Genomic DNA, 56,531 nt, shown 5'->3' on the forward strand with positions numbered 1-56,531 from the left:
AGGACGTCGGCACGGTTGACGGCGCTGGCCACCACCTCGACCAGCACCTCGCCCTCGCCGGGCACCGGATCGGGGACCTCCGCCCACACCAGCGCCTCGGGCCCGCCAGGTTCGGGAATCGTGATCGCATGCATGCCTGCGACGCTACTCCCCACGGGTGCCGTCTCCGGGCAGGCCCCGCCCCCCGGTTGCCGGGACTGCCCCGTCAGTCGCGGGGCAGCGGCCGGGTGTCGGGGGTGACGCGGGCGCCGGGGGAGGCGCGCACGATGGTGATCAGGCGATCCGTCAGCTGGAGGGTGCCGATGGACGGGTCGTCGTAGCCGAGCACCCGGTGTCCGCGGACGACGCTCACGACGAGATCGTCCGTCTCGCGCGGTGTCTTGCCCACCTCGCTGCGCACGACCGGGCGTTCGACGATGTCCAGGCCGCTGCCCTGCTGGATCAGGTCCTCCATGACCATGCCGGCCGCGGGGCTGAGCACCGAGAGGCCGAGCAGCCGGCCGGCCGCGCCGGAACTGGTGATGACGGCGTCGGCGCCGGACTGCTTGAGCAGCGGGGCGTTCTCCTCCTCGCGGACGGCTGCCACGATCTTCGCGCTGCGGTTGAGCTGGCGGGCGGTCAGGGTGACGAGGACGGAGGTGTCATCGCGCTGCGGGGCGACGATGATCTGCCGCGCCTTGTGCACTTCGGCACGCTTGAGCACGTCACTGCGGGTGGCGTCGCCTATCACTCCCGCGTAGCCCTCCGCGGCCGCCGCGTCTATCGCCTTGGAGCTGGGGTCGACGACGACCACCTGTTCCTTCTTCAGACCGGTCGCGCAGACGGTCTGGATGGCCGACCGGCCCTTGGTGCCGAAGCCGATGACGACGGTGTGGTCACGCAAGGTGGACCTCCAGCGGTTCATGCGCCATTCCTCCCGGGTGCGTTCCGTGAGGACCTCCAGCGTGGTGCCGACCAGGATGATCAGGAACAGCACGCGCAGGGGCGTGATGAGGAAGATGTTGGTCAGCCGGGCACCGTCGCTGACCGGGGTGATGTCGCCGTATCCGGTGGTGGAGAGGGTGACGGTCGCGTAGTAGAACGCGTCGAGGAGGTCGACCGAGCCGTCGGAGTTGTCGTTGTATCCGTCGCGGTCGGCGTAGACGATGAACGCGGTGGCGACCAGTACCACCAGGGCCATGACCACCCTTTTGACGACCTGGCGGATCGGACGCTCCACCACTTTCCTCGGGAGTTTCACCCGATGGGTCACCAGATGCTCGCCCGCCTGGCGGGCGATGGCGTCCTGGCCCGGAAGTTTCACGTGAAACACACCCCGATCCCGGCGGCCGCCCACGGCAGGTCCAGCAGCTCCGCCTCCTCACCCTGCCGGGCTCCACCCGGCGGTACGACGGCCAGGGCGTCGGCGGCGGCGATGCCCCGCAGCATGGCCGGGCCGTTGTAGTGCAGCGGTACGGCACGGTCGCCGCGCAGCACCACGGGGATGAGCCGGGTGTCGTACGGATGCCCGTGCACCGCGTCCCTGAGCGGCAGCGTGTACGGCTCCGGGGCGGGGCGGGCGGCGAGGGTCCGCAGCAGCGGCTCGGCAAGCGTGAGCAGGCCGGAGACGGCCGCGAGGGGGTTCCCGGGCAGGCCGACGAGGTGCTGGTTGTCCTTGGTCCGGGCGAGCAGCATGGGGTGGCCGGGACGCACCTTGACGCCGTCGACGAGGAGTTCGGCGCCGATGCGTTCCAGGATGGGGTGAACATGGTCGACGGGTCCGGCGGCGGTGCCGCCCGTGGTGACGATCAGGTCGGCACCGGACCCGGTGACCGCCTTGCGCAGGGCCCGTGCGTCGTCGCCGATCCGGCGTACCGCGACGACGTCGGCGCCGAGCGCGCGCAGCCAGGGCGGCAGCATGGGGCCGAGCGCGTCCCGGATCAGGCCGTCGTGCGGAAGGCCCTCGGTCAGCAACTCGTCACCGAGGACGAGCACTTCGACACGCGGCCGGGGTACGGCGGTGACGGTGTCGTATCCGGCCGCCGCGGCGAGGCCCAGCACGGCGGGGGTGACCAGGGTGCCGACGGGCAGCAGCTGGTCGCCGTTGCGGCACTCCTGCCCGCGCGGGCGGATGTCCTGGCCGTGCACGATGTCGCGCGTGGCGTGCAGCCGGCCTTGGGCGTCCGTGCGGCCGTGCTCGGTGCGCAGGACGGCGGTGGTGTCGGCGGGGATGCGGGCGCCGGTCGCGATGCGGATGGCTTCGCCGTCGGTGAGCGGCTCTGGCTGCGCGTGTCCGGCGAGCACGCGCTCCTCGCGCACCTCCCAGGGGCCTGGTCCGGCGACCGCCCAGCCGTCCATCGCGGAGGTGTCGAAGGAGGGCAGGTCGGTGAGCGCGTCCACAGGGGCGGCCAGGACCAGCCCGAGGGCGTCGCCGAGCGGCAGGGAGACGGGGGCCCGGCGGACGCCGGACCGTGCGACGCGGGCGGCGATCTCGCGGGCCTGCGACCAGGGGGTGGCCTCGTGCCGCTCGGGCCTGCCGGCTCCGTCCGCCGGTGGCCGGCGCCGGGGGGTGGTGTTGTCGTCCTTGGGTTCCCTCACCAGGGCCAGGGCCTCCTCGACGTCGAGGTCGTCGCTGTCCACGGCGGGGGCCCCGGGCCGGGTTCCGGGGGCGGTCATCCGGCGTCCGGGGCGCTCGGCCCCCCGCTCTTGTCCGCCGCGCCCCCGCTGTTCTCTTCCTCCCAGCGCAGGGCCAGTGCGGCGGCCTTGCGGGCGGCCTCGGCGACGGCCTCGGGACCTCCCTTGCCCAGGGCCGCGGCGTAGCCGACGAGGAAGGTGGTCAGAGGGGCGGCGGGCCGGGCGACGCCGTGCGCGGCGTCCCGGGCCAGGTCGAGCAGGACGCCGGTGTCGACGTCCAGCTCGATGCCCAATTCGTCCTTGACTGCGGAGATCCATTCATCCAACACGTACCCATGCTCCCTGATGCGTGCCCTGGCGTCGGCGATGTCGTCCCAGGTGTCGCAGTCGAAGGATGCGAGCGGGTCCGGGACGCGGGTGAGTCGGAGGGCGCCGGTCAGCCGGCGCAGGGGCAGTCCGGTCAGGCCGTCGTGCGCGGCGGCGAGGGCGGTCAGCTCGCCGCGCAGCGCCGCGCTGCGGTAGGCGGCCACGAGCGGCTGGTCCCGGCCCTCGGCGTCGGTGAGCAGCGCGCCGTCGGCTCCACAGTCCAGCAGGGCGCCCAACAGACGCTCGAGGGTGGCCGGTTCGAGAAAGGGCAGGTCGGCGGAGAGGACGACGGCGTACTCGGCCGTGGTGTGCCGCAGCCCTGCCTCCAGCGCGGCCACCGGGCCGGCGCCGGGCGGCTCCTCACGCGCCCAGCGCACCGGCCGCGCGGTGGGCCGGGCGGCGGCCACGACGACGGTCGTACGGGCGCCCGCGCAGGCCGCGAGCACCCGGTCGAGCAGCGCGCGGCCCCCGACCCGCACGCCGGGCTTGTCGGCCCCGCCGAGCCGCCGGGCGGCACCACCGGCCAGCACGACGGCGTCGTACGGCACGGCGGTCCCGGGTGCGGCGGGGGCGTTGTCGGTCACCCCCCGAGTATGTCCTGTCGGCCATGCCCTGTCGGCCCCTCCCCGCGGACCTGTGGGTCACCCGGTGCGCAGGAGCATCGGCCTGTGCGATCACGGCGTGCGCGGGACCAGGGGCGGCGCTTGCGGTCGCGACGTGCGCGGGACCAGCGGCGGCCGTGCCGGCAACCCAGCGCACGCGATGCCGGCGGCGGTCGTTATGGCCCAGCGCGCGCAGGACCGCGGCCTTTGCGGTCACCGCGGGCGCAGGGGCACGTCTTTGCGGTCACAGCGTCCGCAAGAGCACCGCCTTCACGGTCACAGCGTCCGTAGCAGCACCGCCGGCTGTTCCACGCAGTCCGCCACGTACCTGAGGAATCCGCCCGCCGTGCCGCCGTCGCACACCCGGTGGTCGAAGGTGAGCGAGAGCTGGACGACCTGGCGCACCGCCAGCTCGCCCTCGTGCACCCACGGCTTGGGGACGATGCGGCCGACGCCCAGCATGGCCGCCTCGGGATGGTTGATGATCGGCGTGGAGCCGTCGACGCCGAAGACGCCGTAGTTGTTCAACGTGAAGGTGCCGCCGGTGAGTTCCCAGGGCGTGAGCGTCCCGGTGCGGGCGGCCTCGGTGAGCCGGGCGAACTCGGCCGTCAGCGACTCCGCGTCGCGCGCGTGGGCGTCCCGGACGACCGGCACGACCAGCCCGCGCTCGGTCTGCGCGGCGAATCCGAGATGCACGTGCTCGAGCCGGACGATCTCCCGGGCCTCGGTGTCGACGTAGGAGTTCAGCTCGGGGAACCGGGCGAGCGCGGCGGTGCAGATGCGGGCGAGCAGCGCGAGGAGGGAGATCTTGGATCCTCCGGACGCGTTCATCGCGGCCCGCGCGCGCATGAGTTCGGTGGCGTCGGCGTCGACCCAGCACGTCGCGTCCGGGATCTCCCGACGGCTGCGGGAGAGCTTGTCGGCGACGGCACCGCGGACGCCCTTGAGGGGGATCCGGACGCCGTCCCGGACGGGGGAGACACCGTTGGCCGGTCCCTGGGCCGCGACGGCGGGGGCGGGTGCCGCCTTGCCCCGCAGCGCCTCCTCGACATCGGCCCGCAGGATCAGCCCGTCGGGTCCCGAACCGGACAGCCGGCGCAGGTCGAGCCCGTTGTCCCTGGCGAGCCGGCGCACCAGCGGCGAGATCACGGGGACCGGCCCGTCGGCGGGCACGGGCTCGGGGACGGGCGGTGCCGGGACGGGTCGTGCCGGGACGGGTCGTGCCGGAACGGGCTGCTTCACCTGCCCGTTCGAGGCAGCCGCCGTCCGCACCCTGCGGCGCCGTGTCGGCGCTTCGGAGGTGCCGTATCCGACCAGGACGTTGCCCGATCCCTCGGGCTCCGCCGCCGGTTCGCCCACGGCCACCGTCAACAGTGGTGCCCCGACGGGAAGTTCCGTGCCCTCCTCGCCGAAGCGGGCGGTGACCACACCGCCGTAGGGGCAGGGAACCTCGACCATCGCCTTGGCCGTCTCGACCTCGACGACCGGCTGGTCGACGGCGACGACATCACCGACCTGTACCAGCCAGCGGACGATCTCGGCCTCGGTGAGACCTTCGCCGAGGTCGGGAAGCTTGAACTCCAGCACCTGTGCCATCAGCCCTCGGCCTCCCACTGCAGCCGCGCCACGGCGTCCAGGATGCGGTCGACGCCGGGCAGGTGGTGCCGCTCCAGCATGGGCGGCGGGTAGGGGATGTCGAAGCCGGCCACGCGCAGCACCGGCGCCTCCAGGTGGTGGAAGCAGCGCTCGGTGATGCGGGCCGCGATCTCGCCGCCCGGCCCGCCGAACCCGGTGGCCTCGTGGACGACGACCGCGCGTCCGGTGCGCCGCACGGCCGCGCAGACCGTCTCGTCGTCGAACGGCACCAGGGAACGCAGGTCGACGACCTCCAGGTCCCAGCCCTCCGCCTGCGCGGCCTCGGCGGCCTCCAGGCAGACCGGTACGGACGGGCCGTAGGTGATGAGCGTGGCGCTGCGGCCGGGGCGCCGGACCACCGCCCGCCCGATGGGTTCGACGTCCGCCGGGTGGTCGGGGTTCCAGGAGTCCTTCGACCAGTACAGCCGCTTGGGCTCCAGGAAGACGACCGGGTCGTCGGAGGCGATGGCCTGGCGCAGCAGCCCGTAGGCGTCGGCGACCGTCGCCGGTGTGACGACGTGCAGGCCCGGGGTGGCCATGTAGTAGGCCTCGGAGGAGTCGCTGTGGTGCTCGACGCCGCCGATGCCGCCGCCGTAGGGGACGCGGACGGTGATGGGCAGGGGCATCTTCCCGCGCGTGCGGTTGCGCATCCGGGAGACATGGCTGAGCAGCTGCTCGAACGCCGGGTAGGCGAAGGCGTCGAACTGCATCTCCACCACCGGGCGCAGCCCGTACATGGCCATGCCGACGGCGGTGCCGAGGATGCCGGCCTCGGCGAGCGGGGTGTCGGTGCAGCGGTCCTCGCCGAACTCCTTGGCCAGTCCGTCGGTGACGCGGAAGACACCGCCGAGGGTGCCGACGTCCTCGCCCATGACGTGCACGGTGGGATCGGCGGCCATCGCGTCGCGCATCGCGCGCGTGAGGGCCTGCGCCATGGTGGCGGGCTTGACGGCGACGGTGGTCATCGGGCGCCGCCTTCCCGCTCGCCGTGCTGCTCCTGCTCGGCTTCCAGCTCGGCCCGCAGCAGGGCACGCTGTTCGCGCAGTTGGGCGGTGGTCTCGGCGTAGACGTGGTCGAAGAGGTCCATCGGGTCGTGCTCGGGGTCGCGGTTCATGCGCTCGCGCAGGTCGGCGGCCATCGCCTCGGCGTCCTGCCGGGCGGCCTCGACACCGGCCTCGTCGAGCAGTCCGCGTGTGGTCAGCTCCTGCTCCAGCAGCCGGATCGGGTCGTGCGCGCGCCAGGCCTCGACCTCGGCGTCGCCTCGGTAGCGGGTGGCGTCGTCGGCGTTGGTGTGGGCCTCGATGCGATACGTCACCGCCTCCACCAGCGTGGGGCCGCCGCCCGCGCGCGCATGCCGTACGGCGTCGCTGAGGACCTCGTGCACGGCCGCCGCGTCGTTGCCGTCGACCAGCCGGCCCGGCATGCCGTACCCGACGGCCTTGTGGGCCAGGGAGGGCGCGGCGGTCTGCTTGGCGAGCGGGACGGAGATGGCGAAGCCGTTGTTCTGCACCAGAAAGACGACCGGTGCCTGCCAGACGGCGGCGAAGTTCAGCGCCTCGTGGAAGTCGCCCTCGCTGGTCCCGCCGTCGCCGACCATGGCGAGCGCCACCACGTCGTCGCCTTTGAGGCGGGCGGCGTGGGCGAGGCCGACGGCGTGCGGGAGCTGCGTGGCCAGCGGGGTGCTGAGGGGTGCCACCCGGTGGACGTAGGGGTCGTAGCCGCTGTGCCAGTCGCCGCGCAGCAGGGTGAGGGTCTCCACCGGGTCGACGCCCCGGGCGACGACGGCGAGGGTGTCGCGGTAGCTGGGGAAGAGCCAGTCGCGCTCTTCGAGGGCCAGGGCGGCGGCGACCTCGCAGGCCTCCTGACCGGTGCTGGAGGGGTAGACGGCGAGGCGGCCCTGCTTGGTCAGCGCGGTGGCCTGCGTGTTGTAGCGGCGGCCGCGCACCAGCTGTGTGTACAGCCGGCGCAGCAGATCCGGGTCGGCCTTGGCGGCCGCCTCCGTGCCGAGGACGCGGTAGGGCTCGGCGTCGGGCAGCAGCGGCGCGGCGTCCATACGGGGCTGCCAGGCGGGCGGCGGCGATGGCCGGTACGCGCCCCGCTGCTCCAGAACCGTCATGACGGCACCTCCTCGTGGGAGCGACTACGGGAGGCGTGTCGGCTGTGACCCGCCTCACCTACCGATTGTTCGGTCGTCGGCACATTTTGGCTACAGGGCCCGCCAGGCTGTGGACAAACGGTTCTCCACAGCCTGGAATGAATGCAGGGCGTCCACGGCGACTGAGCGGGGGGACATGGGACCTGAACAAATGGCCGACCGGCCGCAGAACGGCATCGCTGCGCCACCGCGCCCGCTGGACGCCATCGACCAGGACATCCTGAAGATCCTCCAGGCGGACGGCCGCGCCTCGATACGGTCCGTGGCCGAACGCGTCCACGTCTCGCGCGCCAACGCCTACGCGCGCATCAACCGTCTCGTCGAGGACGGCGTGATCCGGGGGTTCAGCGCGCGCGTGGACCACGAGCGCGCGGGGCACGGCACGTCGGCGTACATCACGCTGAAGATCGTCCAGAACAGCTGGCGCACGGTGCGCGAGCAGCTCAGACAGCTCCCCGGCGCCTCCCACATCGCCCTGATGGGCGGTGACTTCGACGTGCTGCTGCTGGTGCACACGCCCGACAACAGGGCACTGCGCGAACTGGTGCTGACGCGGCTCCAGGCGATCCCCGAGGTGCTCAGCACCCGCACGCTGCTGGTGTTCGAGGAGGAGGACCTGGAGCCGGACGGCTGAGGCCGGGGCCGGTGGGCCGCGCCAGGGGCGAGGCGGTCGTGGTCAGGCTCGACGCGTACGGCCGGCGTCAGGCCCGGCGCAGGCCGGCGAAGACCAGCCGGGCCACCGCGTCGGCCACCTCCCGGTCGCTGGCGCCACGCGCCTCCGGCCGGTACCACTCCACGATGGAGTTGATCATCCCGAAGACCAGCCGGGTGGCCAGCCGCACCTCCACGTCGCCGCGTACGTCCCCGTCGGCGGCGGCCGCCTTCAGCAGCTCGGCGACCCGGTGGTCGAAGTCGCGGCGCCGCTCCAGCGCCCACCGCTCGGTCGCGGTGTTGCCGCGCACCCGCAGCAGCAGCGTCACGTACGGCAGCTCGGTTATGAGCACCTCGACCATGCGCCGCACGACGTGCTCCAGGCGGTCGACGGCCCGCCCCACGCGCGCGTGCTCCTCGTCCAGGATGGCGAACAGGCCGTCCAGGGCGCGGCTGACCGCGCGGCGCAGCAGCTCTTCCTTGCCGCTGACGTGGTGGTAGATCGACGACTTGGAGATGCCGGCCGCCTTGGACAGGTGCTCCATGGAGGTGCCGTCGTAGCCGCGTTCGTTGAAGACCTGCACGGCGACGGAGAGCAGTGTCTCCGGCGTGTACGTGTCGCGCTTGGCGGTGGTCATGAGGTGCCCTCCCGCTTGTCGATGGCGTAGGCGTGGCGATAGAGCGCGAGGGAGGGCGCGTAGCGGCCGGAGGGGTCGCGCTCGTGCATCTCGTCCAGGACGTCGAAGGCGAAGCCGCGGCCGAGCCTGCGGTCCCACTCGAAGGGGCCGAGCGGATAGTTGACACCGAGGCGCATCGCGGTGTCGATGTCCTCCTCGGTGGCCACGCCCTTGGCGACGGCGTCATGGGCGAGGTCGATGATCCGGGCGACCGTGCGGGCGACGATCATGCCCGGGACGTCGCCGATGACGCTGACGTCCTTGCCGAGCGCCTGGAACAGGCCGGTCGCCTCCGCCAGGGTCCGCGGGGAGGTGTCGTGGCAGGCCGACAGGGCGATGCGGGTGGCCTTGCGGTAGTCGAGGGCGAGGTCGAAGTAGACGACGTCGCGGAACTCCACGGAGGTCTGGCCGTCGGCGAGGACCAGCTGGCCGCCGCTGGGGAGGACCAGGCGGGTGCCGTTGTCCTCGCCCTCCTCGCGCACCTCGATGCCCGCCTCGCGGATCAGCGTGAGCAGCTCGGCGGCCGGTCCCAGGCCGCCCTCGGCGACGACGTGGGCGGGCGGCTGCTCCTTGTCGGCGGTGTGCGGCTCGGGCCGCTCGGCACCGTCGGCGTAGTCGTACCAGCCGTGCCCGGTCTTGCGGCCGAGCCGGCCGGACTCCACCAGGCGGCGCTGGGCGAGGGACGGCGTGAAACGCACGTCCTGGAAGAAGGACTGCCACACCGAATGGGTGACCGACTCGTTGACGTCCTGCCCGATCAGGTCGGTCAGCTCGAAGGCGCCCATCTTGAAGCCGCCGGACTCGCGCAGGACCGCGTCGATGGTGGCCGGGTCGGCGGCCTGCGCCTCGTGGACGGCGAACGCCTCGGCGTAGAAGGGCCGCGCGATGCGGTTGACGATGAAGCCGGGGGTGTCCGCGCAGGCCACCGGCGTCTTGCCCCAGGCGCGGGCGGTCTCGTACGCGCGCGTGGCCGACGTGACGTCGGTGGCGAACCCGGAGACGACCTCGACCAGCGGCAGCAGCGGGGCCGGGTTGAAGAAGTGCAGGCCCACGAAGCGGCCGGGGTGGCGCAGGGGGCCGGCGATGGCCGTCACCGACAGCGAGGAGGTGTTCGTGGCGAGCAGGCAGTCCTCGGCGACGATCTTCTCCAGCTCGTCGAAGAGCTGCTGTTTGACGTCCAGCCGTTCCAGGACGGCCTCCACGACCAGCGCACAGTCGGCCAGCTCCGCGAGGCTGTCCGCGGGCTTCAGACGGGCGCGGGCCGCGTCCCGGTCGGGACCGCTGAGCCGGCCCTTGTCCACGAGCCGGTCGAGGCGCGCGCCGATCGCTCCGGCCGCGTCGCGGGCACGCCCGGCGACGGCGTCGTAGAGCCGCACGGGGTGGCCGGCGACCAGCGCGACCTGGGCGATGCCCTGTCCCATGGTGCCGGTGCCGACGACGGCCACGGGGCTGCTGAGGTCGATTGCTGTCATGCGCGCGATCCTCCCGCACGGGGTTTTCCACAGATGCGGCGGTCCCCCTTGTCCCGACCGATCGTTCGGTTACTCTAGCTCTGACTGCACCGTTCCGCTGCTCTTTCTGCCAGGTCGTGAACTCGACGAAGAGTTCTCCAGACGAGGAGTTGGTCCCGCATGGCCGCCGAACTGACCGCGCCCGAGCTGATCGCGAAGCACCGGCCCACTCTCGACCAGGCCCTGGAGGCGATCCGGACACGCGCGTACTGGTCGCCGCACCCCGAGCACCCGAAGGCGTACGGCGAGAACGGCAGCCTGGACGCGGCGGCGGGCAAGGCCGCCTTCGACGCCCTGCTCGGCACCCGCCTCGACCTCGGCCAGCCCGGCACGGACGACTGGGTGGGCGGCGAGGTCTCGCCGTACGGCATCGAGCTGGGCGTCAGCTACCCGCACGCGGACATCGACGTCCTGCTGCCCGCGATGAAGGCGGGGCAGCGCGCCTGGCGCGACGCGGGCGCCGAGACCCGCGCGGTGGTCTGCCTGGAGATCCTGAAGCGGATCAGCGACCGCACCCACGAGTTCGCGCACGCGGTCATGCACACCAGCGGCCAGGCCTTCATGATGGCGTTCCAGGCGGGAGGCCCGCACGCCCAGGACCGCGGTCTGGAGGCGGTGGCGTACGCGTACGCGGAGCAGGTCCGCACCCCCGGCACGGCCGAATGGACCAAGCCCCAGGGCAAGCGGGACCCGCTGGCCCTCACCAAGCGGTTCACGCCGGTCCCGCGGGGCATCGGCCTGGTCATCGGCTGCAACACCTTCCCGACGTGGAACGGCTATCCGGGCCTGTTCGCGTCCCTGGCCACCGGCAACGCGGTGCTGGTCAAGCCGCACCCGCGCGCGGTGCTGCCGCTCGCGCTGACCGTGCAGGTCGCCCGGGAGGTGCTCGCCGAGGCGGGCTTCGACCCGAACCTGGTGGCGCTGACCGCCGAGCACCCCGGCGAGGGCATCGCCAAGACCCTCGCCACCCGTCCCGAGATCAGGATCATCGACTACACCGGGTCGACGTCCTTCGGCGACTGGCTGGAGGCCAACGCCCGCCAGGCGCAGGTCTACACCGAGAAGGCCGGCGTCAACACGGTGGTCGTGCACTCGACGGACGACTACAAGGGCATGCTGTCCAACCTGGCGTTCTCACTGTCCCTGTACAGCGGCCAGATGTGCACCACCCCGCAGAACCTGCTGATCCCCCGGGACGGCATCCGCACCGAAGAGGGCCCCAGGAGCTTCGACGAGGTCACCGCCGACCTCGCCCGCGCGGTCGACGGCCTCCTCGGCGACGACGCGCGCGCGAACGCCCTGCTCGGCGCCATCGTCAACCCGGACGTCAAGGCCCGCCTCGAGGCCGCGGCCGGACTCGGCGAGGTCGCCCTCGCCTCCCGCGAGATCAGCAACCCGGACTTCCCGGGCGCGGTCGTGCGCACCCCCGTCATCGTCAAGCTGGACGGCGCCAAGCCGGACGACGAGGCCGCCTACATGAGCGAGTGCTTCGGCCCCGTCTCCTTCGCCGTCGCGGTCGACTCGGTGTCCGACGCGCTGGAGCTGCTGCGCCGCACGGTCCGTGAGAAGGGTGCGATGACGGTCGGCGCCTACACCACGGACAGCGAGATCGAGCAGGCGATCGAGGAGGTGTGCCTGGACGAGGCCGCCCAGCTGTCGCTCAACCTGACCGGCGGGGTGTACGTGAACCAGACCGCCGCCTTCTCCGACTTCCACGGCTCGGGCGGCAACCCGGCGGCGAACGCGGCCCTCACCGACGGAGCGTTCGTGGCGAACCGCTTCCGGGTGGTGGAGGTCCGCCGGGAGGCGTGACGCTCCGCCGAGCGCCGTACGACCTTGCGCGCCCGGGCTGCGGGCCGTACGCGGCCGGCCCCGCCCACGCGCCGAAGGCGCATGTCGAGAACAGGCTCACGGGGCGCTGTGCGCGCCGTGAGCCGCACTCCAGTGGTACAGCGTCATCGCCACGCTCGTGGCGAGGTTGTAGCTGGAGACCTGGGGACGCATCGGCAGCCGCAGCAGGTGATCGGCACGCGCGCGGAGCTGAGCCGACAGTCCGCTGCGCTCCGAGCCGAACGCCAGCACGGCGTCGTCGGGCAGCTTGGTGCCCCGGATGTCCTCGCCCTCCGGATCGAGGGCGAACAGCGGCCCGGAGGGCAGCTCGTCGACACCGAGCCGCTCCACGGCGGTCGCGAAGTGCAGGCCCGCGCCGCCGCGCACCACCGTGGGGTGCCAGGGGTCGAGCGTTCCCGTGGTGACCACCCCGGTCGCTCCGAAGCCGGCGGCCAGCCGGATCACGGCCCCGGCGTTGCCCAGGTTGCGCGGGTTGTCCAGGACCACGACGGGGGCCGTGCGGGGCGTGCGGGCCAGCGTCCGCAGGTTGGCCTCACGGGACGGCCGTACGGCGAGCGCTGCCACCCCCGTCGGATGGGGTCGCGGGACGAGAGCGGCGTACGTCGTGTCGGCCACCTCCGTCAGCAGCGCGTCCAGCGCGTCCCGTATGTCCCCGGCCAGCTCCTCGGCGAGGGCGAGCGCGGCCCGCCGGTCGGTGGTGACCGCCACCGGCACCTCCGCGCCGAAGCGCAGCGCGTGCTTGAGGGCGTGGAAGCCGTCGAGCAGCACGGCGGCACCGGCGTGCTCGCGCCACCGGGTCAGCGGATCGGTCATGCGGTGAACCCTACGCGGCCCCCACACGTCCCGGAGTGCTCTCCTCCGGGGAGCGCGGCAGGGGCACCGTACGGTCGCCGCGCCGGATGATCCGCCCCTGTGCGCGTGCCGCCAGATCACCCAGCCGCCGCAGGAACGACGTCGGCAGGAACACGGCGTCCGCCGCGATCATCGCCAGCGAGAAGAACGGCAGACCCAGGACGACCGCGATCGCCGCGTGCTCGACCATCATCAGCACCAGCAGGATGTTCTTGACCCGCCGGTTGAACAGGGTGAACGGGAAGGCGACCTGTGCCATGACCGTCCCGTACGTCACGAGCATCATGATCGTGCCGCTGGTGGACATCAGATCGGCGAGCCCGGGCCAGGGCGAGAAGTAGTGCAGGTGGAGCGGGTAGTAGACGGCGGTGCCGTCCTGCCAGCGCGAGCCCTGGATCTTGTACCAGCCGGCCGTGGCGTAGATCAGGCACGCCTCCGCCATGATCACGAGCAGGGCGCCGTTGTGCAGGACGTTCGCGATGACGTCCAGCAGGATCCGCGGCTCGGCCGACTTCGCCCGGCGCTCGACGAGCCCCCACACCCCGAGCGCCACCCACACCGTCCACAGCAGTGCGGGGATCACCCAGCCGTTGTCGAACCGGCCGGTCAGCGTCACGGTGACGAGCACCGCGCCGAGCACCGCCCACAAGGCCGGTCCCACCCGGTCGGCGGGAACCCGCTCCCCACGCGCGCGTGCCGCCTCGTTCCGCGCCGCCCGCCGCGCGTCGAGGGACCACATCCGACCGCAGCGCGTGAACAGCAGATAGAAAGACATCAGGTGCAGGACGTTGTCGCCGCCGTCGCCCATGAAGACGCTGCGGTTCTGCAGCGACAGCACGCCCACCATGAACAGCACCGACGCGGTCCGGGTGCGCCAGCCGAGCAGCAGCGCCGCGCTGGTCAGGATCGCCAGCAGGTAGAAGCACTCGAACCAGGCCCGCCCGTCCGACCACAGCAGCGCGCTGAAGGCGTGGTTGCTGTTCGTCAGGTCCTTGGCGAGCTGCCAGCCCCAGGGCCCGGAGGGGCCGTACAGCTCCGCTCGGTGCGGGAACTCGCGCAGCAGGAACAGCAGCCAGGTCGCGGCGAACCCGATCCGGATCACGGCGCTCTGGTACGGGCCGAGGGCGGCCCCGGTGACGTGGGCGATGCCGCGCGAGAGGGTCAGCGAGAGACGGTTCACCGCACGCCCCCCGCGGCCTCGTCGGCCGTCACGGCCCACCAGGGCACCAGCCGGTAGACGGGCTTGTCGGACACCCGCTCACGGCTCCACTTCGGCGGCGGCACATTGGTGGTGCTGGAGCGGACCTGCACGCGCTGGATGACACCCTCCTTGCTGGTCGGATCGTCCCGGTACAGCCGCATCACCACGATCCGGCGCAGATACTGCTCGGAGAGGGCGCCGCGCAGGGCCACGGGACGGTTGTCGGCACTGTGCGTGGCGACGAAGAAGTCCCAGGCACGGCGCAGTTCGTTCTGCTGGGTGTGGCTGGGCACCGGATTGCCCTCGATCGCGGCGCCGTCCTGGGCGGAGAGGTCGGTCCAGCCGGTGGTGCGCACTTCGCCGTCCTTCATCCGCACCTCGGCGCGCACCTGGACGGCGATGTTCTGCTGCAGCGGGTTCGGGGCGAACAGCTTCCAGTTCTGCTCGAACTCCGGATAGATCCACTCCTCTATCGCCTTGCCGTGCTGCTTCGTCACCGTGTTCGCGGGCGCGAGGCTGAGGAACACCATCGCCAGATGCACACAGGCGGCCACGGCGACCACCGCGAGGACCAGCGCGGCGCCGACCTGGTAGGGGGTGGACAGGGCGGCGACACCGGTACGGAGGGGTGCCGACGGGGCCGACGCAGCGACCGACGCGGAGGTGAGCGGCTGCGACGCCTCGGACGACCGGCCGGAGCCGCCGCGCCCACCCGCCCCGGCGGACCCAATCGGCCCGGAGGACCCACGTGACCCGGCCGACCCCGACCCGGAGGACCCACCCGGGCCACCGGACTCGGACGGCCTGGGCGGCCTGGGCGGCCTGGGCGGCTCGGACGGTGCGGGCGGCTCCAAGGGCTCGAAGGCACCCGGGCCCTGCCGGGCCCCCGCGCCCTCGTCGTTCGCGTCCATTGCGCCCCGTCCCCCGTTTCGGCTCATTCGTTCAGCTGATCGCTTCGGCTGAGTGGGTCAGCCCGGTGGGCGGCACCTGCCACGGGTGCCGCACGATTCACGAGCGGAACGGTACTCAGCCGGGGCCACCGGGCGCAGCCCCGGGTACGGCCCGAGAACCGTGGTCCTCGCCACGCCGTACGCCCCGCCCCGGCCCATCCGCCCCCTGACCTGTCCTGGACGCGACCGTCCTCCGGCGTTGTCCACAGGAGGGCCGCGGAGTTTTCCACAGCGGTTGACACCCTCCCGCGGCCCGGCACACCATTGATACCGCACGGACCGAACGATCGGTCGGGACAGTGTTCACCGCAGAGCCCGAGGTCAGGGGGACCGCATGGCCACAGCAGCCGCGCAGCGCACGGCCCGCACGCAGACGGACGGCGCGCCGGACACCGTCGACACGACGGCCTACCAGCACGCCTTCGACGCGGCCGTGGCCGCCGACGAGCGCATCGAACCGCGCGACTGGATGCCCGACGCCTACCGCGCGACCCTGGTCCGGCAGATCGCCCAGCACGCGCACTCCGAGATCATCGGCATGCAGCCGGAAGCCAACTGGATCACCCGCGCACCCTCCTTGCGGCGCAAGGCCATCCTGATGGCCAAGGTCCAGGACGAGGCCGGCCACGGCCTGTACCTGTACAGCGCGGCCGAGACCCTCGGCACCAGCCGCGACGAGCTGCTGGACAAGCTGCACAGCGGCCGCCAGAAGTACTCCTCGATCTTCAACTACCCGACGCTGACCTGGGCCGACGTCGGCGCGATCGGGTGGCTGGTGGACGGCGCCGCGATCACCAACCAGGTCCCCCTGTGCCGCTGCTCCTACGGCCCGTACGCGCGCGCCATGGTGCGGATCTGCAAGGAGGAGTCCTTCCACCAGCGCCAGGGCTACGAGCTGCTGCTGGCCCTCAGCAAGGGCACCCCGGAACAGCACGCCATGGCGCAGGACGCGGTGAACCGCTGGTGGTGGCCCTCGCTGATGATGTTCGGCCCACCCGACGACGAGTCCCAGCACTCCGCGCAGTCCATGGAGTGGAAGATCAAGCGCCACTCCAACGACGAGCTGCGTCAGCGCTTCGTCGACATCTGCGTCCCCCAGGCCGAGTCCCTGGACCTCACCCTGCCCGACCCGGAGCTCAGGTGGAACGAGGAGCGGGGGCACTACGACTTCGGCCCCATCGACTGGACGGAGTTCTGGGACGTCCTCAAGGGCAACGGCCCGTGCAACGAACAGCGGATCACCCAGCGCCGGCGCGCCCACGACGAGGGCGCGTGGGTACGGGAAGCGGCCGCGGCCTATGCGGCCAAGCACGCCGGCGGCACCGGCGAGACAGGTCACGAGACAGGAGCAGCGCGAGCATGAGCACCACCGACTGGCCCCTGTGGGAGGTCTTCGTACGCTCCCGGCGGGGCCTCTCCCACACCCACGCCGGCAGCCTGCACGCACCCGACGCGGAGCTGGCCCTGCGCAACGCCCGCGACCTGTACACCCGGCGCGGCGAGGGCGTCTCGATCTGGGTCGTCCCGGCCGCATCGATCACCGCCTCCTCGCCGGACGAGAAGGATCCGTTCTTCGAGCCGGCCGCCGACAAGCCCTACCGGCACCCGACCTTCTACGAGATCCCGGAAGGGGTGAAGCACCTGTGACCGCCACCGTCCCCGCGACCGCCGCGCTCTCCCTCGGCGACGACGCCCTGGTGCTCTCCCACCGCCTCGGGGAGTGGGCCGGACACGCCCCCGTCCTGGAGGAGGAGGTCGCCCTCGCCAACATCGCCCTCGATCTGCTCGGCCAGGCCCGCGTCCTGTTGTCCATGGCCGGCGACGAGGACGAACTGGCCTATCTGCGCGAGGAGCGGGCCTTCCGCAATCTCCAGCTGGTCGAGCAACCGAACGGCGACTTCGCCCACACGATCGCCCGCCAGCTGTACTTCTCCACCTACCAGCAGCTGCTGTACACCGAACTGGCGGCGGGGGACGGCCCGTTCGCGCCGCTCGCCGCGAAGGCGGTCAAGGAGGTCGCCTACCACCGCGACCACGCCGAGCAGTGGACGCTGCGGCTCGGCGACGGCACCGAGAACAGCCACGAGCGGATGCAGCGCGCCTGCGACGCGCTGTGGCGGTTCACCGGGGAGATGTTCCAGCCGGTGGAGGGTCTGGACGCCGACTGGGCGCTGATGGAGGAGCGTTGGCTCCAGTCCGTGCGGGACGTCCTCGGCCGTGCCGGCCTCCCCGTGCCCGAGGGGCCGCGCATCGGGGCCTGGGCCGCGGGCGCCGGCCGCCAGGGCCTGCACACCGAGCCGTTCGGGCGGATGCTGGCCGAGATGCAGCACCTGCACCGCAGTCATCCGGGGGCGTCATGGTGACCGCGACCGCCCTGGAGGCGGAGCTGCTGGAGCTGGCCGGCTCGGTGCCCGACCCCGAACTGCCCGTGCTGACCCTCCAGGAGCTGGGCGTGGTGCGCTCGGTGCGCGTGGACGGCCCGGACACGGTCGAGGTCGACCTGACGCCCACCTACACCGGCTGCCCGGCCATCGAGGCGATGTCCCTGGACATCGAACGGGTGCTGCGCGCCCACGGCATGCGCGAGGTCACCGTCCGCAAGGTGCTCACACCCGCTTGGTCGACCGACGACATCACGCCCGAAGGACGCCGCAAGCTGCAGGAGTTCGGCATCGCTCCCCCGCGGGTGCGCCACGCCGCGGGCCCGGTCCCGCTGAGCCTCGGCCCGATCCGGACCCAGGACACGCAGACCGGGACCGAGCCCGTCCGCTGCCCGCACTGCGGCTCCGCCGACACCGAGCTGCTGAGCCGGTTCTCCTCCACCGCCTGCAAGGCGCTGCGCCGCTGCCTGGCCTGCCGGGAACCGTTCGACCACTTCAAGGAGTTGTGATGGCGCGCTTCCACCCGCTCCAGGTGGCCGCGGTCGACCGGCTCACCGACGACTCCGTCGCCCTCACCCTCACCGTCCCGCCCGAGCTGCGCGAGGAGTACCGGCACGCCCCGGGCCAGCACCTCGCGCTGCGCCGCCGGGTCGACGGCACGGAGATCCGGCGCACGTACTCGATCTGCTCCCCCGCCCCCGACCCGGCCGGTGAGGGACCGAGCACCCTGCGGGTGGGGGTCCGGCTGGTCGAGGGCGGAGCCTTCTCCGCCTACGCGCTGAAGGAGATCAACATCGGCGACGAGCTGGAGGTGATGACCCCGGCCGGTCGTTTCACCCTCCAGCCGGCGCCGGGCCTGTACGCGGCGGTCGTCGGCGGCAGCGGCATCACCCCGGTGCTGTCGATCGTGTCGACCCTGCTGGCCCGCGAACCCGAGGCACGGTTCTGCCTGATACGCAGCGACCGTACGGCCGCCTCGACGATGTTCCTGGAGGAGCTCGCCGACCTGAAGGACCGCTACCCGGAGCGGCTTCAGCTGGTGACCGTGCTCTCCCGGGAGGAGCAACAGGCGGGCCTGCCCTCCGGCCGGCTCGACCGGGAGCGGCTCGCGGGGCTGCTGCCCGCCCTGCTGCCGGTGGAGCGGGTGGCGGGGTGGTTCCTGTGCGGGCCGTACGGGCTGGTGCAGGGCGCCGAGAAGGCGCTGCGCGAGCTGGGTGTGGACCGGGCCCGGATCCATCAGGAGATCTTCCACGTGGACGCGGGATCTCCGCCGGCAGCCGTCGTCCCGGCACCCGCGCACAGCACCGTCACCGCTCGGCTCGACGGACGGGGCGGCACCTGGCCGGTGCGCGAGGGGGAGTCGCTGCTGGAGACGGTCCTGCGCAACCGCCCCGACGCGCCCTACGCCTGCAAGGGCGGGGTCTGCGGGACCTGCCGTGCCTTCCTGGTCTCGGGCGAGGTCCGCATGGACCGCAACTTCGCGCTGGAGTCGGAGGAGACGGAGGCCGGGTATGTGCTGGCCTGCCAGTCGCATCCGGTGACGGAGAAGGTGGAGCTGGACTTCGACCGCTGACGCACCGCTGCATGGCGGACCGCCTCGGGGCCACCGGGGGCGCCGCCGATCGCCGGTGACGTCGCAGTGGCGAAGATCTGGGCGGCAAAGGGCGAGCGCCGGGTGGTGCAGACGGCCCAGCATCCACACGAAAGATTCGGCGCCCACACCGACTACGCACTGCACCGATAACCACGCCTGGGCCAAGCACCTGGAGCCGGCGCTCGGCCCGGCCGTGGCGTGCGCGCAGAGGCTCGGGGATCTGCCGGCGGCACACCCGCTCGCCTGATCGGCCGAACGGGGATCCGGACCGGGGCACCGGTCAGGAGCCCCGGCCGGGGCATCGGTCACCGACCGGCCGGCACCCGCTGTGCGGCTGGTTCACGGCAGGTGTGCGGCCACTCCGCAACCGCTGTCGGCGGTCTACAGCACGAAGCCCGGCTTGCCGTCGTCGGTGATCACCGGACGGCCCGCGGACTGCCACACCTGCATGCCGCCGTCGACGTTCACCGCGTCGATGCCCTGCTGGACGAGATACATGGTGACCTGTGCCGAGCGGCCGCCCGAGCGGCAGATGACGTGAACACGGCCGTCCTGCGGGGCGGCCTCGGTCAGCTCGCCGTAGCGGGCCACGAACTCGCTGATGGGGATGTGCAGCGCCCCCTCCGCGTGGCCCGCCTGCCACTCGTCGTCCTCGCGGACGTCCAGCAGGAAGTCGCCGTCCTTGAGGTCCGTGACCTCGACCGTGGGCACACCAGCTCCGAAATTCATGGTTCCGACGCTACCCGAAGCCTGTGTGGCTCAGCCCTGCCCCAGCAGGTCCGCCAGCTGGGCCTCGCGCTGGGCGATGTCGTCGCGCAGCTTGCCGGCGATCTCGTCGAGCAGGGCGTCGGGGTCGTCGGGGGCGAGGCGGAGCATGCCGGCGATGGCGCTCTCCTCCAGTTCGCGGGCGACGAGGGTGAGCAGTTCCTTGCGCTGGGAGAGCCATTCGAGGCGGGCGTACAGCTCCTCGGCGGGGCTCGGGCGGCGCTCGGGCGGGACCGGACCGGCCGCCCACTCCTCGGCCAGCTCCCGGAGCAGCGCCTCGTCGCCGCGGGCGTAGGCGGCGTTGACGCGGGTGATGAACTCCTCGCGCCGCTGCCGCTCCTCTTCCTCCTGCGCCAGGTCGGGGTGAGCCTTGCGGGCCAGCTCACGGAAGAGCTTGCGGGCCTCCTCGCTGGGCCGCACGCGCTGCGGAGGCCGTACCGCCTGGTCGGTGAGCATGGCGGCGGCCTCCGGGAACAGGCCGTCGCCGTCCATCCAGCCGTGCAGCAGTTCCTCGACACCCGGTATCGGCAGCACCTGGGCACGGGCCTCATCGGCGCGCCGGATGTCCTCTGGATCACCGGTGCGGGCGGCCTTCGCCTCGGCGATCTCGGCGTCCAGTTCCTCGATGCGGGCGTAGAGCGGGCCGAGTCGCTGCTCGTGCAGCCGGGAGAAGTTCTCGACTTCGACGCGGAAGGTCTCCACCGCGATCTCGTACTCGATCAACGCCTGCTCGGCGACCCGGACGGCCTGCTCGAGCCGTTCCTCGGGCCGCGGCGCCTGCGTCTGATCGGCTTCCGGGGTCGTCACCCGACCAGCGTAGCCGCTGCGCTGGGCTCGGACCGGGTCACAGCGGGGAGCGGAGGCATCGGTGCGGTGACTTCGGTGACCGGTGCGGCCACGTCGGTGACCGGTGCGGTGACCTCGGTGGCCGGTGCGGAGACTCGTCGTGGGGCTGCCGGGTCGTCTGCCGACCGCGGCATCATCGTGGCCGGTCGCGCAGTTCCCCGCGCCCCTGAGAAGCGGCAGATCCGGCCGCGACAGCCGCAGGGAACTGCGGTTCCCCCAGCGCTTCCGTCGTCGCCGGTCACTCGGCTCCCCGCGCCCTGAGAAGCGGCAGATCCATCCGCGGCACCCGCAGAGAGCTGCCGTTCCGCCTGCGGCACCGGTGGGGCGGGGCCGCCCGTGCTGGGCACGCCGTCGGCCCCCTCGCACCCGGCCTTCTCACCCTGGCCCTCTCGCACCCCGGCCCTCTCGCACCCCGGCCCCCTCACACCCTCAGTCCCCTCATACCCCCGGTTCGGCCGCTATTCGCCCCGCTCGTATGCCCGCGACCAGCGTCGCGTGGTCCGCCTCGGTGCGGTCGGCGTAGGCGACGGCGAAGTCGGCTATCGCCTCGTCCAGTTCCTCGTTCTTGCCGCAGTAGCCGGCGATCAGCCGCGGGTCGGCGCTGTGCGAGTGGGCGCGGGCCAGCAGGGCGCCCGTCATGCGGCCGTAGTCGTCGACCTGGTCGGCGGCGAGGGCGGCCGGGTCGACGCTGCCCTTGCGGTTGCGGAACTGCCGCACCTGGAAAGGGCGGCCCTCGACCGTGGTCCAGCCCAGCAAGATGTCGCTGACCACCTGCATCCGCTTCTGCCCGAGGACCACCCGACGGCCCTCGTGTTCCCCGGACGGCGCCTCGAAACCGGCCGTGACCAGGTGCGGGACCAGTGCCGACGGCCGGGCCTCCTTCACCTGGAGCACCAGCGGCTGCTCGCGGTGGTCGAGGAGCAGCACGACGTAGGACCGGGTGCCGACACTGCCGGTGCCGACCACCCGGAAGGCCACGTCGTGCACCGCGTGCCGGGCGAGGAGGGGGTGCCGGTCCTCGCCGAGGGTGTGCACATACTCCTCCAGGGACGCGGCGACCCGCGCGGCCTCGCCGTCCGGGATCCTGCGCAGCACGGGCGGAGCGTCCACGAACCGGCGTCCGCCGTCCTCCACCGCCTCGGTCGACTTCGCCGCGAACCGGCCGCTCGTGTTGGCCCGGGCCTTCTCCGAGACCCGCTGCAGGGTGCCGAGCAGGTCGTGGGCGTCGGTGTGGGAGACCAGCTCCTCGTCGGCGATGGCGTTCCAGGCGTCCAGCACGGGCAGCTTCGCCAGCAGGCGCATGGTGCGCCGGTAGGCACCGACCGCGTCCTGTGCCGCCGCACGGCAGGTGTCTCCGTCGGCGCCGGCCTCCCGCCCGGCGAGCACCAGCGAGGCCGCGAGCCGCTTGAGGTCCCACTCCCAGGGGCCGTGCACGGTCTCGTCGAAGTCGTTGAGGTCGATGACCAGGTCACCGCGGGCGTCTCCGTACAGGCCGAAGTTCGCCGCGTGCGCGTCACCGCATATCTGGGCACCGATCCTGGTCATCGGGGTGCGGGCCAGGTCGTACGCCATGAGTCCGGCGGATCCGCGCAGGAAGGCGAAGGGGCTGGCCGCCATCCGGCCCACCCGCATCGGGGTCAGCTCGGGGATGCGGCCTGCGTTGGAGTCCTCGACCGCGCTCACCGCGTCGGGGCGTGCGGCGTCCAGGTCGAGGGTGCGGTGCGCGCCGCGCGGCACGCGCGCGCGGAGCGCCTTGCCCTCCTCCTTGGGGGAGCCCTGCGCCGGCCAGCGGCTGAATCCGCGCACCCGCGGCAGCCGGCCTGCCCCCTGGTCCTGCGCGTGCACCGCGCCCCCACCGGTTCCGGTCACCGTGACCGCCTCCCCCGAACTGTCCACACGCCCCGACCAGGCGCCCGCACGAACATCAACTCGTGGAGACCGTACAGCGGGTGGCCGAAACGCGTCAGAGCCTGTGGACAACTCGGTACCTGTGGAAAACCGGCGCCCCGCCCCTGCCCTCTCACCGGCCCCGGCGCTCAGGCCCGCAGGAACGCCAGCACCGCCAGCACCCTCCGATGCGTCTCCTCGGCCGGTGGCAGGTCCAGCTTGGTGAGGATGTTGCCGATGTGCTTGCCGACGGCCGCCTCCGAGACCACAAGGTGGCGGGCGATCGCCGCGTTCGACCTGCCCTCGGCGACCAACGCCAGCACCTCCCGTTCGCGCGGGGTGAGCCGCTCCAGCGGGTCACGGCGGCGGCGCAGCAACTGCCGTACGACCTCGGGGTCCACGACCGTGCCGCCGTCGGCGACCTCGTCCAGCGCGGCGACGAATTCCTCGACCTGGCCGATCCGGTCCTTCAGGAGGTATCCGACTCCGGTGCCGTCGCCGGAGTCCAGCAGATCGGCGGCGTAGGCGCGCTGCACGTACTGGCTGAGGACGAGCACCGGCAGCGTGGGCCGGCGGGTGCGCAGGCGGACGGCGGCGTGCAGACCCTCGTCCTGGAAGCCGGGCGGCATCCGTACGTCGGTCACGACGATGTCCGGGTCGTGCGCGTCGACCGCGGCGAGCAGCGCGTCAGCGTCGCCGACCGCGGCCACCACCTGGTGCCCGAACCGGCCGAGCAGCCCGGTCAGGCCCTCCCGCAGCAGCACACTGTCCTCGGCGAGGACTACGCGGAGCGTTCGGCCCGTTCCCGGGGATCGCAAGGCTGGCACGGCAACTCCACACGCAGCAGGGTCGGTCCGCCCACCGGGCTGGACAGGGTGAGTGTGCCATCGAGCACCGACACCCGGTCGGCGAGCCCGGTCAGCCCGCTGCCCGCACCGGCCCGCGCGCCGCCCCGGCCGTCGTCGCACACCGCCAGCAGGAGCCTGCCGTCACGGTGTTCGCCCCGTACGCGCGCGCGTGCGGCGCCGCTGTGCCGCGAGACGTTGGCGAGCGCCTCGCAGACGACGAAGTAGGCGGCGGACTCGACGGCCGGGGGCAGCCGCCCCGGCAGGTCCAGTTCGACGTCCACGGGCACGTCGGAGCGGTCCGCGGCATCGAGTACGGCCGCCTGGAGGCCGTAGTCGGTCAGGACCTTGGGATGGATGCCGTGGATCAGCTCGCGCAGTTCGGCGAGGGCCAGGCCCGCCTCCTCGTGGGCCTTGCCGAGTTGCTCGGCCAGCGGTCCGGACGGCGCGTCCAGCCGGGCCAGCCCGAGGGCCATGGTGAGGGCGACGAGCCGTTGCTGGGCGCCGTCGTGCAGATCGCGCTCGATGCGCCGGCGCTCCGCCTCGAAGGCGTCCAGCAACCGGACCCGGGAGCGGGTGAGTTCGACGACCCGCTCGCTCGGACCGGGGTCCAGCAGCAGCCGGGTCAGCGCGGCCCGGGCACCCGCGACGACGCCCAGCAGATAGGCGCCGCACACCAGCAGGGCCGACCCCGCGAGGGCCACCCCGAAGGCTTCCGGCCACCCCGTGAGCGTCCACAGCTTGAGCACCTTCACCTCGCGGCCCTCACCGACCGTCGCCATCAGCAGCGGGGTGGCCAACAGGGACAGCGGACAGCCGAGGGCCAGTACGACCGCGAGCGCGTCGACCGGCCACAACGCCACGGCGAGCAGCAGGGCGTACCCGAGTTCCCGCCAGGTCGCCCGCTCCCGCAGCCGGGTCGCCAGCCAGGACCGGGGCCCGGTGTCCGTCGGCGCGCGGTGCCGGTCCCGGATCGGCATTTCACCGAGGAGGCGCAGCCTGCGCCGCTCCACCGCGGCCACCGGGATCCCGGCGAGCGCCGCGGCCACCAGCAGCGCGAGTCCCACCAGAACCACGGCGAGTGCGGTGCCGGCCACCACGGTGCCGGTGATCGCCACGAGGGTCACGGCGCCGGTCGGCACACCCGTGAACAGGTAGGCGGCCGACCGCCAGGGCCAGGCCGACAGCGCGTAGCCGGGCCGGGTGAGGGCCTGCCACACGTTCCGAGAGGGCTGCATAGGGATCACCGTAGGCACCGCGCGCGGGACCGGACCATCCGTCCAGGGGGAGGTCCGGGGGTATGCCTGGCCCTACCCCGGGTCTCGGTCCTGGCGCACTGCGCCGCAGCACCCCCGGACGGTTTCGTGGACCCCGAACCGACGGCCCCGAACGGGACGGCCCGGAACCGCCGACCGGCCTCCTCCCACCTCCACCAACCGGCCTCTCACCCAAGGGGATTGGATGAACGAGCCCGCGATCGCCCTGCACCGCCTCAGCCGACGCTACGGAACGGGCAACGGCACGGTCACCGCACTCGACCAGGTCACCCTCGCCTTCCCGCGAGGCAGTTTCACCGCCGTCATGGGCCCCTCCGGGTCCGGCAAGTCGACCCTGCTGCAGTGCGCGGCGGGTCTGGACCGGCCCACCTCCGGCTCGGTGACCGTCGGCGGGACGGAGCTGACGGTGCTGAGCGAGCGCCGGCTGACCCTGCTGCGGCGCGAACGCATCGGCTTCGTCTTCCAGGCGTTCAACCTCGTGCCGTATCTGACCGCCGAGCAGAACGTGGCACTGCCGCTGCGCCTCGCCGGCCGCCGCCTCTCTCGCGCGCGGGTCCGCGAGGTGCTCGCCCAGGTGGGTCTCGCGCACCGCGCACGGCACCGCCCGGCCGAACTCTCCGGCGGACAGCAGCAGCGCGTGGCCCTGGCGCGCGCTCTGATCACTGGCCCCGAGGTCCTCTTCGGTGACGAGCCGACCGGGGCCCTGGACTCCCGTACCGGCCGCGAGGTGCTGGAAATGCTGCGCGGCATGGCCGGTCGCGGGGGCCGCACCGTCGTCATGGTCACGCACGACCCGGTGGCCGCCTCGTACGCGGACCGGGTGGTCTTCCTCGTCGACGGCCGGCTCAACGGCCAACTCACCGAAGCGGACGCGGACGAGATCGCCACCCGCATGACCCACCTGGAGGCCGCCACATGCTGAGCCTCGCCGCCGGCCTGCCCGGCCCCGACAAACCACCACATGCTGGCCCTGGCCACCGGCCTGTCCTACCTGGTGGCCATCACATGCCGAACCTCCCCACCCACCTGCCCCGCCCCCCAGGCCACCACATGCCGATCCTCCCCACCCGCCTGCCCGCCCCGGAGGCAGCCACATGTTGAGCCTCGCTCTGCGTACGCTGCGGGCCCGGCGGTCCGCCTTCGTGGGCAGTTTCGTCGCCCTCGCCCTCGGTACCGCCCTGCTCACCGTGATGGGTCTGGCCCTCGCCGCCTCCCTGGACGCCCCGGACCGCGAACCGGAACGGTTCGCCGCCGCTCCCGTGGTCGTCAAGGGCGCCGACACCCTGCGCGTGCCCACCGCGACCGGCGACCGCGTCCGCGCACTGGCCCGTCCCAGACCCCTACCCGCCTACGTCGTGGAGAAGTTGCGGACGCTGGGAACCGTCGTCGAGGACCGGTCGTTCCCTGTACGAGCGGACGGAGGACCGGCGGATCTGGTCGGCCACCCCTGGTCCACCGCACCCTTCGCCCGCTACGCCCTCGACGCCGGACGCGCCCCCCGCCGCGCCGACGAGGTCGTCGTCACCGGCGACTGGGCCCGTCCGGGCACCCGCCTCGGCACGGACCGCGGCCCGGTGCGCGTGGTGGGCACGGTCCCCGCACGGGGCTTCGAGCACGCCGTCTTCTACACCGACACCCGAGCGGCCCGACTGGCCCCGGTCAGCACGCAGTTGGCGACGGACGCCGACCCGAGATCCGTGACGGAGGTGGTGCGCGGCACCGGAGCCCAGGTCCTCACCGGCGACGAGCGATGCCGTGCCGAACCCGGCCCCGACCGGGACCGGGAGGCGCTGACCGCGCTGAACGCCCTGTTCGGCACGGCCGGCGGAGTCGCCGCCTTCGTGTCGGCGTTCGTCGTGGCGTCCACGTTCGCCTTCGCGGTCGCCCAGCGGCGCCGGGAGTTCGGGCTGCTGCGCGCCGCCGGAGCCACCCCGGGCCAGGTCCGGCGGCTGGTCACCGCCGAGGCCCTGCTGGTCGGCGCGCTCGCCTCGGCCGCGGGCTGCGCGCTCGGCGGATATCTGGCGCAGCACCTGATCGCCCGGGTCGTCGCCGAGGGCCTCGCCCCGCGCTGGTTCCGCCTCGGTGACCACGGCCGGCCGTACCACCTGGCCTTCTGGACCGGTCTGCTCGTCGCACTGTGCGGGGTGCTGGCCGCCTCCCGACAGGCGGGCCGCATCGGTCCGTTGCAGGCGCTGCGCGAAGCCGACGTGGACGCCCGTGCGACGACCTGGGGCCGCCGGCTGGCCGGTGGGGCGCTGCTGCTGACGGCCGCCGTCACCCTCGCGTCGGCGCTGGCCGGTGACCCGGGTGAGCTGCTGCACCGCAAGTCGTACGTCAGCCGCCCGATGCTGGTGACCGGCGCGGTCGCGCTGCTGGCACCGGCCCTGGTGCGGCCTCTGGTGCGCGCGCTGGTCCGGCTGCCCGGTGCCACGGGCCTGTTGGTGCGGGAGAGCGCGGCGGGCGCGGTGCGGCGCACGGCGGCGATCGCCGCGCCCGTGCTCGTCACGGTCGCCCTCGCGGCCGCGCTGCCCGGCACCACCGCGACGCTGCAGGCGGCGCGGGCCGCCGAGGCGCGGGCGCGGACGGCCGCCGCGTTCGTCGTGAGCCCGCCCGCCGGGGCGGGGTTCGACACGGCGACCCTGCGGCGGCTGCGGGCGGTGCCGGGCGCCGAGGTGTCGGCGACCGCGTCGGACGAGGTGTACGTCCTGGAGGACGGTGTCGCCCTGATCAGGTCGCAGGCCCGGGCCGCCGACCCGGTCGGGCTCGCCGCGACCACCCGCCTGCCGCTCACCGCCGGGGACGTCCGCGCCCTCGACGACGACTCGATCATCGTCAACGAGGAGTGGCGGCGGCACACTTCGGGCTCGCGCGTCACCGTCTGGCTCGGCGACGGCACCCGGCGCACTCTGCGGATCGCGGCGGTGATGGCCACCGGCACGGGTGACAACGGCGTCTACGTCACCCCGCGCAACGCCCCGGGCGCCCCCGTGGACCGGGTCGACGTCGCCGTCGCCGAGGATGCGGACCCGGCCGCGGTGGCCGCCGGACTGCGCGCGGCCGTGCGGGAGGCGCACGGCCGGGTCCGCACCGGTCAGCAGTGGGTGGAGGCCGGTCACCCGGCGAACGACCGCACCACCCGGCTCGGGCTGCTGCTCGTGCTGGGCATCGCGCTCGTCTACACCGGCATCTGTGTGATCAACACCATGGTGATGGCGCACCGCGACCGTCTGCGCGACCTGGTCGTCCTGAGGTCGACCGGGGCGACACGGGGGCAGCTGCTGCGGTTGGTGGCCCTCGACGCGCTGACGGTCGTAGCGGTCGGCACCGTGCTCGGTCTGCTCACCGCCGCCCTGCACCTCGCCGGGATCGCCGCCGCCCTGCACCTGCTGTCGGCCCCCGCGGTCGTGCGTGTGCCCTGGAGCGTGATCGGCGCCACGGTGGGCGTCTGCGCGCTGCTCGCCGTGACAGCCGCGACCGTCCCGGCCGCGTTCGCACTACGCCGCCACAGCGCCTGAGAGCTTCCTCACAAGAAAAAGGACAACAAAACGGCTACGGGCCCACCGTTTTCACGATGGGCCCGTAGCCTCGATGTGCGCGAGGGGGGAGTTGAACCCCCACGCCCTTGCGGGCACTGGAACCTGAATCCAGCGCGTCTGCCTATTCCGCCACCCGCGCATTGGGTGTGTCTTCCGGTCCCGGCCCTTTCGGGCTGGCCCCTTCCGACACCCAGAACATTAGCACGTCGTACGGGGTGGGTTCACATCCCTTACCCGCCGCCCGGACCGGGCCCCACGGCCCCCGCAGGTATCAAGGAGTACCGGTTCACGTATCAACCTCGTACCGGTCCCGGCCATCTCCCCAGGAGGCGGACCGGGTGCACAGCCAGGTGCGGGACACTGGACTTCGCCCGCCTCTACGATCCATGCCGGGAGGAGGTCCCGGCGCGGGTCCCGGAGGAGTCCCCGGACGAGTTCTGGGGAGGAGTTCGAACGGGAGCCGCTGGGGGAACCGGCTGATTGCCGGGCGCGTAGATACGATCAGTGAGCAGTACCAGCAGTACCCGGCAAGGCAGCGGCACACAGCAGGGCAAGGCAACGGCAGCGACGGAGGAGGTGCCCCATGGGAGTCCTGAAGAAGTTCGAGCAGCGTCTCGAAGGTCTGGTGAACGGCACCTTCGCCAAGGTCTTCAAGTCCGAGGTCCAGCCCGTGGAGATCGCCGGTGCGCTCCAACGGGAGTGCGACAACAACGCCACTATCTGGAACCGTGACCGCACGGTCGTACCCAACGACTTCATCGTGGAGCTGAGCGCGCCGGACCACGAGCGCCTCAGCCCCTACTCCGGGCAGCTCGGCGACGAGCTGGCCGGGATGGTGCGCGACTACGCCAAGCAGCAGCGCTACACCTTCATGGGCCCGATCAAGGTCACCCTGGAGAAGGCCGACGACCTCGACACCGGGCTGTACCGGGTGCGCTCACGCACCCTGGCGTCCTCCAGCAACCAGCAGGCCCCCGCCGCCCCGGCGGCCGGCCGGCCCGCTCCGGGCGCCCCGGGTGGCTACGGCTACCCGCCGGCCGCGCCCGCCGGGGCACCCCCGATGCCGTCCGCGCCGCCGCCCGGCGCCCGCCCCGGCGGCTACGGCTACCCCCAGCCCGCCACCCAGCGGCCCGCGGCCGCGCCGATGAGCGGCGGGCGCACCCGCTACTGGATCGAGATCAACGGCACCCGCCACCAGATCTCCCGCCCGACGCTGGTGCTGGGCCGCAGCACCGAAGCCGACGTGCGGATCGACGACCCCGGCGTCTCCCGCCGGCACTGCGAGATCCGGACCGGAACGCCCTCGACGATCCAGGATCTCGGCTCCACCAACGGCATCGTGGTGGACGGGCAGCACACCACCCGCGCTACGCTCCGCGACGGCTCGCGGATCGTCGTGGGCAGCACCACCGTTATCTATAGGCAAGCCGAAGGGTGAAGCGGGGGCAATGTCAGAGCTGACCCTCACGGTCATGCGGCTGGGTTTCCTGGCCGTACTGTGGCTGTTCGTGATCGTGGCCGTGCAGGTCATCCGGAGCGACCTGTTCGGAACGCGCGTCACCCAGCGCGGATCGCGTAGGGAGGCCGGGCGCCAGCAGCAGCAGGCGGCCCGGCAGCAAGCGCCCCGGCAGCAGGCCGCACCCCCGCAGCAGCGGGGCCAGCAGGGCGGCGGCGGCCGGCGCGGCCGCAACGCCCCCACCAAGCTGGTCGTGACCGAAGGCACCCTGACCGGCACCACGGTCGCGCTGCAGGGCCAGACGATCACGCTGGGCCGGGCGCACGACTCCACGATCGTGCTGGACGACGACTACGCCTCCAGCCGCCATGCCAGGATCTACCCGGACCGCGACGGCCAGTGGATCGTCGAGGATCTCGGCTCCACCAACGGCACCTACCTGGACCGGTCCCGGCTGACGACCCCCACGCCGATCCCGCTGGGCGCGCCGATCCGCATCGGCAAGACCGTCATCGAGCTGCGGAAGTAGTACGACAATGAGCGAGCGGAGCGAGCACGCAGCGGCAGGCCGCCACCCGGTCTCCGGCGCGCTCCCGACCGGAGGGTGGGCAGTGTGGCTCGACACGACCGGCTGTACCCGGAGCCGACGGGCGAGGTGCGCATGAGTCTGTCACTGCGCTTTGCCGCCGGATCGCACAAAGGCATGATCCGGGAAGGCAACGAGGACTCCGGTTACGCCGGTCCCCGCCTGCTCGCGATCGCGGACGGCATGGGCGGCCAGGCGGCCGGCGAGGTCGCCTCCTCCGAGGTCATCTCCACCCTGGTCACGCTCGACGACGACGTGCCCGGCTCCGACATCCTCACCTCCCTCGGCACCGCGGTGCAGCGCGCCAACGACCAGCTGCGCTCCATGGTCGAGGAGGATCCCCAGCTCGAGGGCATGGGGACGACCCTGACCGCCCTGCTGTGGACCGGGCAGCGGCTCGGGCTCGTGCACGTCGGCGACTCCCGCGCCTATCTGCTGCGGGACGGCGTGCTGACGCAGATCACCCAGGACCACACCTGGGTGCAGCGGCTCGTGGACGAGGGCCGGATCACCGAGGAAGAGGCCACCACCCACCCGCAGCGCTCCCTGCTGATGCGCGCCCTCGGCAGCGGCGAGCACGTCGAGCCCGACCTGTCCATCCGCGAGGTCCGGGCCGGCGACCGCTATCTGATCTGCTCCGACGGCCTGTCCGGTGTCGTCTCCCACCAGACGATGGAGGAGACCCTCGCCAGCTACCAGGGTCCGCAGGAGACGGTGCAGGAGCTGATCCAGCTCGCGCTGCGCGGTGGCGGCCCCGACAACATCACCGTCATCGTCGCCGACGTCCTCGACCTGGACACCGGTGACACCCTCGCCGGACAGCTGTCCGACCAGCCGGTCGTGGTCGGCGCCGTCGCCGAGAACCAGCACCACCTGCACGACAACGGCATCATGCAGACCCCGGCCGGCCGCGCCTCCCACCTGGGCCGCCAGGGCCACGGGGGCGGCGAGTTCGGGCCGCCCGGCTCCGGCGACACCACCGGCTACGCCCCGGCCGGCGGTTTCGGCGACTACGCGGACGGCGACTTCACCAAGCCGCGCAAGCAGCGCAGGTGGCTGAAGAGATCCCTCTACGGCGGCCTCGCCCTCGCCGTCATCGGCGGCGGCCTGTACGGCGGCTACCGCTGGACGCAGACGCAGTACTACGTCGGCGTCAAGGACGAGCACGTCGCGCTGTACCGCGGGATCAGCCAGGACCTGGCGTGGGTCTCGCTGTCGGAGGTGGAGAAGGACCACCCCGAGATCGAACTCAAGTACCTGCCGCCCTACCAGCAGAAGCAGGTCAAGAACACGATCGCGGCGGGCGGTCTGAAGCAGGCCCAGACGAAGATCGAGGCACTGTCCGTGCAGGCCTCCGCGTGCAAGAAGCAGGCGGACCGCGCGGCCGCCGAGAGCGAGAAGAACGCGAAGACGGGCCAGGGCGAGGCCGGAGGCACCACAGGAACCACTTCCGCCTCCTTCACGTCCAAGGCATCACCGACGCCGAACCCGTCGGCGTCGAAGACGTCCCCGACCTCGCCCTCGAAGTCTCCGAACCCGTCCACGACTGCCACGCCCAACCCCGGCCCGAGCCTCTCCGAGGATGAGCAGAAGGTCGTCGATCAGTGCGGCAAGCAGTAGGCACGCCGTGAGAGGCCCCGTCACACGATGAGCAGTACGTCCAATTCGCCGACGCACCACACGTCCACGATCGGCGCGATCGGCGCGCCGAGCCGCCGCAACACCGAGCTGGCCCTGCTGGTCTTCGCCGTGGCCATCCCGGTGTTCGCCTACGCCAACGTGGGCCTGGCCCTCGACGACCAGGTGCCCGCGGGCCTGCTGAGCTACGGCCTCGGTCTCGGCCTGCTGGCCGGCGTCGCCCATCTCGGCGTACGGAAGTTCGCCCCGTACGCCGACCCGCTGCTGCTGCCGCTGGCCACCCTGCTGAACGGGCTCGGGCTCGTGTGCATCTGGCGGCTGGACCAGTCGAAGCTGCTGCAGTCGCTGCCCAACTTCGTCACGGCCGCGCCCCGTCAGCTGCTGTACACCGCGCTGGGCATCGCCCTGTTCGTCGTCGTGCTGGTCTTCCTGAAGGACCACCGCGTCCTGCAGCGCTACACCTACATCTCCATGTTCAGCGCGCTGATCCTGCTCATCCTGCCGCTGGTGCCCGGACTCGGGGCCAACATCTACGGCGCCAAGATCTGGATCCGGGTCCCCGGCCTGGGCTCGCTGCAGCCCGGCGAGTTCGCGAAGATCGTCCTCGCCGTCTTCTTCGCCGGCTACCTCATGGTGAAGCGTGACGCCCTGGCCCTCGCCAGCCGCCGTTTCATGGGCCTGTACCTGCCGCGCGGCCGCGACCTCGGCCCGATCCTGGTCGTCTGGGCGATCTCGATCCTCATCCTGGTCTTCGAGACCGACCTCGGCACCTCGCTGCTGTTCTTCGGAATGTTCGTCATCATGCTGTACGTCGCCACCGAGCGGACCAGCTGGATCGTCTTCGGTCTGCTGATGTCCGCGGCCGGCGCCGTCGGTGTGGCGAGCTTCGAACCGCACATCCAGACCCGTGTGCAGGCCTGGCTCGACCCGATGCGCGAGTACCAGCTCAGCCGCAGCGGGGCCAATGACGGCATCCTCCACTCCGAGCAGGCCATGCAGGCCCTGTGGGCGTTCGGCTCCGGCGGCACCCTCGGCTCCGGCTGGGGCCAGGGCCACTCCGACCTGATCCGGTTCGCCGCCAACTCCGACTTCATCCTCGCCACCTTCGGCGAGGAGCTGGGCCTGGCGGGGATCATGGCGATCCTGCTGATCTACGGCCTGATCGTGGAGCGCGGCGTGCGCACCGCCCTCGCCGCCCGCGACCCGTTCGGCAAGCTGCTCGCCATCGGCCTGTCCGGCGCCTTCGCGCTGCAGGTCTTCGTCGTGGCCGGCGGTGTGATGGGCCTCATCCCGCTGACCGGTATGACGATGCCCTTCCTCGCGTACGGCGGTTCCTCCGTGCTGGCCAACTGGGCGCTGATCGGCATCCTGATCCGCATCAGCGACACCGCCCGCCGCCCGGCACCCGCACCCGCGGCCAATCCCGACGCCGAGATGACCCAGGTGGTCCGCCCGTCATGAACAAGCCCCTGCGCCGGATCGCGATCTTCTGCGGCCTGCTCGTCCTGACCCTGCTGCTGCGGGACAACTGGCTCCAGTACGTCAAGACCGACAGCCTCAAGGACGACCCGAACAACCGCCGCGTCACCATCGCCCGCTACGCCACCCCGCGCGGCGACATCATCGTGGACGGCGACCCGATCACCGGGTCCACCGAGACCAGCAAGACCGGTCTGAACGACCTGAAGTACAAGCGGACCTACAAGAACGGCCCCATGTGGGCGCCGGTCACCGGCTACGCCTCGCAGGCCTTCGGCGCGACCCAGCTGGAGTCCATCGAGGACGGCATCCTCACCGGCAACGACGACCGGCTGTTCTTCCGCAAGACCCTGGACATGATCACCGGCAAGGAGCAGCAGGGCGGCAACGTCGTCACCACGCTCAACGCCTCCGCGCAGAAGGCCGCGTGGGACGGCCTGAAGTCCCGTGGCGGCAAGGGCGCCGTCGTCGCCCTGGACCCGTCCACCGGCAAGATCCTGGCACTGGCCTCGTACCCGTCGTACGACCCGTCGTCCTTCGCGGGCAACTCCACCGACGTGGACGCCAAGGCCTGGAACAAGCTGCAGAAGAAGAACAACCCGGCCGACCCGATGCTGAACCGGGCGCTGCGCGAGACCTACCCGCCGGGCTCCACCTTCAAGGTGGTCACCGCGGCGGCCGCGCTGGAGAACGGCAAGTACACCTCGGCCGACCAGAGGACCGACTCCCCGCTGCCGTGGACCATGCCGGGCACCACGACCCAGCTGAAGAACGAGGGCCCCATCCCGTGCGAGAACGCGACCATGCGTGAGGCACTGCGGGTGTCCTGCAACACCGTCTTCGGCAAGATCGGCGCCGACCTCGGCAACGACAAGATGCTGGCCGAGGCGAAGAAGTTCGGCTTCGACGCCGAGCAGTTCACTCCGGTCCGCTCCAGCGCCTCGGTGTTCTCCGACGACATGAACCCGTCGCAGACCGCGCTGTCCTCCATCGGCCAGTACAACACCGCCGCCACCCCGCTGCAGATGGCCATGGTCGCCTCGGCGGTCGCCAACGACGGCAAGCTGATGAAGCCGTACATGGTCGACGAGCTGCAGTCCTCCAACCTGGACCCGGTCGCCAAGACCGAGCCGGAGGAGCTGAGCCGGCCGCTGTCGCCGGAGAACGCGCAGATCCTGCAGTCGATGATGGAGACGGTCGTCAAGGACGGCACGGGCAAGAACGCGCAGATCGGCGGCGGGGTCACCGTCGGCGGCAAGACCGGTACCGCCCAGCACGGTGTCGCGAACAGCGAGAACCCGTACGCGTGGTTCATCTCCTACGCCAAGCTCAGCGACGGCAGCTCGCCGGTCGCCGTGGCCGTGGTGGTCGAGGACGAGAACGCCAACCGCGACGACATCTCCGGCGGCGGTCTGGCCGCGCCGATCGCGAAGAACGTGATGGAGGCCGTCATCAACTCCAAGAAGTGAGACCCCTCACATCCCCTTCACATCGATGCACGTTGCGATACCGGTCCTGTATCGGGTTCCGGGCTTGGCCAGGTCACACAAAGCGAGCCGGGTACGGTAGGCCCGGACGGCAGCCTCGGACGCACATGGACGTGACGGCCGAGACCGACGGAGAGGGCTGGTAGGTAGCTATGGAAGAGCCGCGTCGCCTCGGCGGCCGGTACGAGCTGGGCCAGGTGCTCGGCCGTGGTGGCATGGCGGAGGTCTACCTCGCGCATGACACCCGCCTCGGCCGCACCGTGGCGGTGAAGACGCTACGCGCGGATCTCGCGCGTGATCCGTCCTTCCAGGCCCGGTTCCGCCGGGAGGCCCAGTCGGCCGCCTCGCTCAACCATCCCGCGATCGTCGCGGTCTACGACACGGGCGAGGACTACATCGACGGGGTCTCCATCCCGTACATCGTCATGGAGTACGTCGACGGCTCCACGCTCCGTGAGCTGCTGCACTCCGGCCGCAAGCTGCTGCCCGAGCGCGCGATGGAGATGACCATCGGCATCCTCCAGGGTCTGGAGTACGCCCACCGCAACGGCATCGTCCACCGCGACATCAAGCCGGCCAACGTCATGCTGACCCGCAACGGCCAGGTCAAGGTGATGGACTTCGGTATCGCCCGCGCGATGGGCGACGCCGGCATGACGATGACGCAGACGGCGGCGGTCATCGGTACGGCCCAGTACCTCTCGCCGGAGCAGGCCAAGGGCGAGCAGGTCGACGCCCGCTCGGACCTGTACTCGACCGGCTGCCTCCTCTACGAGCTGCTGACGGTCCGCCCGCCCTTCGTGGGCGACTCCCCGGTGGCCGTGGCCTACCAGCACGTGCGCGAGGAACCGCAGTCTCCTTCGGTCTTCGACCCCGAGATCACGCCCGAGATGGACGCCATCGTCCTGAAGGCGCTGGTCAAGGACCCGAACTACCGCTACCAGTCGGCCGACGAGATGCGCGCCGACATCGAGGCCTGCCTCGACGGCCAGCCGGTCGCGGCCACGGCCGCCATGGGCGCGGTGGGCTACGGCGGCTACCCCGACGACCAGGCGACCACCGCCCTGCGCTCGGACGCCGGCGCCGGAGCGACCACCATGCTCCCGCCGATGCACCCGGACGACGGCGGCTACGGCTACGACGACCGCCCCGACCGCCGCCGCCAGCAGAAGAAGAAGTCCAACACCTCCACGATCCTGCTGGTGGTCGCGGGCATCCTCGTGCTGATCGGCGCGATCCTGATCGGCAAGTGGGCCTTCGGCGGAGGCAACACGGACCAGTCCTTCGAGGCTCCGAACTTCGTCGATCACACCTATACCGAAGCCCAGAAGATGGCGGTGAACTCCGACCTGAAGCTGGCCCCGCCCACACGGAAGCCCTGCGAGAACCAGCCGAAGGGCACCGTCTGCTCCCAGGACCCCACGGCGGGCACAGAGGTGAACAAGGGCGACACGATCACCCTGGTGGTGTCGACCGGCGCGCCGAAGGTCGCGGTGCCCAGCGTGCTCGGCCAGAGCTTCCAAGAGGCCAAGGCGACGCTGGAGGGCGACGACTACCAGTTCAGGGTCGTACGCAAGGACGAGATCTCGACCACGGAGCAGGCGGGCACCGTCCTGCAGCAGAACCCGAAGCTCGGCGCGGAGGTCGAGAAGGGCTCCACGATCACCCTCACCGTTGCCAAGGCGGAGGAGAAGATCACGGTGCCCAGCGACCTCGTCGGCAAGTCCTGCGACGAGGCGAGGGCCGAACTGACGCAGCTGGGCCTGGTACCGACGTGCAGCGACACCCCCGTCGCCGACCCGAACCAGGACGGCAAGGTCCAGAGCACCAACCCGCTGGCGGGCAAGCAGGTCTCCAAGAACACGCCGATCGCAGTGAACGTCGGCAAGGTGCAGAACCAGCAGGTCCAGATCCCGCAGGATCTCGCGGGCAAGCGCCTGAAGGACGTCAAGAAACAGCTCGAGGACTTGGGCCTCCAGGTCAACGTCCCGGGCGTCCAGGACGACAACGCCCTGGTCGTCACCTCCAACCCGGCTCCCGGCAGTCCCGTGAACCGGGGCGACACGGTCACGTTGTTCACGACGGCCCAGAACGGCGGCGGCAACAACGGCGGTGGCGACAACGGCGGGTTCTTCGGCGGCATCAACTAGGCCTTGAGCCGCCAGGGGCGGTGAGAGCCGGAAAACGCGAGCGGTGCGGTCAGGCGACGGAGGTTGCCCGACCGCACCGCCTTTTCATCGCTCAGCAGTGCTCGGCGAGGTTCGCGTTACCGCCCCAGTACGAGGCGATCCGGCCGTTGGTCGGGTGCCAGATGTTGGCGTAGAGCCGGATGCAGCGGTTCGGCGCGTACACCCTCACCGGGCCGGCGTAGGAGGTGTAGGTGCCGCTGTCGTCGTCACTTGCGTCCGTCGTACACGCATCCCCCGTCGAGGCACCGGCGGTGCAACGAAAGATCGAGACGGTCGTCTTGCCGGCGGTGCCGGCGCCACCGGCGCTGTTCTTGACCGCGACGGCACAGTTGTACCCGGTCGCGGAGTCGTAGTAGAGGTACAGATTTCCGTACACCACCCTCTGGGTGGTTCTGATCGGGTGCTTGTCGATCAGAGAACCGCCGCACCCGTACCCCGCGGCACTCGCGGAAGGCGCGGTGATCAGCGCGAGCCCTAAGAGGGAGAACAACACGGAAAGAACGGAAACTATGCGCTTAGTACGCACTATCGATTCCTTTTCTGTTACGAGTAGCCCATTCGTGTCAAAACGAGCCTTCGCAAGGCTATCGCCGAGATCATGTGCAGAACAGAACTCGAAAGAGCGGTTTATGCGCAGGGCCTTCGGCGGCGGAAATCAGCCGTTCAGTTCTTTCGGCGGTGTCCGCTCGCTGTCCACCTTCTCCACGCGGACCAGTTCGCCCCACACCACGTACCGGTAGCGGCTCGTGTAGACCGGGGTGCAGGTCGTGAGGGTGATGTAGTGGCCGGCCTTCTTCCTGCCGGACTCCTCGGGGACCGACGACAGGACCTTGACGTTGTACTTCGAGGTCTCGGGGAGGATCGAGTAGACCTTGTAGACGTACCAGTCGTCCTTCGTCTCGAAGACGATCGGGTCGCCCTTCTTCAGCTTGTCGATGTTGTGGAACTTCGCGCCGTGGCCGTCGCGGTGGGCGGCGAGGGTGAAGTTTCCGTTCTTCCCGGTGGTGGGGAGCGTGGCCTTCATCGGGTCCGTGTAGTAGCCGGCCACACCGTTGTTCAGGACGTCCTCGTCGGTGCCCTTCTCGACCAGCACCTCGCCGTTCCTCATCGCCGGCACGTGCAGAAAGCCGATGCCGTCCTTGGTGTCCAGCGCACCGGGGCCGGAGTCCGTGGCACGGGCCCAGTGGTCACGGACCTTGTCGGCCTGCCTGTCGGCCTTACGGTCCGCTATGACGTTCGTCCACCACAGGGAGTAGACGACGAACAGGGCGAGCAACACGCCCGTGGTGATGAGGAGTTCGCCGAAGACGCTGACCGCCAGGGCGATCCGGCCGGGTCGCCGGCGCGGGCCGGGCTCCGGGGCGGACGCGTCCGGATGTGCTTCGGTCTCGTCGGCGGTCGCTGCCACAGTTCCTCTGCCCTTACTCGATGAGCCCTAGTCGATGAGCGCGTCCGGCTTGCCCTTGTCGCGCGGGCGTTCCTCGACCATCTTGCCCCAGACGATCAGCCGGTACTTGCTGGTGAACTCGGGCGTACAGGTGGTGAGGGTGATGTAGCGGCCGGGCCCGGTGAATCCCGAGCCCGGGGGAACCGGGTCCAGCACACTCGTGTTGGACGGCGGTGTCACCGGAAGCATCGAGGTCACCTTGTACACGAAGTACTTGTCCTGTGTCTCGACCACGACCGCGTCGCCGCTCGTGAGCTTGTTGATGTACCGGAACGGCTCACCGTGCGTGTTGCGGTGGGCCGCGAGACCGAAGTTGCCCGTCTTGGCGTCGGGCATCGCCGTCTTCAGCGGGTCCTCGCCGTAGTGCCCGACCATGCCCTTGTCGAGCACCTTCTTGTTGCTGACGCCCTCCGCGATCGGCGCGACCACGTCCAGCTTGGGGATGTGCAGGATGGCGAAGCCCTGACCCGGCGCGAAGACACCCGGGTTGCGCTTGCCGCTGGCCCAGTCGTCCTGGAGCTGGTGCGTCTCGCTGCCGGCCTGCGCATGCGCGCGGACATTGGTCCACCACAGCTGGTAGGTGACGAACAGCAGCATCAGCACCCCGGTGGTGATGAACACCTCGCCGATCGCCCGGCTCGCGATGACGGCCGGGCTCGGCTTGCGCAGCCGCGCCTGCCGCCGGGCCTCCACCCGGGACAGCGGTCGGCCGGACGGCGGGGTCGACGGGGGCGCCGTCTCCCGGTTCCCGCCATGGCGGCCACCACGCCGCTTGGCCGCCCTTCTGCGGGCCGCACGGCCGCCCGGTGTGACTCCCGTGGCAGGAGAGGCAGAGGAGGCCCCAGAGGCGCCTGTGGGCTCGCTCTCCGGGCCGGCGGCCGGCGGACCGGGAATCCGCAGCGCCATCGTCTCGTCATCGACGGCACGCAGGGGGTCGACGGAGGGCACATCGACGGTGGACACAGGGGCGACGGCCGGCACGGGGTCCACCACGGGCATCGGCGACGTCGGCGGATCCTCATGGCGCCCTGCATGGCGACCCGCACCGCGGCCGGCGTTCGGCGCACCGCCGTGGGACTCGTACGGGCTCTCGCCGTACAAGTCCTCGCGCTCGGGGCGCAGCGCGGTCACGCCGTGGCCCTGCCCACCACCGGGGCGAGCCCCGCCGACCTCGCCACGGCACCCTGGTCGCCGCACTCCGCCAGCCAGTTGGCCAGCATCCGGTGCCCGTGCTCGGTCAGCACCGACTCGGGGTGGAACTGCACGCCCTCGACCGGGAGTTCACGGTGGCGCAGGCCCATGACGATGCCGTCGTGCGTGCGGGCGGTCACTTCCAGCTCGGCCGGGACCGTGGCCGGTTCCGCCGCCAGGGAGTGGTAGCGGGTCGCCGTGAAGGGAGAGGGCAGGCCCGCGAAGACGCCCTTGCCCTCGTGCTCGACCGGCGAGGTCTTCCCGTGCAGCAGCTCCGGCGCCCGGTCGACCACACCGCCGTACGCCACCTGCATCGACTGCATGCCGAGACAGACGCCGAAGACCGGCACCCCGGTCGAGGCGCAGTGGCGGACCATGTCCACGCACACGCCCGCCTCCTCCGGCGTCCCCGGGCCGGGCGAGAGCAGCACCCCGTCGAAGCCGTCCTGGGCGTGCGCCGTCGACACCTCGTCGTTGCGCAGCACCTCGCACTCGGCACCCAGCTGGTACAGGTACTGGACGAGGTTGAAGACGAAGCTGTCGTAGTTGTCGACGACGAGAATCCGCGCACTCACTGGTTGTCCACCGTCACATCGTTGAAGGGCAGCAGCGGTTCGGCCCACGGGAAGACGTACTGGAAGAGGACGTAGACCAGAGCCAGGACCAGTACGAGTGAGATGAGCGCCTTCACCCACGCGTTCCCCGGCAGATGCCGCCAGATCCAGCCGTACATGCCGTCCCTTTCGTATCCCCACGGCACCAGACTCCGCCGTACGTCACCAGACTAACGGCGCAGAGCCTTCGGTTCGCCTGCCTCCACAGGCTGTGTGGAGTCCAGGTCTGCCCAGACGATCAGCCGGTGACTGGGTCCCCGTTCCGGATCGCACGTGGTCGGCGGCGGATACCGTCCGGACGCCCGTACCCGGACTTACGTGGCACAGGGTCGATCACCTCAACGACCTTGGGAACGGATTTGCGAGGCCCTTCCGGTTCCACGTGAAACCGAGCCGCGGGACAGGGGACCCCCCTACTCCACCGGCTTCGCGTAGTGCAGGTCCACTGTGCCCGTGTAGCCGGGAAGAGTCACCGTGCCGTCCTCGGTCACCTTCCAGCCGAGGCCGTAGACGTTGACGTACACCATGTACGTCTGGATCGCCTTGCTCGCCGCGAGCGCCTGCTGCAGCTTGTCCGGGTCGCCGACCGCGGTGATCTTGTACGGGGGTGAGTAGACGCGGCCCTGGAGGATCAGGGTGTTGCCGACGCACCGCACGGCACTGGTGGAGATCAGCCGCTGGTCCATGACCTTGATCCCTTTGGCGCCGCCCTGCCACAGGGCGTTCACCACGGCCTGCAGGTCCTGCTGGTGGATGACCAGGTAGTCGGGCTGCGGCTCGGGGTAGCCGGGGAGCTTGGCCGTGGCGTTGGGCGGGGCGTCGTTCAAAGTGACGGTGATCGCCTGGCCGGTCAGCTTCTGGGTGCCCGCGTTCTTCTCCAGTCCGCTGAGCTTCTCGTCCTGGGCCTTGGTGCTTCCGTCGTCGCTCTCGGCGAACGACTCCACGTTGTCGCGCAGGGTCGCGTTGGACTCGTCCAGCTCCTTGTTCTTGCGGCTGCGCTCCTGGATCAGGTCCGACAGCTTGAGCAGCGAGGCGTCCTGCCGGATGTCGGTGCCCTTGGCCGTGTTGAAGCTGGTGAAGAAGATGAGCCCCGCGAGGGCGAAGACGGCGGCCGTGAGTATCCGCACCGGCCGGACGCGCAGCCTGCGGCCGGGGCCGGAACCCGTTGATCCCGTCCCGGGGGAGTCGGCAGAATTGCTCAACGTACCCTTATCTCCTTCGGCGCCACGGAAGCACTACGCTAACGGACGCCCGGGGGAGCACACAGAGTCGTCATGTTGGCCCCTTGTACGCTGCCCCGAGCCCGACCCCCGTTACCTGCGCGGCCACGCAGCGCATCGACAGGAGAGACCCTCGTGCCGAAGTCACGTATCCGCAAGAAGGCAGACTTCACGCCGCCGCCGGCGAAGCAGGCCGCGGCGATCAAGCTGACCAACCGTGCGTGGGTCGCCCCCGTCATGCTGGCCATGTTCCTCATCGGCCTGGCCTGGATCGTCGTCTTCTACGTGACCGACGGCTCCCTGCCCATCGACGCACTGGACAACTGGAACATCGTGGTCGGCTTCGGCTTCATCGCCGCCGGCTTCGGCGTCTCCACGCAGTGGAAGTAGCGCCCACCAGCGCGGTGTCGGCAGCTCTCCCCACGGCTCTCCACTGAGTTATCCACAGGTCAGCAGACGTATCCACATCCCCCTGGGGAAAAGACTACGATCTGTGGATAACTCATCGAGGGTTGACGCCGGTGTGACTGCCCCACAACCCCTCGTACACCCTTTCGCTCCCACCTGACCTGCGGAAACGCATTCGAGCGACCGGGGGCACAGGTGTGCCCGCACGGTATGCACAAGATCCGCCACCCGCTGTGGACAACGGTTCGGTATCAGGTGAGCTGGGCGGTTCTGACCAGCGTCATGACCGCCACCACAGCCAGCACGAGCGCACAGGTGCCGTACTGGATCAGCGTCCGCTTCCGGCGGGGGGCGTGGACCATGGCGTAGCCGGTGACGACACCGGCGACCAGGCCGCCGATGTGGGCCTGCCACGAGATGTTGCTGAAGCCGAAGGTGATGATGAGGTTGATCACCAGCAGCGCGATGACCGGCCGCATGTCGTAGTTGAGCCGGCGCATCAGAACGGCGGTGGCGCCGAAGAGACCGAAGATCGCGCCTGAGGCGCCCAGCGAGGGCTGGTTCGGTGCGGCGATCAGGTAGCTGAGCGCGCTGCCCGCCAGGCCCGAGACGAAGTAGAGGATCAGGTATCGGGCGCGGCCCAGGGCGGCCTCGAGTGGGCCGCCGATCCACCACAGGCTCAGCATGTTGAACGCGATGTGCGCATAGCCGCCGTGCAGGAACATCGCCGTCAGCATCCGGTAGTACTGGCCCTCGGCGAGGCCCTGCACCCCGTTGAGCGGCGGGGCGTAGGCCTGGCCGATGAGCTCGAACCGGTTGGTGAAGCTGTCGCCGACGGACAGCTGGACCAGGAAGAGGGCGAGGTTGATCCCGATCAGCAGTTTGGTGACCAGCCGGGGGTCCGCCGCCACCGTGCCGCCCGCCACGGTGCGCGGACGGGACACGGTCGGCGCATGGCCGGTGCCCGAGCCGTCGCGGACGCAGTCGGGGCACTGAAAGCCGACCGAGGCGCTGACCATGCACTCCGGGCAGATGGGGCGGTCGCAGCGGGTGCAGCGCACGCCGGTCTCACGGTCCGGATGCCGGTAGCACACGGGCACGCTCCGGGCGTCCTGCGCGCTGCCGCTGCCTGCGGCCTGGTCCATCAGATCCCCTTGCTCGTCGTGGCACTACCCGGCAAATACCCCGCCCCGCTCATCCTTACGGACGAGCGGGGCGTTTGGTTCCCTGCGGGAGGTTCCGGGAAACGGTGGGCTCAGCCCTCACGCTTCTCGATCACGACCGACTCGATGACGACGTCCTCGGCCGGACGGTCGTTGCGGACGGTGGGCACGCCGGCGATGGCGTCCACGACCTTCTGGCTGGCCGGGTCGGTGACCTCGCCGAAGATGGTGTGCTTGCGGTTCAGCCACGTGGTCGGGGCGACCGTGATGAAGAACTGCGAGCCGTTGGTGCCGGGGCCGGCGTTGGCCATGGCCAGGAGGTAGGGCTTGCTGAAGGACAGGTCCGGGTGGAACTCGTCCTCGAACTTGTAGCCCGGGCCGCCGATGCCGCTGCCCAGCGGGTCGCCGCCCTGGATCATGAAACCGCTGATGACACGGTGGAAGATCGTGCCGTCGTAGAGCCGGTTCGTGCTCTTCTCACCCGTGCCGGGGTGCGTCCACTCGCGCTCGCCCTGGGCCAGCTCGACAAAGTTCTTGACCGTGACGGGCGCGTGGTTCGGGAACAGCCGGACCTCGATGTCGCCGTGGTTGGTCTTCAGGGTGGCGTAAAGCTGCTCAGCCACGATCTGCCTTCCGTTGTCTTCCTGTGACTCCCCGATCCTCGCACGGACGGGCCCGTACGTCGCCCGGCGGCCACCAGTTGTGCCAGGAAAGCAGCGCCCGGCAGCGATTCGTGGCAGGGTCGAAAGAAGCTCCTGTTGCCCGTAATCAAGCCGAAGAGAGCGATCAGCACCCATATGCCCGCCCTCGCATGCCGCCCGGACCGTTGGCAGGCATGATCCGTAAAAGGGTGGAAAGTCGAAATACCGTACGCCACCGAGGAGGAGGAACCCGTGACCCGCATCGACAGCGTGCGCGCCGCGACCGGCTCGGCGAAGGACAGCGTGCTGCACGCCGCGGAAGTGGTGGCGCCCTACGCCGACACGGCCAAGGAGCGTGCCGCGCATTACGCGCAAGAGGCACGCGTACGGCTGGCGCCCGTGGTGTCGCAGGCCGCTGAGCAGGCCCGCGACCAGTACGACGCCCGGCTCGCCCCGCGTCTGGAGCAGGCTCGTGCGCATGTGCCGCCGAAGGTGGACCTGGCCGCACATGAAGCCGCCATTCGTACCCGTAAGGCCGCTCGGCAGGCCGCCGTGTACTCGCGTCCGAAGATCGAGCATGCCGTGGCCGCGACGGTCCCGGTACGCGACGAGGCCGCCGCGCGGGGCGCCGCCGCCCTGGCCGCGCTGCGCGGTCAGGTCTCGGCGCAGGATATTCAGAAGCTGGTCCGCAGGAACCAGCGGCGGTCCAAGGTCGGCCGGAGCGTGAAGGTGCTGGCGCTGCTGACCGTGGTGGCCGGCGGCGCCTTCGCGGCTTGGAAGTGGTGGGACAAGCAGGCCAACCCGGACTGGCTGGTCGAGCCGCCCGCGGCCACGGAGGTGCCCGAGTCGGGTCGGCTCAGCACCGTGGACGGCAGCGGCACCTCTGTTCTGGACCCTGAGGTGGAGGCGAAGCAGGCAGACGAGGAGGCCGCGGACCGCGACGATCAGGGATGAGACGTCGGGCTCGCACCGAAGTCGGAACGGGCCGTGGGACCGGGTGAGCACCAACTCGCCGGTCCCACGGCCCGTTTCACGTGAAACCAGACCGGCGACGGCCGATGAAAAATGCCCTCCGAAGCCTGCTTTCCGCAGGTCGGAGGGCATTTTCGCAGTGGAGCCTAGGGGAGTCGAACCCCTGACATCCGCCATGCAAAGACGGCGCTCTACCAACTGAGCTAAGGCCCCGGGAAGGAGCGACCGGCCGGAAGGATCACGTTCCGGCGGGTGCCGCAGACCAGAGTACCGGGTCACCCCCCGTATCCCGCAAAAAGATTGGGGGTCCCCGCGGATGACCACTCTCCGTAAGATGCTCGACGTGGTTCGCTACAGCGAACCGCGGTTTTTCAGGGGAAGCGATGGGGAGACGCAATGGACGCCGCACAGCAGGAAGCCACCGCCAGAGCGCGGGAGCTGCAGCGGAACTGGTACGGGGAGCCGCTGGGGGCGCTCTTCCGTAAGCTCATCGACGATCTCGGGCTCAATCAGGCCCGTCTCGCGGGGGTCCTGGGCCTGTCCGCTCCGATGCTGTCGCAGCTGATGAGCGGCCAGCGCGCGAAGATCGGCAATCCTGCTGTGGTCCAGCGGGTGCAGCTGCTGCAGGAGCTGGCGGCGCAGGTGGCGGACGGCAGCGTCAGCGCCGCCGAGGCGACCGAGCGCATGGACGAGATCAAGAAGTCGCAGGGGGGCTCCGTGCTCAACAACACCACCCAGACCACGAGCGGTTCCGGGGCGCCCACGGTCAAGCGGGTGGTCCGCGAGATCCAGTCGCTGCTGCGCTCGGTGGCCGCCGCGGGGGACATCATCGATGCCGCGGACAGCCTCGCCCCGACCCACCCCGAGCTGGCCGAATTCCTCCGGGTCTACGGTGCCGGTCGCACGTCGGACGCGGTCGCGCACTACCAGTCCCACCAGAACTGACCCGGAGGCCCGGTTCTCCGGAGGGGGTCCGGGGCCGGGCCACGGGCGCAGCCGACGTCCGGGGGGAGCAGGCGTTCGGGGGGGAAGCGACGGGGCGGCGGAGCAGGAGGGGAACAGAGAGGAAGCAGAGGTAGACGGGAAGCAGGGGTCGCGGGGGACCGCGGGGCGTAGGGGGAGGAGCGGCGGACTGTCATGGGTGAGGTCTTCGCCGGCCGGTACGAACTGGCCGACCCGATCGGGCGCGGTGGCGTGGGCGCCGTGTGGCGCGCCTGGGATCATCGCCGACGGCGTTATGTGGCCGCCAAGGTGCTCCAGCAGCGGGACGCCCACTCCCTGCTGCGTTTCGTACGGGAGCAGGCGCTGCGGATCGACCATCCCCACGTCCTCGCTCCGGCCAGCTGGGCCGCCGACGACGACAAGGTCCTGTTCACCATGGATCTGGTCGCCGGAGGCTCCCTGGTCCACCTCGTCGGCGACTACGGTCCCCTCCCTCCGGCCTTTGTGTGCACCCTGCTCGACCAGCTCCTTTCCGGGCTCGCCGCTGTCCACGCGGAAGGGGTCGTCCACCGGGACATCAAGCCCGCCAACCTGCTCCTCGAAGCGACCGGCACGGGCCGGCCGCGGCTGCGGCTGTCCGACTTCGGCATCGCCATGCGGCTCGGCGAACCGCGGCTGACCGAGACCAATCTCGTGGTGGGGACGCCCGGTTATCTCGCCCCGGAGCAGATACTCGGAGCCGAACCCGACTTCCCGGCCGACCTCTTCGCCGTCGGCCTGGTCGCCCTGTATCTCCTCGAAGGCGCGAAGCCCGACGCCAAGGCGCTCGTGCAGTACTTCGTGGAGCACGGCATCCCTGGGGCGCCCAAGGGCATCCCCGAACCGCTGTGGCAGGTCGTCGCCATGCTGCTCCAGCCCGATCCGGCGGCCCGTTTCCGCACCGCCACGGGTGCGCGCAAGGCACTCGCCTCCGCCACGGAACTCCTGCCGGAGCCCGGGCCGGACGACGAGCTGATCGAGATCTTCGACCAACTCGGCCCGCTGCCGCCGGGGTTCGGCCCCGACGGGCCCCTCGAGAAGGCCAGGGCGGCTTCCGGTGGGGAGAGGACCTCCGCCGGCCCGGACCTCCCTTCCGACCCGCGTACCGCCTCCCGTACGAGCGTCCCCGCCGACCCGTACACCTCCCCGCGTACAGACGCCGCCTCCCGCACGGACCCGCCCGCAGGCTCCCGTCCGGACTCCCCCGCACACTCCCTCACGGATTCCAACCCCCACCCGAGCGCCCACGCTCACGTACACACCAGCTCGCTTTCGGACACCGGGAGCTTCCGACTCCCGCCGCCCCAGGGGCACTTGGCTCCCCAGTCCCACCCTCGGCCGACACCCCGACATGCCGAGGAGCAGGGCGAGTACGGCTCGCAGCACCCACCCCAGGTCCCGGAGCGTCCCTCGCACGATCCGACGCACGCCCTCTCCCCCTCCTCCCCGCCCCACGCGCCCTGGAGCCCTGTCCCGCCCCCGACTGCGGTGCCAGGGCATCGCGGTGACGCCTCTACTGCTTCGTACACCGCTCAGGACCCGCAGGTTCCCGCTCCCGCCCCACCGATGTCCGCGGCACCTGCCGGGCACGGCCGTCGGGCGCGCCGTGCGAACCGCCGTCCCGGGCCCCCGGCCAAGGTCGCGGTGCCGGTCCTGCTGCTGGCGCTGGCCTGCTACGCGGTGGGTTTCTGGGCGCTGACCCGGGTCTGAGCCCGCCGGGCGGCCGCCGTCCATCCGCCGAGCACCAGCAGCAGCACGGTGCCCAGGCCGATCCCGCCGGCCGCGACCAGCTTCATCACCGTGCCGTCCGCGTCTTCGGTGCCCCCGGTCAGCGCCGCCTCCCGGTCCCGTTCCGTGACGGTGAAGACGTCCGCCGGTTCGGGACTTCCGGCATAGCCCGGCCCGGCATGTGCCCGCCCGTCCACCCGTATCCGCAGCGTCACGCCGAACGGACCCCGCCCGAAGGTGCCGGCCATCTGCTCGCTGAGGTGCACGACCAGGTAGTACGCGCCGGCGAAGCGGACGGAGGTGACCCCGGCGGGGACGGCGTGGCGGTTGGCGTACTCGACCGGCGGGAGCGGGTCGAGGGCGACGGTTTTCCCGGTGCCCGTGTAGCCGAGGGCCGCGTCGTCCACGGGGCCCCGGACGGGGTTGTAGAGGGAGAGGTTCAGGGCGCCGCCGACATAGCCGTGGCCGGGGGAAGGGCCCAGGTCGGCGGAGGCGTGCAGGTGGCGGCCCCAGTCGAGCGGCACCTTGTAGAACCGGGTCTCGCCGGGCACGAGGACGGTCTGCCAGACCCCCTGGCCCACCGGTTCGGCCGAGGCGAAGCCGGTGCCGCCGGACCGGTCGCGGGGCTCGCCGGTGAGCGGCTCGGGCGTGGCGGAGTCCCAGGCCCGCGGCGCGGTGGTGGGACCGGGCCGGGCCGGGCCCGGTTCCGTGGCGGGCGCGATCTCCAGGTCCCAGCGTTGGGGCGAGACCGCCGTACCGGAGCCTTCGGCGTCGAGGCGTTCGACGAGCAGGTAGTACGTCCCCGCGCCCTGGCACAGCGCCTTTCCTGCCTCGCGCTCCGCCAGGGCCGTGACCGGGCGGGGGCTGAGCCCGGCGCCGAAGCGGGCGGCGGCGTAGGAGCAGGGGGTGCCGTCCGCGTCCCGGACCGACACACGGATGCCGTCGGTGGCGGAGACGGTGGCGTCCGCGGGCGGTACGGCGGTGACGGGGACGTACGCCGTGTCCGTGGCGGTGAGGTGGAGGCGGTAGTAGAGCCTGCCGTTCTCCGGGAGGGCGCTCCGGTAGGTGCGGCCGGGGTCCAGCTGTTCGGCCTCCGCGGTGCCCGCGGCGCCCTCGACCGTACGGGCGCCGGGCGTGAAGCCGTACCGCTCCGCCCACCCGTCGGCGGCGACCGCGGTGCCGCAGGGCCCGGCGACCAGCGCCCACAGCCCCAGCAGAAGGACAAGGGCACGCAACCCCGGCAGGACGAGGACGGGACGCGGCCCGGGCCGCACGACCGCCGCACGCCGCCCCAGCCGCGCGACCACGGCGAGCGGACGCGGGGACCAGTCGCCCCGCCACCACGCCGTACGCTCTCGCCACCGCCGCATCCGCCACCCCCCTGACGCCCGCAACCGCACCCCGGGCCGCTCCTCGCGACCGCACCGGGCCGTGGCCCATCCTGCCCCGATCGCCCTTGCGCCATCCGGGCAACGCGTACGGCCGTCCGAAACGCCCATCAACGCCCGGCGGCGCGCGGCGGATCCTCGTACGGGTTCCCGGACGCGTACCTCACCCGCCGCGACCCCGCAACACGGGACAACGCAAAACCCCGACCGCGAGGGCGGCCGGGGTCTGTTTCAGTTTCTGGTGTCGGGACTCACGAACCCGTGGGCACGGAGTCAGTCGCCTCCGTCCACAGATCCTGCTCGGCGCGATCCGCCTGGATCTGGCGGTACACGAGGAGCCCGCCGATGGCGGCCAGTGCGACCAGGAGCAGCTTCTTCACCGCGCGACCTCGTCTTTCCTTGACGTAGGGGACCTCTCTGGCGCCCGACTATACACACCGACCGATATCGATCGGTGACCTGCGTCGTGGCTCAACTCCCGCCTCCGGCAGCGCAGTAACCGGGCCCGGCGCCGTTCGGATCGGAGGGTGATCACACCTCCACACACCGTTACCTTTCTCCCCTTTCGATAGCTCTCGCTAGGATTTGCGACCTTTCGACGCTCTTGCGTCCATCCGAGTGGTGTTCATCGGAACATCAACGCGCCACGGGCGTCGGTCCACCACTTCGCGATCCTCATACACATCATGAGGAAAGTACGCAAATCGCCCGACCCGAAAGTGAGGGGCCATGACCCAGAACAAGGTCATGAAGCTGTGGACCGCCATCGTCACCGCCTTCCTCGCGCTGTGCACGGCGCTCGGACTCGTCGCCGCGGCCACCGCGCCGGCCGCCGCCCAGACCGAGAGCCCCCGCACCGGCGCCACGCACCGCACGGCCCCGACGATCCCGGCGACACACCACTGGCTCTGGTCCCACGCCAGGGCCCTGCCCCCCACGATGAAGCAGCGCATCCGGGCCGAGGCCCACGGAAAGTCCCCGAGCTGCCGGCACCGCCCCCTCACCGAGACACAGGCGGAGAACACGGAGACCACCGACCAGGACCCCGCGGCGCTCGACTGCTGATCCCGATCGATCCGCTGCTCCGCCGGCCACCCACGGCAGGAACGGCACGCAGCACCGCAGACGTCTCGACACCAGGCGACTTGCGTACGCATCAGTCGACACGGAAAGACCCCCGGCCGGGCTCGGCCGGGGGTCTCGCGCTGTTTCCCGCATGCGGCATCCTCGTACGGAACGATCACGATCCTCCTGCGACGACCCACGATCCTTACGACCGGGCCCCCCGCCTGACGGAAAGGTGGTGAGTGCTGCCGTGAGCCGGCGCGTCACCGTTGTCACCGCTGTCCACGGCCCGTCCGCCGGGTTCCTGCCGGACGCCTACAGGTCCCTGTGCGCCCAGCGGCTCCCCGACGGCTGGGACTGGCAGTGGCTGATCCAGGAGGACGGCGGCACGGACGCGGTCCACCCCTACGTCCCGGACGACGAGCGGGTGACCTTCCGCCAGGGCCGGCCGGGCGGTCCCGGTGTCGCCCGGACGATCGCGCTGGCTCGCGCGGAGGGCGCGTACGTCAAGGTCCTCGACGCCGACGACCAGCTCACCCCGGGCGCGCTGGCCCGCGACCTGGCCGTGCTGGAGGCGGACCGCACCGTGGGGTGGACGACGTCCCGCGTGCTCGACCTGCTGCCCGACGGCTCCACGGCCGGTTTCCCCGGCGATCCGGCCGACGGCCCCCTCGAACGCGGTGTCGTGCTCGACCACTGGAAGCGGAACGACTACCTGGCGCCGGTCCACCCGGCGACCCTGTGCGTGCGACGGGACCTGCTGACCGCCCTGGGGGGCTGGATGGCCCTGCCGGCCTCCGAGGACACGGGCCTGCTACTGGCGCTGAACGCGGTGAGCCGCGGCTGGTTCTCGGGCGAGGTCGGCCTGCTGTACCGCAAGTGGCACGGGCAGGTCACGGGGCAGCCGTCCCACGTGGACGCCGCCGAACGCGAGGCGCGCATGGCGGTCGCGGAAGCCAGGGCCCGTGCGCTGGCGGAGTTCGGGTGGACGTATCCGGCCGACCGCTGAACACGGACGGCCCCGGCCCCCGTGGGGACCACGCCCGTGTGCCGTCATTCCGTGAGCCTGATCGCCTGCGAAGGGCACTTCTCGGCCGCCTCCGCGACCCGCGGGTCGTCGGCGGACTCCTCGCGGCCGGGCCGTACGACGCCGTACCCGTCCTCGAACTCGAACACCTCCGGCGCCCGGTGCGCGCACTCGGCGGAGCCGTAGCACAGGCCGCGGTCGACAAAGACCTTCATGCGTCCTCCAGCCGTCAGCGACCCCCGCCGATGACGTCCGGCCGGGGTCTGGTCGGTGACTTCCAGGACGTCACTGCCCGGCGAGGCGGCCGCTGAACCGGCCGGGTCCACCGCCCGGCGGGACGCGCGCCGAACCGGCCGCACCGCCCGTCGAGCCGCGCCGGCCGGGAGACTTTGGAGGACCCCGTCCCCGCCGACGGCACATCCGAAGCAGAGCCCCTGACCGTCCGGCACCGGTCCCTCCCCTCGTGGGGACCGGTACCGAACGGTGCAGGGCATGTCGACCCGCGCCATGTCGGCGCATCGGCACGGGTCGCAGTAAGGGGGCCGTTCCCGCAGGCGCTCGCGGGTTCAGCCGTGGGCGTCGTCGTCGCTCACTGCTTCCCACGGCACCCGCTCGCGCCCTTGCGGCGGAAGTTGACCGAGAACGTTCGCTGCCATGGGCTGTCTCTCCGAGCGCCGAGCCGGTGGCCTGTCCAGACGGTGTGTGATCAGTCCGCTACTGGGTTCGGATCCTGCCATCTGTCGCCCCCGCCGAGGAGGTTCCGGTCTCCGGTCCAGGCCTTATCCGCAGGTCAGCCGTATAAGGTGAGTTTTCCGGTCCGGACGTCCAGATACGGGGGGAAGTAAGGGGTGGGACCTTGAGTTCCGGCTCAGGGGCACGCACAGCCTTCGCCGAGCGTCTCGCGCTGCTGTACAAGGAGGCCGGCAACCCTCCCCTCAAGAGCGTCGCCGAGGCGGTCGTACGACTGCAGCGGATCGACGAGCGCGGCCGGCCCGTACGGGTGTCCGCGCAGCGGATCAGCGACTGGCGCCGGGCCCGGAACGTGCCGGCCCAGTTCACCGCACTGGCGGCGGTCCTGCACATCCTGATCCCGGAGGCGCGACGTCTGCGGCCCGCGCCGGTGTCCAGCGGCCTGTACGACCTCGCCCACTGGCAGCGCCTGTGGGAGCTCGCGGTCGCCGACCCGGTCGGCGACCGGCCCGCGCCGCCCGCGCAGCAGGACCGGCGGCCCCCGGCCCAGGCCCCGCCCGTCGCCGGTGGTGTGTGCCCGTACCGGGGGCTGGCCCCGTACCGGCTGGAGGACGCGCGGTGGTTCTTCGGCCGGGAGCGGAGCACGAACGCGCTCGTCGCCCAGCTGCGTGCCGCGGAGCGGACGGGCGGCCTGGTGATGCTGGTGGGCGCCTCGGGTGCGGGAAAGTCGTCCCTGCTGAACGCCGGCCTGGTCCCCGCGCTCCGCGACGGCGCCCTCGATGCCGCGACGGCCGACGGGACAGCGGCGCCCGCGGGTACCCCCGCCCCCGCGTCCGCCGACGTCACCGGCATCCCCCCCGACGACGACACCGCCGTGGACGCCACCGCCTCCTCCGGCCCGGTACTGCAGCTCGTCCCCGGTGCCGATCCCCTGGGGGAGCTGGTCCGCCGTATCCCCGACCTCGCCCCCGTCGCCGCCGACGCGCGGAAGGCCGAGCAGGAGGCCACAGAGAACCCGGCCGCGCCCGGCTCCGACGCCCCGCGGCTCGCCCGGGCGGCGCGCGAGGCCGTCTCGGCATGGGCGCGCCGCGAGATGTCCCCGGACGCCCGGCCGGTCGTCATCGTGGACCAGTTCGAGGAGGCGTTCACCCTCTGCGCCGACGAGGCCGACCGGCGTACCTTCATCCAGCTCCTGGCCGCCGCGTGCACCCCGCCGGCCCGCTGGGGCGCGACCGCCCCCGCACTGGTCGTCCTCGGCATCCGCGCCGACTTCTACGAACAGTGCCTCGGCTACCGCGACCTGGCCGACGCGCTGCAGCACCGGCACATGGTGCTCGGCCCGCTGAGCAGCGGTGAGCTGCGTGACGCCGTGACCGGTCCGGCCAAGGCGGTGGGCCTGGAGCTGGAACCGGGGCTCGCCGAGCTGATCGCGCGCGAGGTGAGCGCAGACGGCCCGCGCGGAGCGCACGACGCGGGCGTGCTGCCGCTGCTGTCCCACGCCCTGCTGGCCACCTGGCAGCGCCGGAAGGCCGGGCGGCTGACGCTGGCCGGATACCGTGCGGCGGGCGGCATCCAGGGGGCCGTGGCGGCGACCGCCGAGCGCGCCTGGTCCGGCCTCGACCCCGCCGCCCGTACGGCCGCCCGGCTGCTCCTGCTGCGGCTGGTCCGGCTGGGCGAGGACACCCAGGCCACACGGCGGCGGGGCACCCGGCGGCAGCTGGCGGACGAGTCGTCGGACCCCGGCAAGACCGAGGAGTCCCTCGAGGCGCTGGTGCGGGCCCGGCTGGTGACGCTGGACGCGGACACCGTGGAGATCACCCACGAGGCGCTGCTGCACGCCTGGCCGCGGCTGCGGCACTGGATCGACGACGACCGCAACGACCACCTGCTGCGGCAGCGGCTGGAGGAGGACGGCCGGGCCTGGGAGGACTCCGGCCGGGACACCTCGCTGCTGTACCGCGGTTCCCGACTCGAACAGGCCCGCAGCTGGGCGAGGTCGGCCGGGGACACCTATCTGACCCGGAGCGCGGTGGAGTTCCTGGCCGCCTCGGTCCGGCTGCGCAAGCGCTCGGTGTGGCTCAGCCGGGCCGCGGTGGCGGCGCTGGTCGTGCTGGCCCTGCTCGCCGGCGGGTCCGCGGTGATCGCCTGGCAGCAGCGGGACGACGCCGTGTTCGCGCAGGTCCTCGCCGAGGCCGACCGGGTCCAGCACACCGATCCCTCCCTGGCCGCGCAGCTCGACCTGGTCGCCCACGATCTGCGCCCGGACGACGAGGGCACGTACAGCCGGCTGATCTCGATCGTCAACGCGCCGCTGGCCACCCCGCTGTCCGGCCACTCCGGCGCCGTGTACCTCACCTCCTTCAGCCCCGACGGCAAGACCCTGGCCACGGCCAGCTACGACCGCACGGTCCGGCTGTGGAACGTGGCCGACCCGAGCCGCCCGAAACCGCTCGGCAAGCCCCTCACCGGCCACACCAGCTGGGTGAGCAGCGCGGTCTTCAGTCCGGACGGGCACACCCTGGCAAGCGCGGGCGACGACGGCACGGTCCGCCTGTGGGACGTGACCGACCCCGCACACCCGTCGCCGCTCGGCCGGCCCCTGACCGGCCACACGGGCACGATCTACCTGGTCGCCTTCAGCCCCGACGGCCGCACCCTGGCCTCGGCCGGCGAGGACCACACCGTGCGTCTGTGGGACGTGGCCGACCCGCACCGGCCGAGGGCCCTGGGCGCGCTGCGCGGCCACACCGCGGCGGTGCGCTCGGTGGCGTTCAGCCCCGACGGGCGGACGCTCGCGGCGGGCGGCGACGACGCCACGATCCTGCTGTGGCGCACGGCCGACCCGCGCCGGCCCGAGCCGGTCCGCACCGTGCTGGAGGGCCACACGGACATCGTGCACTCGCTGGCCTTCAGCCCGGACGGCAGGACCCTGGCCAGCGGCGGCGCGGACGACACGATCCGGCTGTGGGACGTGACCGATCCGGGCCGCCCGGCAGCGCTCGGCTCGCCGCTGACCGGCCACACCGGCCCCGTCTGGTCCGTGGCGTTCAGCCCCGACGGCGGCAGGCTGGCCGCCGCGAGCGCGGACAGCACGGCGAGTTTGTGGAACGTGAGCGATCCGGGCTCCCCGTCGCAGGTCGGGGAGCCGCTCGCGGGCAGCAGCGGGGAGATGTACGCCCTGGGGTTCAGCCCCGACGGGCGGACCCTCGCCACCGGCAGCGGTGACAGCAAGGTGCGCCTGTGGTCGATACCGACCTCGGACATGATCGGCCGGAACGGAGCGTTCCGGCCGGACGGGCGGGTGCTGGCCACGGCCGCGCGGGACGGCAGGATACGGCTGTGGAACGTGGCGCGTCCCGGTCGGCCCGTGCCGCTGGGGAAACCGTTCATGCGCGCTGACGGCGACCAGCGTTCGCTGATGTTCTCCCCCGACGGCCGCACCCTCGCCGTCCTCACGGGAACCAAGGCCGTGTACCTGTGGAACGTCTCCGATCCCTCCCACCCGGTGTCCGCCGGACCGCCCCTGGCCCTGCGCACCCGCTTCATGGGCTCCGACGCGCTGGCCTACAGCCCGGACGGCCGCACGCTGGCCACGGCCTACGACGACCGCACCATCCAGCTCTGGGACGTCACCGACCCCGCGCGCTCCGTCCCGCTCGGCAGGCCGCTCACCGGCCACCGGGGCTACATCGACGCGCTGGTCTTCAGCCCGGACGGCCGCACGCTGGCCAGTGGCAGCGCGGACAGCACGATCCGGCTGTGGAACGTCACCGACCCGGCCCACCCGGCCCCCGCCGGCACACCGCTCGACCAGCACTCCGGTCCCGTCAACGCCCTCGCCTACAGCCTGGACGGGCACACCCTGGCCAGCGGCAGCGACGACGACACGGTCCGCCTCTGGGACGTCACCGACCCCGCCGCGGCGAGCCCGCTGGGCGCACCGCTCACCGGCCACAGCGAGGCGGTGACGTCACTGACGTTCAGCGCGGGCGGCCAGATCCTGGCCAGCGGTGGCAACGACAACACGGTCCGCCTCTGGAACGTCACCGACCCCGCCCGGGCGACCGCGATCGGCCAGTCGATGACCCCCAACGCCAAGACGGGCACGTTCCTCAGCTTCAACCCCCACAGCCACGTCCTCGGCGTTTCCAGCGGCGCCGACACGGTCCGCCTGTGGCGGCTGGACGCCGACGAGGCGATCCGGCACATCTGCTCGGTCACCCGGGGCGTCCTGACCCCGCAGAAGTGGCACGAGTACCTTCCCCGCCTCTCCTACGACCCCCCGTGCGGATGATGATCGGCCAACCTGATGGATTACCCGGTGACTTGGCCCCACGGACCGCCCAAGCTTGTTACCCTTGGCCATGGCCCGATCGCTGGTGCATCCCCCGTCGCCAGCGGTCGGGTCTTTTCTCATGCCCTGAGGAACCTCCAGACGTCAAAAACCCCCAGCCGGTATCGACTGGGGGTCTTTGTGTGCGCAGCGTACTAGGCCTGTTCCCCGGTCGTCTCTGCCCTGAGTTTCACCGCCCGCTCACGCGGGTCGTACCCAACACCAACGCCCTCGACGAGCACGACGTCCCCATCGATGTGATCGGTCCGCAGCCGCAGGATCTCCTGATACGCGGGGGACGCGTACCAGGCGCGGGCCTCGGCTAGGCCGGGGAACTCAATCAGCACCATGCTGCCTGGCCAGCTCCCCTCCACCACCTCAGTCGGCGGGCCGTGGATCAGGAAGCGGCCGTGAAATGGATCGAGGGTGTCTTGGATGCGTTCCAAGTACTCAAGGACATCAGGGTGATGACGGCGATCACGTAGGTGGGCAAAGCCGTATGCAGGCACGTCCCCTTCCCTTCGTTCGCTCCGGTACGACGACTTGAACGTAGCCGCGCGCCCCGCACGCCGCGATTACCTTCGAGGTAATCGCCGAACGGGCCGCTCTGACTCGACTTGGTCGCTCCCGAAA

General features: G+C 71.7%; 51 protein-coding genes, 2 tRNA genes and 2 pseudogenes (1 of these 55 only partly in view). 23 read left to right on the forward strand and 32 right to left on the reverse strand.

All coding sequences use genetic code 11. The features are described 5' to 3' along the window. The 7 genes from ACGFRF_RS14955 to pdhA all read right to left on the reverse strand — a co-directional run. Window positions 1-134, reverse strand: the 5' end (the start) of a protein-coding gene (locus ACGFRF_RS14955; RefSeq protein WP_393739827.1) for an NAD(P)H-quinone oxidoreductase. It extends 847 nt beyond the left edge of the window; the window shows 134 of its 981 coding nt (coding positions 1-134); it begins with the start codon at window positions 132-134; the stop codon falls past the left edge of the window. 71 nt (window positions 135-205) lie between these two features. After that, window positions 206-1,303, reverse strand: coding sequence for a potassium channel family protein (locus tag ACGFRF_RS14960; RefSeq protein ID WP_393739829.1), 1,098 nt, complete (start codon window positions 1,301-1,303; stop codon window positions 206-208). Further along, entirely contained in the window at window positions 1,300-2,655 is a 1,356-nt protein-coding gene (locus tag ACGFRF_RS14965) for a molybdopterin molybdotransferase MoeA (RefSeq protein ID WP_393739831.1), read from the reverse strand. Before ACGFRF_RS14965 ends, ACGFRF_RS14960 begins: the two co-directional genes overlap by 4 nt. Then, entirely contained in the window at window positions 2,652-3,563 is a 912-nt protein-coding gene (locus tag ACGFRF_RS14970) for an NTP transferase domain-containing protein (RefSeq protein WP_393739833.1), read from the reverse strand. Before ACGFRF_RS14970 ends, ACGFRF_RS14965 begins: the two co-directional genes overlap by 4 nt. Window positions 3,564-3,857: 294 nt before the next feature. Further along, a complete protein-coding gene (locus tag ACGFRF_RS14975) occupies window positions 3,858-5,177 on the reverse strand; it encodes a dihydrolipoamide acetyltransferase family protein (protein ID WP_393739835.1) in 1,320 nt (439 codons plus the stop codon). Then, a complete protein-coding gene (locus tag ACGFRF_RS14980; protein ID WP_393739836.1) occupies window positions 5,177-6,181 on the reverse strand; it encodes an alpha-ketoacid dehydrogenase subunit beta in 1,005 nt (334 codons plus the stop codon). Before ACGFRF_RS14980 ends, ACGFRF_RS14975 begins: the two co-directional genes overlap by 1 nt. Further along, window positions 6,178-7,332: a pyruvate dehydrogenase (acetyl-transferring) E1 component subunit alpha gene (pdhA, locus tag ACGFRF_RS14985; protein ID WP_393739838.1), complete on the reverse strand. Its 1,155-nt coding sequence runs from the start codon at window positions 7,330-7,332 to the stop codon at window positions 6,178-6,180. The genes ACGFRF_RS14980 and pdhA overlap by 4 nt, the downstream gene beginning before the upstream one ends. A 175-nt stretch (window positions 7,333-7,507) precedes the next feature. Here pdhA and ACGFRF_RS14990 point away from each other — a divergent pair, with 175 nt between their 5' ends. Then, a complete protein-coding gene (locus ACGFRF_RS14990) occupies window positions 7,508-8,005 on the forward strand; it encodes an Lrp/AsnC family transcriptional regulator (protein WP_393739840.1) in 498 nt (165 codons plus the stop codon). Window positions 8,006-8,072: 67 nt separating this feature from the next. On the opposite strand, the gene ACGFRF_RS14995 is transcribed toward ACGFRF_RS14990, so the two are convergent. Together ACGFRF_RS14995 and ACGFRF_RS15000 are read right to left on the reverse strand one after the other, a co-directional pair. Continuing rightward, a complete protein-coding gene (locus ACGFRF_RS14995) occupies window positions 8,073-8,660 on the reverse strand; it encodes a TetR/AcrR family transcriptional regulator (protein WP_393739842.1) in 588 nt (195 codons plus the stop codon). Next, entirely contained in the window at window positions 8,657-10,171 is a 1,515-nt protein-coding gene (locus ACGFRF_RS15000) for a 3-hydroxyacyl-CoA dehydrogenase (RefSeq protein ID WP_393739844.1), read from the reverse strand. Before ACGFRF_RS15000 ends, ACGFRF_RS14995 begins: the two co-directional genes overlap by 4 nt. 159 nt (window positions 10,172-10,330) lie before the next feature. Here ACGFRF_RS15000 and paaN point away from each other — a divergent pair, with 159 nt between their 5' ends. After that, window positions 10,331-12,022 carry a phenylacetic acid degradation protein PaaN gene (paaN, locus tag ACGFRF_RS15005; RefSeq protein ID WP_393739846.1) on the forward strand — a complete coding sequence of 564 codons (1,692 nt, stop codon included), beginning with the start codon at window positions 10,331-10,333 and terminating at the stop codon, window positions 12,020-12,022. A 96-nt stretch (window positions 12,023-12,118) separates the two neighbouring features. Here the strand turns inward: paaN and ACGFRF_RS15010 are convergent, their stop codons facing one another. Genes ACGFRF_RS15010 through ACGFRF_RS15020 form a run of 3 tightly spaced genes read right to left on the reverse strand, consistent with a single transcriptional unit; the run spans window position 12,119 to window position 15,025 of the window. Next, window positions 12,119-12,874: a TrmH family RNA methyltransferase gene (locus tag ACGFRF_RS15010; protein WP_393739848.1), complete on the reverse strand. Its 756-nt coding sequence runs from the start codon at window positions 12,872-12,874 to the stop codon at window positions 12,119-12,121. 10 nt (window positions 12,875-12,884) lie between these two features. Beyond that, on the reverse strand, window positions 12,885-14,093 hold the full coding sequence (locus ACGFRF_RS15015) for an HTTM domain-containing protein (protein ID WP_393739850.1): 1,209 nt from the start codon (window positions 14,091-14,093) through the stop codon (window positions 12,885-12,887). Then, on the reverse strand, window positions 14,090-15,025 hold the full coding sequence (locus ACGFRF_RS15020; RefSeq protein WP_393739852.1) for a DUF5819 family protein: 936 nt from the start codon (window positions 15,023-15,025) through the stop codon (window positions 14,090-14,092). The genes ACGFRF_RS15015 and ACGFRF_RS15020 overlap by 4 nt, the downstream gene beginning before the upstream one ends. A gap of 373 nt (window positions 15,026-15,398) precedes the next feature. Here ACGFRF_RS15020 and paaA point away from each other — a divergent pair, with 373 nt between their 5' ends. From paaA to ACGFRF_RS15050, 6 genes and pseudogenes are all read left to right on the forward strand, one after another. After that, window positions 15,399-16,427 carry a 1,2-phenylacetyl-CoA epoxidase subunit PaaA gene (gene paaA / locus ACGFRF_RS15025; RefSeq protein WP_393739854.1) on the forward strand — a complete coding sequence of 343 codons (1,029 nt, stop codon included), beginning with the start codon at window positions 15,399-15,401 and terminating at the stop codon, window positions 16,425-16,427. Then, the gene (gene paaB / locus ACGFRF_RS15030; RefSeq protein WP_085565664.1) at window positions 16,424-16,711 is read left to right on the forward strand and encodes a 1,2-phenylacetyl-CoA epoxidase subunit PaaB; all 288 of its coding nucleotides are present in this window, start codon (window positions 16,424-16,426) and stop codon (window positions 16,709-16,711) included. Before paaA ends, paaB begins: the two co-directional genes overlap by 4 nt. Beyond that, the gene (gene paaC, locus ACGFRF_RS15035) at window positions 16,708-17,427 is read left to right on the forward strand and encodes a 1,2-phenylacetyl-CoA epoxidase subunit PaaC (RefSeq protein ID WP_393739856.1); all 720 of its coding nucleotides are present in this window, start codon (window positions 16,708-16,710) and stop codon (window positions 17,425-17,427) included. Before paaB ends, paaC begins: the two co-directional genes overlap by 4 nt. Then, entirely contained in the window at window positions 17,421-17,954 is a 534-nt protein-coding gene (gene paaD / locus ACGFRF_RS15040; RefSeq protein WP_393739858.1) for a 1,2-phenylacetyl-CoA epoxidase subunit PaaD, read from the forward strand. The genes paaC and paaD overlap by 7 nt, the downstream gene beginning before the upstream one ends. Next, on the forward strand, window positions 17,954-19,018 hold the full coding sequence (locus ACGFRF_RS15045) for a 2Fe-2S iron-sulfur cluster-binding protein (protein WP_393739860.1): 1,065 nt from the start codon (window positions 17,954-17,956) through the stop codon (window positions 19,016-19,018). Before paaD ends, ACGFRF_RS15045 begins: the two co-directional genes overlap by 1 nt. A 6-nt stretch (window positions 19,019-19,024) precedes the next feature. Beyond that, window positions 19,025-19,286: pseudogene (locus ACGFRF_RS15050) on the forward strand (acyl-CoA dehydrogenase); the annotation flags it as partial. Between the two features lie 134 nt (window positions 19,287-19,420). Here ACGFRF_RS15050 and ACGFRF_RS15055 read toward each other — a convergent pair. The 5 genes from ACGFRF_RS15055 to ACGFRF_RS15075 all read right to left on the reverse strand — a co-directional run bounded on the left by ACGFRF_RS15055 (window position 19,421) and on the right by ACGFRF_RS15075 (window position 24,620). Then, a complete protein-coding gene (locus tag ACGFRF_RS15055; protein WP_393740149.1) occupies window positions 19,421-19,750 on the reverse strand; it encodes a rhodanese-like domain-containing protein in 330 nt (109 codons plus the stop codon). A gap of 48 nt (window positions 19,751-19,798) precedes the next feature. Continuing rightward, a complete protein-coding gene (locus ACGFRF_RS15060) occupies window positions 19,799-20,611 on the reverse strand; it encodes a hypothetical protein (protein ID WP_393739862.1) in 813 nt (270 codons plus the stop codon). A gap of 477 nt (window positions 20,612-21,088) precedes the next feature. After that, entirely contained in the window at window positions 21,089-22,519 is a 1,431-nt protein-coding gene (locus tag ACGFRF_RS15065) for a DUF2252 domain-containing protein (protein WP_393739864.1), read from the reverse strand. A 167-nt stretch (window positions 22,520-22,686) separates the two neighbouring features. Next, complete coding sequence (locus ACGFRF_RS15070) at window positions 22,687-23,364, reverse strand: response regulator (protein WP_393739866.1); 678 nt, start codon at window positions 23,362-23,364, stop codon at window positions 22,687-22,689. Then, window positions 23,319-24,620, reverse strand: coding sequence for a sensor histidine kinase (locus tag ACGFRF_RS15075; RefSeq protein ID WP_393739868.1), 1,302 nt, complete (start codon window positions 24,618-24,620; stop codon window positions 23,319-23,321). The genes ACGFRF_RS15070 and ACGFRF_RS15075 overlap by 46 nt, the downstream gene beginning before the upstream one ends. A 223-nt stretch (window positions 24,621-24,843) precedes the next feature. On the opposite strand from ACGFRF_RS15075, the gene ACGFRF_RS15080 reads away from it, so the two are divergent. Both ACGFRF_RS15080 and ACGFRF_RS15085 read left to right on the forward strand, forming a co-directional pair. Then, window positions 24,844-25,581 carry an ABC transporter ATP-binding protein gene (locus ACGFRF_RS15080; protein ID WP_393739870.1) on the forward strand — a complete coding sequence of 246 codons (738 nt, stop codon included), beginning with the start codon at window positions 24,844-24,846 and terminating at the stop codon, window positions 25,579-25,581. A 172-nt stretch (window positions 25,582-25,753) separates the two neighbouring features. Next, on the forward strand, window positions 25,754-28,174 hold the full coding sequence (locus ACGFRF_RS15085) for an FtsX-like permease family protein (RefSeq protein ID WP_393739872.1): 2,421 nt from the start codon (window positions 25,754-25,756) through the stop codon (window positions 28,172-28,174). 76 nt (window positions 28,175-28,250) lie between these two features. Here the strand turns inward: ACGFRF_RS15085 and ACGFRF_RS15090 are convergent. After that, window positions 28,251-28,334 (reverse strand) — tRNA-Leu (locus tag ACGFRF_RS15090). A 444-nt stretch (window positions 28,335-28,778) separates the two neighbouring features. Between ACGFRF_RS15090 and ACGFRF_RS15095 the strand changes: the two genes are divergently transcribed. The 6 genes from ACGFRF_RS15095 to pknB all read left to right on the forward strand — a co-directional run bounded on the left by ACGFRF_RS15095 (window position 28,779) and on the right by pknB (window position 36,991). Further along, window positions 28,779-29,633, forward strand: coding sequence for an FhaA domain-containing protein (locus ACGFRF_RS15095; RefSeq protein WP_393739874.1), 855 nt, complete (start codon window positions 28,779-28,781; stop codon window positions 29,631-29,633). Window positions 29,634-29,643: 10 nt separating this feature from the next. Next, a complete protein-coding gene (locus tag ACGFRF_RS15100; protein ID WP_393739876.1) occupies window positions 29,644-30,180 on the forward strand; it encodes an FHA domain-containing protein in 537 nt (178 codons plus the stop codon). Between the two features lie 132 nt (window positions 30,181-30,312). Continuing rightward, window positions 30,313-31,857, forward strand: a complete 1,545-nt coding sequence (locus tag ACGFRF_RS15105) for a Stp1/IreP family PP2C-type Ser/Thr phosphatase (RefSeq protein ID WP_393740151.1) — start codon at window positions 30,313-30,315, stop codon at window positions 31,855-31,857. A 27-nt stretch (window positions 31,858-31,884) separates the two neighbouring features. After that, complete coding sequence (locus ACGFRF_RS15110) at window positions 31,885-33,336, forward strand: FtsW/RodA/SpoVE family cell cycle protein (RefSeq protein ID WP_393739878.1); 1,452 nt, start codon at window positions 31,885-31,887, stop codon at window positions 33,334-33,336. Then, entirely contained in the window at window positions 33,333-34,823 is a 1,491-nt protein-coding gene (locus ACGFRF_RS15115; protein WP_393739880.1) for a penicillin-binding transpeptidase domain-containing protein, read from the forward strand. The genes ACGFRF_RS15110 and ACGFRF_RS15115 overlap by 4 nt, the downstream gene beginning before the upstream one ends. Before the next feature lie 170 nt (window positions 34,824-34,993). Then, on the forward strand, window positions 34,994-36,991 hold the full coding sequence (gene pknB / locus ACGFRF_RS15120) for a Stk1 family PASTA domain-containing Ser/Thr kinase (protein ID WP_393739882.1): 1,998 nt from the start codon (window positions 34,994-34,996) through the stop codon (window positions 36,989-36,991). Between the two features lie 91 nt (window positions 36,992-37,082). On the opposite strand, the gene ACGFRF_RS15125 is transcribed toward pknB, so the two are convergent. The 7 genes and pseudogenes from ACGFRF_RS15125 to ACGFRF_RS15155 form a co-directional block, all read right to left on the reverse strand. Further along, window positions 37,083-37,406 carry a hypothetical protein gene (locus ACGFRF_RS15125; protein WP_393739884.1) on the reverse strand — a complete coding sequence of 108 codons (324 nt, stop codon included), beginning with the start codon at window positions 37,404-37,406 and terminating at the stop codon, window positions 37,083-37,085. 279 nt (window positions 37,407-37,685) lie between these two features. Further along, complete coding sequence (locus ACGFRF_RS15130) at window positions 37,686-38,438, reverse strand: class E sortase (RefSeq protein WP_393739885.1); 753 nt, start codon at window positions 38,436-38,438, stop codon at window positions 37,686-37,688. A gap of 27 nt (window positions 38,439-38,465) precedes the next feature. Continuing rightward, window positions 38,466-39,608, reverse strand: coding sequence for a class E sortase (locus ACGFRF_RS15135; RefSeq protein ID WP_393739887.1), 1,143 nt, complete (start codon window positions 39,606-39,608; stop codon window positions 38,466-38,468). Then, a complete protein-coding gene (locus ACGFRF_RS15140; RefSeq protein ID WP_393739889.1) occupies window positions 39,605-40,243 on the reverse strand; it encodes an aminodeoxychorismate/anthranilate synthase component II in 639 nt (212 codons plus the stop codon). Before ACGFRF_RS15140 ends, ACGFRF_RS15135 begins: the two co-directional genes overlap by 4 nt. Beyond that, window positions 40,240-40,401, reverse strand: coding sequence for a hypothetical protein (locus ACGFRF_RS15145; protein ID WP_393739891.1), 162 nt, complete (start codon window positions 40,399-40,401; stop codon window positions 40,240-40,242). The genes ACGFRF_RS15140 and ACGFRF_RS15145 overlap by 4 nt, the downstream gene beginning before the upstream one ends. A 51-nt stretch (window positions 40,402-40,452) precedes the next feature. After that, window positions 40,453-40,655, reverse strand: a pseudogene (locus tag ACGFRF_RS15150) (class E sortase); the annotation flags it as partial. Between the two features lie 40 nt (window positions 40,656-40,695). After that, complete coding sequence (locus ACGFRF_RS15155) at window positions 40,696-41,484, reverse strand: DUF881 domain-containing protein (protein WP_393739893.1); 789 nt, start codon at window positions 41,482-41,484, stop codon at window positions 40,696-40,698. A gap of 153 nt (window positions 41,485-41,637) precedes the next feature. Between ACGFRF_RS15155 and crgA the strand changes: the two genes are divergently transcribed. Continuing rightward, window positions 41,638-41,892 (forward strand): cell division protein CrgA, encoded by a 255-nt coding sequence (gene crgA / locus ACGFRF_RS15160; protein WP_393739895.1) that lies wholly within the window; start codon window positions 41,638-41,640, stop codon window positions 41,890-41,892. Between the two features lie 269 nt (window positions 41,893-42,161). On the opposite strand, the gene ACGFRF_RS15165 is transcribed toward crgA, so the two are convergent. Beyond that, the gene (locus ACGFRF_RS15165) at window positions 42,162-43,055 is read right to left on the reverse strand and encodes a rhomboid family intramembrane serine protease (RefSeq protein ID WP_393739897.1); all 894 of its coding nucleotides are present in this window, start codon (window positions 43,053-43,055) and stop codon (window positions 42,162-42,164) included. A gap of 110 nt (window positions 43,056-43,165) precedes the next feature. Next, window positions 43,166-43,696: a peptidylprolyl isomerase gene (locus tag ACGFRF_RS15170; RefSeq protein ID WP_393739899.1), complete on the reverse strand. Its 531-nt coding sequence runs from the start codon at window positions 43,694-43,696 to the stop codon at window positions 43,166-43,168. 270 nt (window positions 43,697-43,966) lie between these two features. Here ACGFRF_RS15170 and ACGFRF_RS15175 point away from each other — a divergent pair, with 270 nt between their 5' ends. After that, window positions 43,967-44,668 (forward strand): DUF5324 family protein, encoded by a 702-nt coding sequence (locus tag ACGFRF_RS15175; RefSeq protein ID WP_393739901.1) that lies wholly within the window; start codon window positions 43,967-43,969, stop codon window positions 44,666-44,668. Window positions 44,669-44,826: 158 nt separating this feature from the next. Here ACGFRF_RS15175 and ACGFRF_RS15180 read toward each other — a convergent pair. Next, a tRNA-Ala gene (locus tag ACGFRF_RS15180) sits at window positions 44,827-44,899 on the reverse strand. Between the two features lie 183 nt (window positions 44,900-45,082). On the opposite strand from ACGFRF_RS15180, the gene ACGFRF_RS15185 reads away from it, so the two are divergent. Further along, window positions 45,083-45,631 (forward strand): helix-turn-helix domain-containing protein, encoded by a 549-nt coding sequence (locus ACGFRF_RS15185; protein WP_393739903.1) that lies wholly within the window; start codon window positions 45,083-45,085, stop codon window positions 45,629-45,631. Between the two features lie 192 nt (window positions 45,632-45,823). Beyond that, window positions 45,824-47,377, forward strand: a complete 1,554-nt coding sequence (locus ACGFRF_RS15190) for a protein kinase (protein ID WP_393739905.1) — start codon at window positions 45,824-45,826, stop codon at window positions 47,375-47,377. Here the strand turns inward: ACGFRF_RS15190 and ACGFRF_RS15195 are convergent. Beyond that, window positions 47,341-48,765 carry a hypothetical protein gene (locus ACGFRF_RS15195; RefSeq protein WP_393739907.1) on the reverse strand — a complete coding sequence of 475 codons (1,425 nt, stop codon included), beginning with the start codon at window positions 48,763-48,765 and terminating at the stop codon, window positions 47,341-47,343. The genes ACGFRF_RS15190 and ACGFRF_RS15195 overlap by 37 nt on opposite strands. A 269-nt stretch (window positions 48,766-49,034) precedes the next feature. Further along, window positions 49,035-49,163, reverse strand: coding sequence for a DLW-39 family protein (locus ACGFRF_RS15200; RefSeq protein ID WP_003999697.1), 129 nt, complete (start codon window positions 49,161-49,163; stop codon window positions 49,035-49,037). A gap of 349 nt (window positions 49,164-49,512) precedes the next feature. On the opposite strand from ACGFRF_RS15200, the gene ACGFRF_RS15205 reads away from it, so the two are divergent. Then, window positions 49,513-49,848 (forward strand): DUF6344 domain-containing protein, encoded by a 336-nt coding sequence (locus tag ACGFRF_RS15205; RefSeq protein ID WP_393739909.1) that lies wholly within the window; start codon window positions 49,513-49,515, stop codon window positions 49,846-49,848. A 250-nt stretch (window positions 49,849-50,098) separates the two neighbouring features. Further along, a complete protein-coding gene (locus tag ACGFRF_RS15210; protein ID WP_393739911.1) occupies window positions 50,099-50,857 on the forward strand; it encodes a glycosyltransferase family 2 protein in 759 nt (252 codons plus the stop codon). Between the two features lie 44 nt (window positions 50,858-50,901). Here ACGFRF_RS15210 and ACGFRF_RS15215 read toward each other — a convergent pair whose 3' ends face one another. Next, window positions 50,902-51,090, reverse strand: a complete 189-nt coding sequence (locus ACGFRF_RS15215) for a ferredoxin (RefSeq protein ID WP_393739913.1) — start codon at window positions 51,088-51,090, stop codon at window positions 50,902-50,904. 641 nt (window positions 51,091-51,731) lie between these two features. On the opposite strand from ACGFRF_RS15215, the gene ACGFRF_RS15220 reads away from it, so the two are divergent. Beyond that, window positions 51,732-55,859 carry an AAA family ATPase gene (locus ACGFRF_RS15220; RefSeq protein ID WP_393739915.1) on the forward strand — a complete coding sequence of 1,376 codons (4,128 nt, stop codon included), beginning with the start codon at window positions 51,732-51,734 and terminating at the stop codon, window positions 55,857-55,859. Between the two features lie 194 nt (window positions 55,860-56,053). Here the strand turns inward: ACGFRF_RS15220 and ACGFRF_RS15225 are convergent, their stop codons facing one another. After that, entirely contained in the window at window positions 56,054-56,407 is a 354-nt protein-coding gene (locus tag ACGFRF_RS15225; RefSeq protein ID WP_393739917.1) for a DUF1330 domain-containing protein, read from the reverse strand. Between the last annotated feature and the right edge of the window lie 124 nt (window positions 56,408-56,531).

The sequence above is a fragment of the Streptomyces sp. NPDC048521 genome (genome assembly GCF_043199855.1).
Classification (GTDB): domain Bacteria; phylum Actinomycetota; class Actinomycetes; order Streptomycetales; family Streptomycetaceae; genus Streptomyces.

Excerpts from the sequence above, each read along its gene's own strand:
- ACGFRF_RS15115 (WP_393739880.1), top strand. The coding sequence starts at position 33,333 with ATGAACAAGCCCCTGCGCCGGATCGCGATCTTCTGCGGCCTGCTCGTC.
- ACGFRF_RS15000 (WP_393739844.1), bottom strand. The coding sequence starts at position 10,171 with ATGACAGCAATCGACCTCAGCAGCCCCGTGGCCGTCGTCGGCACCGGC.
- ACGFRF_RS15185 (WP_393739903.1), top strand. The coding sequence starts at position 45,083 with ATGGACGCCGCACAGCAGGAAGCCACCGCCAGAGCGCGGGAGCTGCAG.
- ACGFRF_RS15095 (WP_393739874.1), top strand. The coding sequence starts at position 28,779 with ATGGGAGTCCTGAAGAAGTTCGAGCAGCGTCTCGAAGGTCTGGTGAAC.
- ACGFRF_RS14975 (WP_393739835.1), bottom strand. The coding sequence starts at position 5,177 with ATGGCACAGGTGCTGGAGTTCAAGCTTCCCGACCTCGGCGAAGGTCTC.
- ACGFRF_RS14990 (WP_393739840.1), top strand. The coding sequence starts at position 7,508 with ATGGGACCTGAACAAATGGCCGACCGGCCGCAGAACGGCATCGCTGCG.
- ACGFRF_RS14980 (WP_393739836.1), bottom strand. The coding sequence starts at position 6,181 with ATGACCACCGTCGCCGTCAAGCCCGCCACCATGGCGCAGGCCCTCACG.
- ACGFRF_RS14995 (WP_393739842.1), bottom strand. The coding sequence starts at position 8,660 with ATGACCACCGCCAAGCGCGACACGTACACGCCGGAGACACTGCTCTCC.
- paaA (WP_393739854.1), top strand. The coding sequence starts at position 15,399 with ATGGCCACAGCAGCCGCGCAGCGCACGGCCCGCACGCAGACGGACGGC.
- paaD (WP_393739858.1), top strand. The coding sequence starts at position 17,421 with ATGGTGACCGCGACCGCCCTGGAGGCGGAGCTGCTGGAGCTGGCCGGC.
- ACGFRF_RS15100 (WP_393739876.1), top strand. The coding sequence starts at position 29,644 with ATGTCAGAGCTGACCCTCACGGTCATGCGGCTGGGTTTCCTGGCCGTA.
- ACGFRF_RS15075 (WP_393739868.1), bottom strand. The coding sequence starts at position 24,620 with ATGCAGCCCTCTCGGAACGTGTGGCAGGCCCTCACCCGGCCCGGCTAC.
- ACGFRF_RS15080 (WP_393739870.1), top strand. The coding sequence starts at position 24,844 with ATGAACGAGCCCGCGATCGCCCTGCACCGCCTCAGCCGACGCTACGGA.
- ACGFRF_RS15205 (WP_393739909.1), top strand. The coding sequence starts at position 49,513 with ATGACCCAGAACAAGGTCATGAAGCTGTGGACCGCCATCGTCACCGCC.
- ACGFRF_RS15105 (WP_393740151.1), top strand. The coding sequence starts at position 30,313 with ATGAGTCTGTCACTGCGCTTTGCCGCCGGATCGCACAAAGGCATGATC.
- ACGFRF_RS15010 (WP_393739848.1), bottom strand. The coding sequence starts at position 12,874 with ATGACCGATCCGCTGACCCGGTGGCGCGAGCACGCCGGTGCCGCCGTG.
- ACGFRF_RS15195 (WP_393739907.1), bottom strand. The coding sequence starts at position 48,765 with ATGCGGCGGTGGCGAGAGCGTACGGCGTGGTGGCGGGGCGACTGGTCC.
- ACGFRF_RS15045 (WP_393739860.1), top strand. The coding sequence starts at position 17,954 with ATGGCGCGCTTCCACCCGCTCCAGGTGGCCGCGGTCGACCGGCTCACC.
- ACGFRF_RS15085 (WP_393739872.1), top strand. The coding sequence starts at position 25,754 with ATGTTGAGCCTCGCTCTGCGTACGCTGCGGGCCCGGCGGTCCGCCTTC.
- ACGFRF_RS15110 (WP_393739878.1), top strand. The coding sequence starts at position 31,885 with ATGAGCAGTACGTCCAATTCGCCGACGCACCACACGTCCACGATCGGC.
- ACGFRF_RS15020 (WP_393739852.1), bottom strand. The coding sequence starts at position 15,025 with ATGGACGCGAACGACGAGGGCGCGGGGGCCCGGCAGGGCCCGGGTGCC.
- ACGFRF_RS14965 (WP_393739831.1), bottom strand. The coding sequence starts at position 2,655 with ATGACCGCCCCCGGAACCCGGCCCGGGGCCCCCGCCGTGGACAGCGAC.
- pdhA (WP_393739838.1), bottom strand. The coding sequence starts at position 7,332 with ATGACGGTTCTGGAGCAGCGGGGCGCGTACCGGCCATCGCCGCCGCCC.
- ACGFRF_RS15165 (WP_393739897.1), bottom strand. The coding sequence starts at position 43,055 with ATGGACCAGGCCGCAGGCAGCGGCAGCGCGCAGGACGCCCGGAGCGTG.
- ACGFRF_RS15145 (WP_393739891.1), bottom strand. The coding sequence starts at position 40,401 with ATGTACGGCTGGATCTGGCGGCATCTGCCGGGGAACGCGTGGGTGAAG.
- paaN (WP_393739846.1), top strand. The coding sequence starts at position 10,331 with ATGGCCGCCGAACTGACCGCGCCCGAGCTGATCGCGAAGCACCGGCCC.
- ACGFRF_RS15190 (WP_393739905.1), top strand. The coding sequence starts at position 45,824 with ATGGGTGAGGTCTTCGCCGGCCGGTACGAACTGGCCGACCCGATCGGG.
- paaB (WP_085565664.1), top strand. The coding sequence starts at position 16,424 with ATGAGCACCACCGACTGGCCCCTGTGGGAGGTCTTCGTACGCTCCCGG.
- ACGFRF_RS15215 (WP_393739913.1), bottom strand. The coding sequence starts at position 51,090 with ATGAAGGTCTTTGTCGACCGCGGCCTGTGCTACGGCTCCGCCGAGTGC.
- pknB (WP_393739882.1), top strand. The coding sequence starts at position 34,994 with ATGGAAGAGCCGCGTCGCCTCGGCGGCCGGTACGAGCTGGGCCAGGTG.